The organism is Paracoccus pantotrophus, assembly GCF_008824185.1.
GTDB classification, from domain to species: Bacteria; Pseudomonadota; Alphaproteobacteria; order Rhodobacterales; family Rhodobacteraceae; genus Paracoccus; species Paracoccus pantotrophus.
Window position 1 is genome coordinate 806,546 of the sequence record NZ_CP044423.1, and the last position, 56,037, is coordinate 862,582.

At 67.9% G+C, this 56,037-nt stretch carries 53 protein-coding genes and 1 pseudogene (1 of these 54 running past the window's edge); 34 read left to right on the plus strand and 20 right to left on the minus strand.

The genetic code is table 11. The features are described from left to right. Positions 1-5 precede the first annotated feature (5 nt). Positions 6-236 (minus strand): hypothetical protein, encoded by a 231-nt coding sequence (locus ESD82_RS03875; protein WP_072464391.1) that lies wholly within the window; start codon positions 234-236, stop codon positions 6-8. A 210-nt stretch (positions 237-446) separates the two neighbouring features. Between ESD82_RS03875 and ESD82_RS03880 the strand changes: the two genes are divergently transcribed. The 7 genes from ESD82_RS03880 to ESD82_RS03910 all read left to right on the plus strand — a co-directional run bounded on the left by ESD82_RS03880 (position 447) and on the right by ESD82_RS03910 (position 4,512). Continuing rightward, positions 447-647 (plus strand): hypothetical protein, encoded by a 201-nt coding sequence (locus tag ESD82_RS03880; protein ID WP_072464390.1) that lies wholly within the window; start codon positions 447-449, stop codon positions 645-647. A 164-nt stretch (positions 648-811) separates the two neighbouring features. Beyond that, entirely contained in the window at positions 812-1,303 is a 492-nt protein-coding gene (locus ESD82_RS03885; RefSeq protein ID WP_147428941.1) for a YciE/YciF ferroxidase family protein, read from the plus strand. Positions 1,304-1,483: 180 nt separating this feature from the next. Further along, complete coding sequence (locus tag ESD82_RS03890) at positions 1,484-1,705, plus strand: hypothetical protein (RefSeq protein ID WP_139294086.1); 222 nt, start codon at positions 1,484-1,486, stop codon at positions 1,703-1,705. A gap of 183 nt (positions 1,706-1,888) precedes the next feature. After that, on the plus strand, positions 1,889-2,950 hold the full coding sequence (locus ESD82_RS03895) for a CaiB/BaiF CoA transferase family protein (RefSeq protein ID WP_147428940.1): 1,062 nt from the start codon (positions 1,889-1,891) through the stop codon (positions 2,948-2,950). Between the two features lie 191 nt (positions 2,951-3,141). Further along, entirely contained in the window at positions 3,142-3,564 is a 423-nt protein-coding gene (rplU, locus tag ESD82_RS03900) for a 50S ribosomal protein L21 (RefSeq protein ID WP_147428939.1), read from the plus strand. 19 nt (positions 3,565-3,583) lie between these two features. Continuing rightward, the gene (gene rpmA / locus ESD82_RS03905) at positions 3,584-3,856 is read left to right on the plus strand and encodes a 50S ribosomal protein L27 (protein WP_024844466.1); all 273 of its coding nucleotides are present in this window, start codon (positions 3,584-3,586) and stop codon (positions 3,854-3,856) included. Positions 3,857-3,966: 110 nt separating this feature from the next. Further along, entirely contained in the window at positions 3,967-4,512 is a 546-nt protein-coding gene (locus tag ESD82_RS03910) for a GNAT family N-acetyltransferase (protein WP_024844467.1), read from the plus strand. A 296-nt stretch (positions 4,513-4,808) separates the two neighbouring features. Here the strand turns inward: ESD82_RS03910 and ESD82_RS03915 are convergent, their stop codons facing one another. Further along, on the minus strand, positions 4,809-5,318 hold the full coding sequence (locus ESD82_RS03915; protein ID WP_147428938.1) for a hypothetical protein: 510 nt from the start codon (positions 5,316-5,318) through the stop codon (positions 4,809-4,811). 129 nt (positions 5,319-5,447) lie between these two features. On the opposite strand from ESD82_RS03915, the gene ESD82_RS03920 reads away from it, so the two are divergent. Continuing rightward, positions 5,448-5,855, plus strand: coding sequence for a SufE family protein (locus ESD82_RS03920; protein ID WP_024844469.1), 408 nt, complete (start codon positions 5,448-5,450; stop codon positions 5,853-5,855). A 2-nt stretch (positions 5,856-5,857) separates the two neighbouring features. Here ESD82_RS03920 and mnmA read toward each other — a convergent pair whose 3' ends face one another. After that, the gene (gene mnmA / locus ESD82_RS03925) at positions 5,858-7,027 is read right to left on the minus strand and encodes a tRNA 2-thiouridine(34) synthase MnmA (RefSeq protein ID WP_024844470.1); all 1,170 of its coding nucleotides are present in this window, start codon (positions 7,025-7,027) and stop codon (positions 5,858-5,860) included. A 163-nt stretch (positions 7,028-7,190) separates the two neighbouring features. On the opposite strand from mnmA, the gene sciP reads away from it, so the two are divergent. The 4 genes from sciP to recG all read left to right on the plus strand — a co-directional run bounded on the left by sciP (position 7,191) and on the right by recG (position 12,784). Next, positions 7,191-7,466: a CtrA inhibitor SciP gene (sciP, locus tag ESD82_RS03930; RefSeq protein WP_147428937.1), complete on the plus strand. Its 276-nt coding sequence runs from the start codon at positions 7,191-7,193 to the stop codon at positions 7,464-7,466. 92 nt (positions 7,467-7,558) lie between these two features. Continuing rightward, a complete protein-coding gene (gene ctrA / locus ESD82_RS03935) occupies positions 7,559-8,275 on the plus strand; it encodes a response regulator transcription factor CtrA (protein WP_024844472.1) in 717 nt (238 codons plus the stop codon). 121 nt (positions 8,276-8,396) lie between these two features. Next, complete coding sequence (gene ligA / locus ESD82_RS03940) at positions 8,397-10,694, plus strand: NAD-dependent DNA ligase LigA (protein WP_147428936.1); 2,298 nt, start codon at positions 8,397-8,399, stop codon at positions 10,692-10,694. Further along, positions 10,670-12,784 (plus strand): ATP-dependent DNA helicase RecG, encoded by a 2,115-nt coding sequence (gene recG / locus ESD82_RS03945; RefSeq protein ID WP_147428935.1) that lies wholly within the window; start codon positions 10,670-10,672, stop codon positions 12,782-12,784. Before ligA ends, recG begins: the two co-directional genes overlap by 25 nt. 352 nt (positions 12,785-13,136) lie before the next feature. Here recG and ESD82_RS03950 read toward each other — a convergent pair whose 3' ends face one another. Further along, on the minus strand, positions 13,137-13,574 hold the full coding sequence (locus ESD82_RS03950) for an iron-sulfur cluster assembly scaffold protein (RefSeq protein WP_024844475.1): 438 nt from the start codon (positions 13,572-13,574) through the stop codon (positions 13,137-13,139). A 60-nt stretch (positions 13,575-13,634) separates the two neighbouring features. Between ESD82_RS03950 and hisI the strand changes: the two genes are divergently transcribed. Beyond that, positions 13,635-14,000 (plus strand): phosphoribosyl-AMP cyclohydrolase, encoded by a 366-nt coding sequence (gene hisI, locus ESD82_RS03955; protein WP_024844476.1) that lies wholly within the window; start codon positions 13,635-13,637, stop codon positions 13,998-14,000. Here hisI and gluQRS read toward each other — a convergent pair. The 3 genes from gluQRS to ESD82_RS03970 form a co-directional block, all read right to left on the minus strand. Beyond that, positions 13,982-14,845 (minus strand): tRNA glutamyl-Q(34) synthetase GluQRS, encoded by an 864-nt coding sequence (gene gluQRS / locus ESD82_RS03960; protein ID WP_147428934.1) that lies wholly within the window; start codon positions 14,843-14,845, stop codon positions 13,982-13,984. The two genes, hisI and gluQRS, sit on opposite strands and share 19 nt — an antisense overlap. Further along, entirely contained in the window at positions 14,824-16,164 is a 1,341-nt protein-coding gene (gene trmFO, locus ESD82_RS03965) for a methylenetetrahydrofolate--tRNA-(uracil(54)-C(5))-methyltransferase (FADH(2)-oxidizing) TrmFO (RefSeq protein ID WP_147428933.1), read from the minus strand. Before trmFO ends, gluQRS begins: the two co-directional genes overlap by 22 nt. 113 nt (positions 16,165-16,277) lie before the next feature. Further along, on the minus strand, positions 16,278-16,907 hold the full coding sequence (locus tag ESD82_RS03970; RefSeq protein ID WP_024844479.1) for a 50S ribosomal protein L25/general stress protein Ctc: 630 nt from the start codon (positions 16,905-16,907) through the stop codon (positions 16,278-16,280). A gap of 183 nt (positions 16,908-17,090) precedes the next feature. Between ESD82_RS03970 and ESD82_RS03975 the strand changes: the two genes are divergently transcribed. After that, positions 17,091-18,092 carry an acyltransferase family protein gene (locus ESD82_RS03975; protein WP_024844480.1) on the plus strand — a complete coding sequence of 334 codons (1,002 nt, stop codon included), beginning with the start codon at positions 17,091-17,093 and terminating at the stop codon, positions 18,090-18,092. A 9-nt stretch (positions 18,093-18,101) separates the two neighbouring features. Here the strand turns inward: ESD82_RS03975 and ESD82_RS03980 are convergent, their stop codons facing one another. Continuing rightward, positions 18,102-19,265, minus strand: coding sequence for an alpha-hydroxy acid oxidase (locus tag ESD82_RS03980; RefSeq protein ID WP_147428932.1), 1,164 nt, complete (start codon positions 19,263-19,265; stop codon positions 18,102-18,104). Positions 19,266-19,275: 10 nt separating this feature from the next. Beyond that, positions 19,276-19,647 (minus strand): hypothetical protein, encoded by a 372-nt coding sequence (locus ESD82_RS03985; protein ID WP_231486734.1) that lies wholly within the window; start codon positions 19,645-19,647, stop codon positions 19,276-19,278. 81 nt (positions 19,648-19,728) lie between these two features. Here ESD82_RS03985 and ESD82_RS03990 point away from each other — a divergent pair, with 81 nt between their 5' ends. From ESD82_RS03990 to rpoD, 3 genes are all read left to right on the plus strand, one after another. Then, positions 19,729-20,313, plus strand: a complete 585-nt coding sequence (locus tag ESD82_RS03990; RefSeq protein WP_024844483.1) for a TetR/AcrR family transcriptional regulator — start codon at positions 19,729-19,731, stop codon at positions 20,311-20,313. A gap of 39 nt (positions 20,314-20,352) precedes the next feature. Next, positions 20,353-22,296, plus strand: coding sequence for a DNA primase (dnaG, locus tag ESD82_RS03995; protein ID WP_147428931.1), 1,944 nt, complete (start codon positions 20,353-20,355; stop codon positions 22,294-22,296). A gap of 141 nt (positions 22,297-22,437) precedes the next feature. Then, entirely contained in the window at positions 22,438-24,420 is a 1,983-nt protein-coding gene (rpoD, locus tag ESD82_RS04000; protein WP_024844485.1) for an RNA polymerase sigma factor RpoD, read from the plus strand. Positions 24,421-24,483: 63 nt separating this feature from the next. Here the strand turns inward: rpoD and ESD82_RS04005 are convergent, their stop codons facing one another. Then, entirely contained in the window at positions 24,484-25,032 is a 549-nt protein-coding gene (locus ESD82_RS04005) for an NADPH-dependent FMN reductase (RefSeq protein WP_147428930.1), read from the minus strand. Between the two features lie 164 nt (positions 25,033-25,196). Here ESD82_RS04005 and rmuC point away from each other — a divergent pair, with 164 nt between their 5' ends. From rmuC to ESD82_RS04035, 6 genes are all read left to right on the plus strand, one after another. Next, a complete protein-coding gene (rmuC, locus tag ESD82_RS04010) occupies positions 25,197-26,636 on the plus strand; it encodes a DNA recombination protein RmuC (RefSeq protein ID WP_244314448.1) in 1,440 nt (479 codons plus the stop codon). A 75-nt stretch (positions 26,637-26,711) separates the two neighbouring features. After that, positions 26,712-27,134: a secondary thiamine-phosphate synthase enzyme YjbQ gene (locus ESD82_RS04015; RefSeq protein WP_147428928.1), complete on the plus strand. Its 423-nt coding sequence runs from the start codon at positions 26,712-26,714 to the stop codon at positions 27,132-27,134. 89 nt (positions 27,135-27,223) lie between these two features. Next, positions 27,224-28,093 carry an ABC transporter permease gene (locus tag ESD82_RS04020; RefSeq protein WP_024844489.1) on the plus strand — a complete coding sequence of 290 codons (870 nt, stop codon included), beginning with the start codon at positions 27,224-27,226 and terminating at the stop codon, positions 28,091-28,093. After that, positions 28,090-28,896, plus strand: a complete 807-nt coding sequence (locus tag ESD82_RS04025) for an ABC transporter permease (RefSeq protein ID WP_024844490.1) — start codon at positions 28,090-28,092, stop codon at positions 28,894-28,896. The genes ESD82_RS04020 and ESD82_RS04025 overlap by 4 nt, the downstream gene beginning before the upstream one ends. A gap of 65 nt (positions 28,897-28,961) precedes the next feature. Beyond that, a complete protein-coding gene (locus ESD82_RS04030) occupies positions 28,962-30,059 on the plus strand; it encodes an ABC transporter ATP-binding protein (protein ID WP_177209321.1) in 1,098 nt (365 codons plus the stop codon). Between the two features lie 227 nt (positions 30,060-30,286). After that, complete coding sequence (locus ESD82_RS04035; RefSeq protein WP_244314449.1) at positions 30,287-30,601, plus strand: pore-forming ESAT-6 family protein; 315 nt, start codon at positions 30,287-30,289, stop codon at positions 30,599-30,601. A gap of 81 nt (positions 30,602-30,682) precedes the next feature. On the opposite strand, the gene ESD82_RS04040 is transcribed toward ESD82_RS04035, so the two are convergent. Next, complete coding sequence (locus tag ESD82_RS04040) at positions 30,683-31,024, minus strand: MmcQ/YjbR family DNA-binding protein (RefSeq protein ID WP_024844493.1); 342 nt, start codon at positions 31,022-31,024, stop codon at positions 30,683-30,685. A gap of 156 nt (positions 31,025-31,180) precedes the next feature. Here ESD82_RS04040 and cysS point away from each other — a divergent pair, with 156 nt between their 5' ends. From cysS to ESD82_RS04055, 3 genes are read left to right on the plus strand one after another with little or no spacing between them, the layout of a single operon-like run. Then, positions 31,181-32,569: a cysteine--tRNA ligase gene (cysS, locus tag ESD82_RS04045; RefSeq protein WP_147428927.1), complete on the plus strand. Its 1,389-nt coding sequence runs from the start codon at positions 31,181-31,183 to the stop codon at positions 32,567-32,569. A 33-nt stretch (positions 32,570-32,602) separates the two neighbouring features. After that, entirely contained in the window at positions 32,603-34,225 is a 1,623-nt protein-coding gene (gene cimA, locus ESD82_RS04050) for a citramalate synthase (RefSeq protein WP_147428926.1), read from the plus strand. Continuing rightward, the gene (locus tag ESD82_RS04055; RefSeq protein ID WP_024844496.1) at positions 34,222-35,040 is read left to right on the plus strand and encodes a squalene/phytoene synthase family protein; all 819 of its coding nucleotides are present in this window, start codon (positions 34,222-34,224) and stop codon (positions 35,038-35,040) included. Before cimA ends, ESD82_RS04055 begins: the two co-directional genes overlap by 4 nt. 48 nt (positions 35,041-35,088) lie before the next feature. Here ESD82_RS04055 and eno read toward each other — a convergent pair whose 3' ends face one another. The 4 genes from eno to ESD82_RS04075 all read right to left on the minus strand — a co-directional run bounded on the left by eno (position 35,089) and on the right by ESD82_RS04075 (position 39,050). Beyond that, positions 35,089-36,366 (minus strand): phosphopyruvate hydratase, encoded by a 1,278-nt coding sequence (gene eno / locus ESD82_RS04060; RefSeq protein WP_028711087.1) that lies wholly within the window; start codon positions 36,364-36,366, stop codon positions 35,089-35,091. A 66-nt stretch (positions 36,367-36,432) separates the two neighbouring features. Next, complete coding sequence (locus ESD82_RS04065) at positions 36,433-37,215, minus strand: endonuclease/exonuclease/phosphatase family protein (RefSeq protein WP_024845298.1); 783 nt, start codon at positions 37,213-37,215, stop codon at positions 36,433-36,435. An 18-nt stretch (positions 37,216-37,233) separates the two neighbouring features. Beyond that, a complete protein-coding gene (locus ESD82_RS04070) occupies positions 37,234-38,649 on the minus strand; it encodes a protein adenylyltransferase SelO (RefSeq protein WP_147428925.1) in 1,416 nt (471 codons plus the stop codon). A 62-nt stretch (positions 38,650-38,711) separates the two neighbouring features. Continuing rightward, positions 38,712-39,050: a DMT family transporter gene (locus ESD82_RS04075; protein WP_024845296.1), complete on the minus strand. Its 339-nt coding sequence runs from the start codon at positions 39,048-39,050 to the stop codon at positions 38,712-38,714. A 123-nt stretch (positions 39,051-39,173) separates the two neighbouring features. Between ESD82_RS04075 and obgE the strand changes: the two genes are divergently transcribed. Both obgE and proB read left to right on the plus strand, forming a co-directional pair. Further along, a complete protein-coding gene (gene obgE, locus ESD82_RS04080) occupies positions 39,174-40,205 on the plus strand; it encodes a GTPase ObgE (protein WP_114669097.1) in 1,032 nt (343 codons plus the stop codon). Beyond that, positions 40,193-41,305 (plus strand): glutamate 5-kinase, encoded by a 1,113-nt coding sequence (gene proB, locus ESD82_RS04085; RefSeq protein ID WP_147428924.1) that lies wholly within the window; start codon positions 40,193-40,195, stop codon positions 41,303-41,305. The genes obgE and proB overlap by 13 nt, the downstream gene beginning before the upstream one ends. A 153-nt stretch (positions 41,306-41,458) precedes the next feature. Here the strand turns inward: proB and ESD82_RS04090 are convergent, their stop codons facing one another. Both ESD82_RS04090 and pepN read right to left on the minus strand, forming a co-directional pair. Continuing rightward, a complete protein-coding gene (locus ESD82_RS04090; protein WP_024845293.1) occupies positions 41,459-42,364 on the minus strand; it encodes a 1-acyl-sn-glycerol-3-phosphate acyltransferase in 906 nt (301 codons plus the stop codon). A gap of 53 nt (positions 42,365-42,417) precedes the next feature. Then, positions 42,418-44,961, minus strand: a complete 2,544-nt coding sequence (gene pepN, locus ESD82_RS04095) for an aminopeptidase N (RefSeq protein ID WP_147428923.1) — start codon at positions 44,959-44,961, stop codon at positions 42,418-42,420. 150 nt (positions 44,962-45,111) lie between these two features. Here pepN and ESD82_RS04100 point away from each other — a divergent pair, with 150 nt between their 5' ends. The 6 genes from ESD82_RS04100 to ESD82_RS04125 all read left to right on the plus strand — a co-directional run bounded on the left by ESD82_RS04100 (position 45,112) and on the right by ESD82_RS04125 (position 52,341). Next, positions 45,112-45,747, plus strand: a complete 636-nt coding sequence (locus tag ESD82_RS04100) for a hypothetical protein (RefSeq protein ID WP_024845291.1) — start codon at positions 45,112-45,114, stop codon at positions 45,745-45,747. A gap of 170 nt (positions 45,748-45,917) precedes the next feature. Further along, positions 45,918-48,065: a malate synthase G gene (locus ESD82_RS04105; protein ID WP_147428922.1), complete on the plus strand. Its 2,148-nt coding sequence runs from the start codon at positions 45,918-45,920 to the stop codon at positions 48,063-48,065. Beyond that, the gene (locus ESD82_RS04110) at positions 48,062-48,508 is read left to right on the plus strand and encodes a methyltransferase family protein (RefSeq protein WP_231486867.1); all 447 of its coding nucleotides are present in this window, start codon (positions 48,062-48,064) and stop codon (positions 48,506-48,508) included. The genes ESD82_RS04105 and ESD82_RS04110 overlap by 4 nt, the downstream gene beginning before the upstream one ends. Before the next feature lie 10 nt (positions 48,509-48,518). Continuing rightward, on the plus strand, positions 48,519-49,184 hold the full coding sequence (locus ESD82_RS04115; protein WP_147428921.1) for a D-lyxose/D-mannose family sugar isomerase: 666 nt from the start codon (positions 48,519-48,521) through the stop codon (positions 49,182-49,184). Between the two features lie 126 nt (positions 49,185-49,310). Next, on the plus strand, positions 49,311-50,885 hold the full coding sequence (locus ESD82_RS04120; RefSeq protein ID WP_147429187.1) for a Re/Si-specific NAD(P)(+) transhydrogenase subunit alpha: 1,575 nt from the start codon (positions 49,311-49,313) through the stop codon (positions 50,883-50,885). A gap of 13 nt (positions 50,886-50,898) precedes the next feature. After that, a complete protein-coding gene (locus tag ESD82_RS04125; protein WP_024845286.1) occupies positions 50,899-52,341 on the plus strand; it encodes an NAD(P)(+) transhydrogenase (Re/Si-specific) subunit beta in 1,443 nt (480 codons plus the stop codon). A gap of 309 nt (positions 52,342-52,650) precedes the next feature. Here the strand turns inward: ESD82_RS04125 and purF are convergent, their stop codons facing one another. From purF to radA, 3 genes and pseudogenes are all read right to left on the minus strand, one after another. Then, positions 52,651-54,147 carry an amidophosphoribosyltransferase gene (gene purF / locus ESD82_RS04130; protein ID WP_024845285.1) on the minus strand — a complete coding sequence of 499 codons (1,497 nt, stop codon included), beginning with the start codon at positions 54,145-54,147 and terminating at the stop codon, positions 52,651-52,653. A gap of 136 nt (positions 54,148-54,283) precedes the next feature. Continuing rightward, on the minus strand, positions 54,284-54,895 hold the full coding sequence (locus tag ESD82_RS04135) for a CvpA family protein (protein ID WP_024845284.1): 612 nt from the start codon (positions 54,893-54,895) through the stop codon (positions 54,284-54,286). 43 nt (positions 54,896-54,938) lie between these two features. Beyond that, positions 54,939-56,037 (minus strand): annotated as a pseudogene (gene radA, locus ESD82_RS04140) (DNA repair protein RadA) (it continues 265 nt past the right edge of the window).

Sequence of the window (56,037 nt, forward strand, 5' to 3'; positions counted from 1 at the left end):
AGCCGTTACGGATGGCCTAGTTTTCCGCTTGAGGTGAACCGAACCCCCAGGCTCGCGAGCTCGTTGATGATGGCTTTGTAGGTTTCGATCACATTCACGATGCTGCCATCTGACAGCCTGACTTCGGTGCCGGCGTCATCCGCAACCTCCCGCACCGAGCTAATATGCGCGACGGCGAGGGCAACCTTGCTTGCTTGCCGACCCGGTTCATTCAGGTGAAGAATGATGAAGGTCATGGCGATTCTCCGCTCCCTGAAGTCCCCACGTTAGAAGGCCAAACGGCCGCCGTCCAGCTTACTGCGTCGGATGCCGGACCTGAGGGTCGCTCACCGACGAGCCGTTGTGATCCTCTCTTCTTCCACAAGAGTGGGTGTATATCCGCAAGATGATCCCCATATATAGGATATCCGCGCGGAGACACTGCGCGGTGCCATGGAGGACTTCATATGGTCCATGACCCGAAAATGCTGACCGAGCAAGAGATGCTCCAAACTGCGGTTGATGGTTTGGATAGCGATACCCCACACCGGATTGACGCAAAGTTCAAGCAAGCCATTGACGAAATGAATGAAGAAGAGGCGCAGGCCGCGAACGACAAGGCCAATTTAGATTGGAATAAGAGCTATGACGAATTGGGTGACGGTTGAAGCGGATGAACCGGGGCCGAAGCAGTATCGGGTAGAGCATAGAGCCTGAACTGGAAGAGGTGTGGGCCGGCTTGACCTTGCGTCGGCCCGGGAACCAGCAGTGCATCCGGACGTTTGCCCGCTGTGCCGCGTGGAAGCGGTGAAATCAGTGGAGGAACTGTTTCATGAAGACGTTGCAGGACGCGTTCGAGCACACCTTGCAGGACATCTACTGGGCTGAGAATGCCCTGTCAAAGTCCCTGCCCAAGGTCTCGAAATCCGTAAACAACGCCGAACTGAAGGCGGCGGTCGATGCTCATCTGAAAGAAACCAAAGGGCATATCAAGACCCTGGAGGCGGTCTTCAAGTCAATCGGGCAGGAAGCCAAAGGCGAAAAATGCGACGCCATGGACGGCCTGCTGAAGGAGACCGATGGCCTGATTGAAGAGGCTTCGGGCCATGCTTTGGATGTGGCGCTGATCGGAGCAGCCCAAGCGGTCGAACACTACGAGATCGCGCGTTACGGCACGTTGCGCGAATGGGCCAAGGTTCTGGGTCATGACGAGGCGCACACGTTGCTTACATCCATCCTGGACGAGGAAAAAGCTGCGAACGCAAAACTGACTGCGCTTGCGGTGACCGCCGTGAATGAGGCCAAGCAACCCTCCAAGAAATAACCGTTGCTCATTTTTGCGACTTAGGTTGTTGAAGCCTGCAAGCTAACGGATACGGCACAACAGTTCACCGTCTCGCCTCGGCTCGAACGAGGCGGGACGGATCCCTGCCGCAGCGTGATCACCGGGCATGTGGACTCCATCGTTCACTTTCTGTTCTCATGGCGGCGGAAAGGAATCGCCATGACAGAACTGCTATTCGAGCCCGGCATCACACACGTCGTCGTCACATGCTGGCGGTGCAAGCGCGATCAGACGTTCTATCCCCAGGACTTGCCCGATGGCATCGATTACTGGGCGTTCTGCGGTCGAGCGGTGTGCAAGGGCTGCGCGGCCCACCATCCGCATGTGACACGGTATCCCAAACCGCTGGACCCGTGGCAGCGGTCTCGGCCGAGCGACTGAGCGGTCCCAAGCTGTGTTCCCAAACCCCCGGTTTGTTCCGGTCGAAATCGATCTTTTCTGCTGATAGGCTGGGAACATGAAGCGGAACAATTTCAACTTGATCGGGTCGGTTGCGTCTCGTTTACACCGAGAATGTCGGGGGTTCGAGTCCCTCACCGCCCACCATTTCCCCAAAGGCCAGCCATGAGCGGCGCGCTCTGCGGCCTGCGCATCGTCGAGATCGCCGGCATCGGCCCGACGCCCTTCGCCGCGATGTGGCTGGCCGACCACGGCGCGCAGGTGGTCCGCATCGCCCGGCCCGGCGCGCCGCAGATCTTCCCGATGAAGCGCGACGTGCTGGACCGCGGCCGCGACTGGCTGGAGCTTGACCTGAAATCGCCCGAGGGCCGCGACATCGCGCGCGACCTGATCCTGCGCGGCGATGCGGTGATCGAGGGCATGCGCCCCGGCGTGATGGAGCGGCTGGGCCTGGGCCCCGGGGATTTCCCGGAAAACCCGCGGCTGGTCTATGGCCGCATGACCGGCTGGGGCCAGACCGGCCCGCTGGCACATTCGGCCGGCCACGACCTGACCTATCTGGCGATCACCGGCGCGCTTTCCGCCATCGGCCCCGCGAATCATCCGGTGCCGCCGCTGAACCTGGTCGGCGATTTCGCCGCCGGCTCGATGTATCTGGTCGCCGGCATGCTGGCGGCGATCCTGCGGGCGCGCGAGACCGGCCGGGGCCAAGTGGTCGATGCCGCCATCACCGACGGGGTGGCGCATCTGATGGCGATGATCTCGGGGCTGCGCGCGAACGGGCTGTGGCGCGATGAGCGCCAGGCGAACCTGCTGGACGGCGGCGCGCCCTATTACAGCTGCTATCCCTGCGCCTGCGGCGGTTTCCTGGCCGTCGCCGCCATCGAGCCGCAGTTCTGGGCCGAACTGGTCCGGCGGCTGGGGCTTTCCGAATCCGATCTGCCCGACCGTGCCGATCCGGCGAACTGGACCGCGCTGCGCGCGATCCTGGCGGCGCGGATCGCCACACGCAGCCGCGACGACTGGGCGGCCGAGCTGGAGGGGACGGATGCCTGCGCCGCTCCGGTGCTGTCCATTGCCGAGGCGCCGCGCCATCCCCACAACCGCGCCCGCGGCGCCTATCTGGGCACGGATCCGCGCCCGGCGCCGCTTTTGTCGGGCAGCCTGACCGAGCTTCGCGAAGGCCGGCGAATCACGGTCGAGGCGGCGCGCGATCTGTGGCGCTGAGCCGCCATTTCGGTTGACTTGCCCGGCCGAATCCGCGATATACCCGCGACCGGCCGGGCGCATGTCCGTTGCCGGCATCCTATTTTGAACCTCACCCGAGACAATGGGTGCGCTGTCCGAAGGCGGGGCCTGGCCCCGGCAACACCTGCAAGCCAGGGGCCGAAGGACGCGGCAGAGCAAGGAAAGACGGAATGTTCGCAGTTCTCAAGACGGGCGGCAAGCAATACCGGGTTCAGGCCGGTGACGTGCTGCGCGTCGAAAAACTGAACGCCGAGGCCGGCGACCAGGTCCAGTTCAACGAGGTGCTGATGATCGGTGCCACCGTCGGCGCGCCGCTGGTTGCCGGCGCCGCCGTGCAGGCTGAGGTGATCGACACCATCAAGGCCGACAAGGTCATCACCTATGTCAAGCGCCGCCGCAAGCATTCGTCGCAGCGCACCCGCGGCCACCGCCAGCAGCTGACGCTGGTTCGCATCACCGAGCTGCTTGAAAAGGGCGGCGACAAGACCGATGTGAAAGCCGCCGTCGGCGCGCGCACCAAACTCGCACCGGCCGCCAAGCCGGCGAAAGCCAAGAAGTCGGAAGCCGAAGCCTCGGCCGAAGACGCCAACTGAGGCAGAAGGAGACTGAGCCATGGCACATAAGAAAGCAGGCGGTTCGTCCCGCAACGGCCGCGATTCGGCCGGTCGTCGTCTCGGCGTGAAACTCTTCGGCGGCCAGCAGGCCGTTGCCGGCAACATCATCGTGCGTCAGCGCGGCACCACCTGGTGGCCGGGCCAGAACGTCGGCATGGGCCGCGACCATACCCTGTTCGCGCTGGCCGACGGCCATGTAACCTTCAAGAAGGGTCTGAAGGGCCGCACCTATATTTCCGTGCTTCCCGCCAATCTCGAGGCCGCCGAGTAAGCCGATTTCAACGCCCGGACGTCAAATTGGGGGATCGGCAAGGCCGGTCCCCTTCGCGTTTTCCGGGGCCGTACCCATATGATTGCGAGTAATTGGGGGAGAAGAGTGACATGAACGAATTGATTTCCTCGGACGCACGGCAGATCGAGATCGTGACCGAGCGCTTCGTCCTGCGCCCGCTTCGGGCATCGGATGCCGGGCTCATCGCGCATTACACCGCCGACCGACGCGTGGCCGAGGGAACCCGTTCGATCCCGCACCCCTTGCCGCCCGGCGCGTCCGAGGCCTATGTCCGCCGCGCCATGGCGGCCGACCGGGACGAGGATGTCTGGGCCATCGACGGCTCGGCCAACAAGCTGGCCGAGGTTCTGGGCGTGGTCTCGCTGACCCGGATCGACAAGGAGCAGTCCGAACTGGGCTTCTGGATCGGCGCAGGGTTCTGGAACACCGGTTTCGCGACCGAGGCGGTCTCGGCCCTGGTCGAGGCCAATCCGCACGGCTCGCGCACCCTGTTTGCCGAGGCGTTCCAGGACAATCCCGGCTCGGCGCGGGTGCTGACCAATTGCGGCTTCGAATATCTCGGCGATGCGGAGAGCTGGTCCGTGGCGCGCGATGCCCGCGTGCCGACCTGGACCTATCTGCGCAAGATGGCCTGACCGGCCCGCGGCCACCGGCATTTCGAGAGCGGCCCGCATGGTCTCATGCGGGCTTTTCCTGCCGCGGCGGCCACCCTGCCTGCGTTCAGCCCAAGACTGTGCATTCCCGGCACGTCGGCGCGGTGATCGGATGGCGGATGGGGCGATGCGGCAAGGTCGCCATGGGTATTTGAGGAACGAAGAAGACAGGGGCGACGCCATGATCTTCACCGTTTCCCAAATACCCAAGGTGCCACCGCGCCGGCCGCGGTTTGCCTGCAGCCCTGCGCGCGGCCGAACCGGGCTTGTGCCCGGCGTCAGCGGCGCAGCGTGATCGCGTTGCCGGCGCCGGTGATCACCACCTCGCGCAGGTCCGCCAGGGCGGCGTTGGGAAGCGTCAGCGCCACCGTCACCGTGTCGCTGGCGGGCTGCGGCGGATTGGCGGCGGCGAAGCTGTCGGGCAGGGGCGGCTGGCCGACCAGCCGCAGGCGCAGCACGCCGTCCTGATCGGGGCGGATGCGTCCCCTCGGCATGGGCACCTCGGTGATCAGCGCCACCTTCCACCAGCCCTTGCTGGCGGCAAGCCCAGTCACGACCAGCATCCGCCCTTCGTAGAGCGGTTCCCATTTCGCGCTGGTGACCTGGGCCAGCGGCAGGCGCCCGTCCTGCACCGTGGTCGGATAGCCGCCCTCGGGTTCCAGCGACTGCTGGGGCGCCGCGCCGCCGCCGAACCAGCGGAACGGGTTGAGGCTGCTGTCCCCCATGCGGCCGCAACCGCCCAGCACCAGCATCGCACAGGCAAGAATGCCCAAGGTTCCCGATCGCATGAAGGCTGCCCCCGTTTGTCCCAAGTCTTTGCCGCAGTGATAGGCCAAGTCGGGCGGGCGCGAAAGCCTCTTTGACCTTGCGGGCCCATCGCGCTATGCCAGTGCCGCCCGATGCAAGAGGATGCCCCGATGGCCACGCCCGCCTTTGAAGAAATCGCCGAGACCTTCGATTTCCTGGAGGATTGGGAAGAGCGTTATCGCCATGTCATCGAACTGGGCAAGGCGATGGCGCCGATGGACCCCTCGTTGCAGGTGCCCGCCACCAAGGTCGAGGGCTGCGCCAGCCAGGTCTGGATCATGCCCCGGATCGAGGACGGGCGCTTCGACTTCCAGGGCGACAGCGATGCGCTGATCGTGCGCGGGCTGATCGCCATCCTGCATGCGCTTTATTCCGGCGTGCCGGTGCAAGAGGTGGCGGCGATCAATGCCAGCGCCGAACTTGGCCGGCTGGGGCTGGAGGAGCATCTTTCGGCGCAGCGATCCAATGGGTTGCGCGCCATGGTCGAGCGCATCCGCCTGCTGGCTGCGGCGGCCTGAACTCAGCCGCCGCGGCGGTGTGCAATCCAGCCGCCGCCCAGCACGCGGCTGCCCTCGGTGGCATAGAAGACGCAGGCCTGGCCGGGGCTGACGCCTTCCTCCGGGGCCAGCAGTTCCACCTCGGCACGCCCATCGCCGGTCGCGCGCAGGATGGCCGGGCGCGGCGGCCGGGTCGAGCGGATGCGGGCGGTGATCGGGATTTCGCCGGCAAGCGGTTCGTCGCCCAGCCAGTTCACCTCGGTCACGGGCACGATCCGGGTCGCCAGCGCCTGTTTGGGGCCGACGACGACGCGCCGCGTTTCGGGCTCCAGCCGCACCACGTAAAGCGGATCGCCCAGGCCGCCGATGCCCAGGCCGCGGCGCTGGCCGATGGTATAGTGGATCACGCCGCGATGCGTGCCCAGCACCTGGCCGTCCATATCCACGATTTCGCCGGGATCGGCGGCGCCGGGACGCAGCTTCTCGATCACGCTGGCGTAATCGCCATTCGGCACGAAGCAGATGTCCTGGCTGTCGGGCTTGTCGGCAACCGCAAGCCCGTATTGCGCCGCCAGCGCCCGCGTTTCGGCCTTGCTGGCCAGCCCCCCCAGCGGGAAGCGCAGGAAATCCAGCTGCTCCTGCGTGGTCGAGAACAGGAAATAGCTCTGGTCGCGGTTCGGATCGGCCGCCATGTGCAGCTCGGCGCCCTTCGCGCCGTCGAAGCGGCGGATGTAATGTCCCGTCGCCATGCAATCGGCGTCAAGCTCGCGCGCGGTCTCCAGCAGGTCGCGGAACTTCACCCGCTCGTTGCAGCGGATGCAGGGCACCGGGGTGGCGCCGGCCAGATAGGCGTCGGCGAATTCCTCGATCACCGATTCGCGAAACCTGTTCTCGTAATCCAGCACGTAATGCGGGAAACCGATGCGCTCGGCCACGCGGCGGGCGTCGTGGATGTCCTGCCCGGCGCAGCAGGCGCCCTTTTTCGCCAGCGCCGCGCCGTGGTCGTAAAGCTGCAGGGTCACGCCGATCACGTCGTAGCCCTGCGCGGCCAGCATGGCGGCCACCACCGAGCTGTCGACCCCCCCCGACATGGCCACGACCACGCGCGTCTGCGCCGGCGGCTTGGCAAAGCCCAGCGAATTCATGGTCGAATCTGGCGCGGCATGGCGCAGAGAGGGGCTTGGCGCTGTCATGGATCGTCCTTTGCGCGGGCGCGCTGCTCTGGCCCGCAGTTCATGACATTTATAGGCAAAAACCGGCAATTCTCAAGGGCCGGGGCCGGAAAAACCCTGAGCCGCTTCACCGGGGCTTAAGAAGTTTGCGCGACAAGGAGGCAGAGAGAACAGGGACTTGCCGATGTTTTTGAAGAAAACGCCCGGTCTGCGCACCGCGATCCTGCCCGATGGCAGCATCCTGACCCAGGCCGATCTGCCCCAGCCGCAGACCCGCTGGGTGGCCAGCCGCAAGGCGGCGGTGGTCGATGCGGTGCATTACGGTCTTCTGACGCGGGACGAGGCGATTCGCCGCTATGGCCTGACCGAGGAAGAGTTCGACGCCTGGGCCCGCGCCTTTCGCCAGCACGGTCGCAATGCGTTGAAAATCACGCATATGCAAAAATTTCGGCAACCATAAGTTGAGACAAATTTGATAAATAAACCGGTAACGTGATATTAACCTTTTGCTGGGAGGTTTTGCCAGTAGCCTGGTTAGCAAGGGGAAATGACATGCGAATCCTTCTGGTCGAGGATGATCCGACCACGGCGCGCAGCATCGAGCTGATGCTGATGAACGCGAGTTATAACGTTTATCGCACCGACATGGGCGAGGAGGGCATCGACCTTGCCAAGCTCTATGATTACGACCTGATCCTGCTGGACCTGGACCTGCCGGACATGCACGGGATGGAGGTGCTGCGCCAGATCCGCATGTCGCGCATCGACACGCCGATCCTGATTCTGACCGGCTCGGACGACACCGAAAGCAAGCTGCGCGGCTTCGGCTTCGGCGCCGACGACTACATGACCAAGCCCTTCAACCGCGACGAGTTGGTCGCCCGCATCCAGGCCATCATCCGCCGCTCCAAGGGCCACAGCCAGTCGGTGATCCGCACCGGCGAGATGGTGGTGAACCTGGACGCGCGCTCGGTCGAGGTGGGCGGGCGCGCGGTCAACCTGACCGGCAAGGAATATCAGATCCTGGAACTGCTGAGCCTGCGCAAGGGCACGACGCTGACCAAGGAGATGTTCCTGAACCACCTTTACGGCGGCATGGACGAGCCCGAGTTGAAGATCATCGACGTCTTCGTCTGCAAGCTGCGCAAGAAGCTGGCGGCGGCGATGAACGGCGAAAGCCATATCGAGACGGTCTGGGGTCGCGGCTATGTCCTGCGCGATCCCGCCTCCGAGATGCAGAATCCCGAGCGCATGGCCCTGCGCGCCTGAGCGTCGCGGGCGTCGGGGTCGCGCAACGCCGTGGGGCCGGCGCTGGACAATCCCGCCTTCGCCCCGGTATCACCTGCTGCGCAGATCACGGCCCACGGGGCCGGCAGAAGGCGGAGGGCAGATGGCCGGAGATGACGAGGATCGGACGGCTCCCGCGGGGGAGCCGGCAGTGCCGGCGGCGGCCTTGCCGCCCGTTTCGAGCCTGGACGCCGAGGCCGCCGCGGCCGAGCATGCCCGGCTGAGCGACGAGGTGGCGCGGGCGAACCTGGCCTATTACCAGGAAGACGCGCCCTTCATCAGCGATGCCGAATACGACGACCGCAAGCGTCGGCTCGAGGAGATCGAGGCGCGTTTCCCCCAGCTTGCCCATCCCGGCAGCCCGACCGAGCAGGTCGGCGCCGCGCCCGATACGCGCTTTGCCAAGATCCCGCATCGCCTGCCGATGCTGTCGCTGGAAAATGGCTTCACCCAGGGCGATGTCGAATCCTTCGTGCAGCGGGTGCGCTCTTTCCTCAACCTGGCTTCGGGCGCGCCGCTGGAGATCACCGCCGAGCCCAAGATCGACGGGCTGTCGCTGTCGCTGCGCTACGAAGGCGGGCGGCTGGTCCAGGCCGCGACCCGCGGCGACGGTGCGGTGGGCGAGAACGTGACCGCCAATGCCCGCACCATTGCAGACATCCCCGGCCAGCTTGCCGGCGACGGCTGGCCCGAAATTCTGGAGATCCGCGGCGAGGTCTACATGTCGCATGCGGATTTCGAGAAGCTGAACCAGTCCGACAGCGGCCGGGTCTTTGCCAACCCGCGCAATGCGGCGGCGGGCTCGCTGCGCCAGCTCGATCCCAATGTGACGGCGGCCCGGCCGCTGCGCTTCTTTGCCTATGCCTGGGGCGAGGTCAGCGCGCCTTTTGCCGACACGCAGATGGAAGCGGTGCGGCGGATGCGGGATTTCGGCTTCCAGACCAATCCGCTGACCCGGATCTGCGGCTCGGTGCAGGACATGCTGGCCGCCTGGACCGAGATCGAACAGATGCGCGCGACCTTGGGCTATGACATCGACGGCGTGGTGTATAAGGTCAACGATCTGGGCTATCAGGCACGGCTCGGCATGCGCTCGACCACGCCGCGATGGGCCCTGGCGCACAAGTTCCCGGCCGAGCGCGCCTGGACCCGGCTGGAAGCCATCGACATCCAGGTCGGCCGCACCGGCGCGCTGAGCCCGGTGGCGCGGCTGCATCCGGTGACGGTGGGCGGCGTCGTCGTCTCGAACGCCACCCTGCATAACGAGGATTACATCGCCGGCCGCGGCGCCGACGGCAGCGAGATCCGCGGCGGCAAGGACATCCGCATCGGCGACTGGGTTGAGGTCTATCGCGCCGGCGACGTGATCCCCAAGGTCGCGGACGTGGACCTGGCCAAGCGCCCGCCCGAGTCCGTGCCCTACGCCTTCCCCGAGACCTGCCCGGAATGCGGCTCGCCCGCCATAAGGGAAGAGGGCGATTCGGTCCGGCGCTGCACCGGCGGGCTGATCTGCCCGGCCCAGGCGGTCGAGAAGCTGCGCCATTTCGTCTCGCGCGCCGCCTTTGACATCGAGGGGCTGGGCGCCAAGCTGGTCGAGGAGCTGTTCCGCGATGGCTGGATCGCCGAACCGGCCGACATCTTCACCTTGCAGGACCGCTACGGCCCCGGCCAGCCCAAGCAGTTGAAAAACCGCGAGGGCTGGGGCGAGAAAAGCGCCGCCAGCCTGTTCCAGGCCATCGAGAAACGCCGCGAGATCCCGTTCGCGCGGCTGCTTTTCGCTCTTGGCATCCGTCATGTCGGTGAGGTCGCGGCGCAGGATCTCGCCCGCCATTACGGCAGCTGGGAGGCGCTGGAGGCGGCGCTCGACACCGCGCGCCCGGCGGCTGTGGCGCATCGCCTGGCCGAGGATGCGGCTCAGGCCGAGCGCGCGGCCGCGCAGGCCGAGGGCCGCCGCGCCCGGCCGTCCGAGGCGCGCGCCGCCGCGCTGGCGCAGGTCGATCTGCCGCCCGAGGCCAGTGCGGCCTGGGCCGGGCTGATCGCCGCCGACGGCATCGGCCCGGTGCTGGCCATGTCGCTGTCGGACGCCTTCGCCAATGCGCGCGAGCGGGCGGCGATCGACCGGCTGCTCGGCTTTCTGACCGTGCTGCCGCCCGAGAAGCGTGCCGCCGACAGCGCCATCACCGGCAAGACCCTGGTCTTTACCGGCACGCTGGAAAAGATGACGCGGGCCGAGGCCAAGGCGCGGGCCGAGGCGCTTGGCGCCCATGTCGCGGGCTCGGTCTCGGCCAAGACCGACCTGCTGATCGCCGGCCCCGGCGCCGGGTCGAAGGCGAAGAAGGCCGCCGAACTGGGCATCAAGGTCATCGACGAGGACGAATGGCTGGCGATCGCCCAGGGGTGACGCCGGGCCGCCCGCCGGCGCTGTTTCCGCTGTTCGCGGGTGTCGAGACCCTGCCGGGCGTCGGCCCGCGCGCGGCCGAGGCCTTTGCCCAGATGGGCGTGACGCGGCTGCGCGACCTGATCCTGACCCTGCCGCATTCCGGCATCCGCCGCCGCCCGATCGCCTGCCTGACCGAGGCCCGCCCGCCCGAGATCGTCACCGTGGCGATCACCGTGCAGCGCCACAGCCCGCCCACGGCCAAGGGCCGGCCCTGGCGGGTGCATTGCTCGGACGGCAGCGCCGATCTGCAGCTGGTCTTTTTCCATCCGCGCAAGGACTGGATCGAAAGCCAGCTGCCTTTGGGCGCGCGGCGGCTGGTTTCCGGCAAGATCGAGCTGTTCGACGGCATGGCGCAGATGGTGCATCCCGACCATATCGGCGCCGAAGGCACGGATCCGCCGCCGGATTTCGAGCCGGTCTATCCGCTCTCGGGCCGGCTGACGCAGGGCGTGGTGCAAAAGGCGGTGCAGGTGGCGATGGGGCGGCTGCCGCCGGCGGGGGAATGGATCGACGCCTCGGTCCTGGCGCGCGAGGGCTGGCCGGCCTGGGCCGCGGCGCTGGCCCGCGCCCATGCGCCGGAAGGGCCGGCCGGCCTGTCGCCGACCGATCCGGCCCGGGCGCGGCTGGCCTATGACGAGCTGCTTGCGCATCAGATGACGCTGGCGCTCTTGCGCCGCGACCGGCGGCGGCAGGCCGGGTTGGCCACGCAGGGGGACGGGCATCTGCGCGCTAGGGTGCTGGCCGGGCTGCCCTGGCCGCCGACCGGGGCGCAGCGCCGCGCGGTCGAGGAGATCGCCGCCGACATGGCCGTGCCGCGACGGATGAACCGGCTGCTCCAGGGCGATGTCGGCGCCGGCAAGACGCTGGTCGCCTTCCTCGCGCTGCTGGTCGCGGTCGAGGCGGGGGGGCAGGGTGTGCTGATGGCCCCGACCGAGATCCTCGCCCGCCAGCATTTCCGCGCGCTGGAGCGGCTGGCGCGGCTGGCCGGCATCCGGCTGGAGGCGCTGACCGGCCGCGACAAGGGCGATGCCCGTGCCAATATCCTGACCGACCTCGCCGAAGGGCGGATCGACATCCTGGTCGGCACCCATGCGGTGATCCAGAAATCGGTCGCGTTCCACGACCTGCGGCTGGCCATCGTCGACGAGCAGCACCGCTTCGGCGTCAACCAGCGCATGGAACTGGGCGCCAAGGGCGGGCATCTGCCGCCCGATATGCTGGTGATGACGGCAACGCCGATCCCGCGATCCTTGGCGCTGGCGCAATTCGGCGACATGGACCTGTCGGTGCTGGACGAAAAGCCCGCCGGGCGGCAGCCGATCCGCACCACGGTGATCTCGGATGCGCGCATGGCCGAGGTGGTGGCGCATCTGGCCCGGGCGCTCGAGGGCGGGGCGCGGGCCTATTGGGTCTGCCCGCTGGTCGAGGAAAGCGAGGCCATCGACCTGACCGCGGCCGAGGCGCGCTTCCAGGAGTTGCGGGCGCGGTTCGGCGATCAGGTGCGGCTGGTCCATGGCCAGATGCCGGCCGAGGAGCGCGATGCGGCCATGGCCGATTTCGCCGCCGGCCGGGCGCGCATCCTGGTCGCGACCACGGTGATCGAGGTCGGCGTCGACGTGCCCGAGGCGACGATCATGGTGATCGAGCGCGCCGAAAGCTTCGGCCTGGCGCAGCTGCACCAGCTGCGCGGCAGGGTCGGGCGCGGCTCGGGCGCGTCAAGCTGCCTGCTGATGTATCACGAGCCGCTGTCCGAGACCGGCCGACGGCGGCTGACCATCCTGCGCGAGACCGAGGATGGTTTCCGCATCGCCGAGGAAGACCTGGCGATGCGCGGCGCCGGCGACGTGATCGGCACCGCGCAATCCGGCCTGCCGCGGTTCCGCATCGCCGACCTGGAACGCCAGGCCGGGCTGATGGCGCTGGCGCGCAAGGATGCGCAGAACTTCCTGGAGCGCGACCCGGCCATGGAAAGCGAGCGCGGCCAGGCCGTGCGGCTGCTTCTGTGGCTGATGGAGCAGGACCGCGCCATCCGGCTGATCAGCGCCGGCTAGATGTTCGCATGATGTTCTTAAAAAGTTCTTTACTTTGTTCGCCGCTCATGAGAACAAAGCATAAACGAACCTTGGAGAGACCCATGACCCGCCAATCCCTCTCTGACCTGCTTGGCACCGTCGCGATTTCGGTGACCGCGATCATCCTGTTTTCGCTGCCCTCGATCCTGGCGGCCTGATCCCTTACTGCCCCGCGCAATCGACGGCCCTTCGCCTGGGGCCGTAACCTTCCCCCGGACGATCATGCGCGCAACTGCCGGTCCCCTGCGGGCCGGCTTTTCTTTGTCCGGGCGCATGTGCCGGTTGCGCCGGCAGGTGCCTCCGGCGGGGGGTATTTGGGAAACGGTGAAAATCAGGCCGGCGAGGCGTCGATGGCGCCGAGCAGCGCCTCCCAGGCCAGCAGGATCGAGGCATGGCGGTTGGGGAATTCGCGGGCGGGCAGCAGGGCCTCCAGTTCGTCGAAGGGGGCGGCGGGGGCGGGACCGTCAGCTTTTAGCATGGCCTGCAGTTCGTCGCGGGCGCGCGCGATTTCGTCGCGCGAGCGGCCAAGCGCGGTGCGGCCCAGCACCCCGGCCGAGGCCTGGCCCAGGGCGCAGGCCCGCACCTCCTGCGCGAAATCGGCGATGCGGCCGTCCTGCATCGCCACATGCGCCGTCACCGAGGAGCCGCATTGCGGCGAACGGCGATGCGCGCTGCCCGTCGCATGGTCGAGCTTGCCCAGATGCGGGATATCCGAGGCCAGCGCCAAGATGCGCCGGGAATAGAGCTGCATCAGGTCGCTGTCGGACATGGTCTTTTCCCTTGCTGCCGCCCGGTCTAGATAGGGACGGCAAGCCCGAAAGGAAAGCCGATGTTCGACCCTGCCAGCCTGAAATATGACGCGAAGGGCCTGATTCCCGCCATTGCGCAGGATCATCAGAGCGGCGAGGTGCTGATGATGGCCTGGATGAATGCCGAGGCCGTGCAACGGACGCTGGAGACGGGCCGTGTCACCTATTGGTCGCGCTCGCGCCAGGGCTTCTGGGTCAAGGGCGAGAGTTCGGGCCATGTGCAGAAGCTGGTCGAGCTGCGGGTGGATTGCGACCGCGACTGCCTGCTTTTGTTGGTGGACCAGGCCGGGCCGGCCTGCCACACCAACCGGCGCAGCTGCTTTTATACCGCCATCCGCGGGGGAGAGGAGGTTGTCATCATGGCGCCTCAGATCCCCAGGGATTGACGGATCTGTTCGGCGCTGACGCCCTCGTCGCGGAAAAGCTTCAGCGCCCGCGCGTCGTCGCGCTTGGCCAGCCGCTTGCCCTGCTCGTCGCGGATCAGCCGGTGGTGATGATAGCGTGGTGTCGGCAGTTCCAGCAGTTTCTGAAGGACGACATGGATCCACGTTGAATCCAGAAGATCTTTTCCGCGCGTGACCAGGGTGATGTCTTGCGCGGCATCATCCACCACCACCGCAAGATGATAGCTGGTCCCCATGCCGCGCCGCGCCAGCACCACATCGCCGATGCCGGCGATGAAATCCTGCGCCGACAACTGGTGCGGCCGGCCGGGGGCGACGTTCTCGTCGAGAAAGGCGATCTCGTCGAGGCCTAGCTGGTCCAGCGCCCGCGCCGCATCCAGGCGGATGGCGTCATCAGTTCCGGCATCGGCCATGCGGCGCTGGCGGCAGGTGCCAGGATAGACCGGGCCGTCGGGACCGATCCGCGGCGCCGCGCCCTCTTGCGGGGCCGAGAGCGCGGCGCGGATATCGGCGCGGCGGCAGCGGCAGGGATAGGTCAGGCCCAGCGCCGAAAGCCGTTCGAGCGCAGCTTGATAAGCGGGCAGGCGCTGGGACTGGTGCATGACCGGCCGCGGCCAGTCCAGGCCCAGCCAGCGCAGATCCTCGGCGATCAGCGCCTCGTATTCCGGGCGGCAGCGGCCTTGGTCGATATCCTCGATGCGCAGCAGGAACTGGCCGGGATCGGCCAGCCGCGCGGCGGTCAGGGCCGCGAAGGCATGGCCCAGATGCAAGGGACCGGTCGGCGAGGGGGCGAAGCGCGTCCGGTTCAAGATTGTCCTGCAAGCCATTGCTGGAAATCGGCTTTTGCGCGGTCGGTATAGGCTGGGTAGCGGTCCTTGCGCCCCTTGCGGCCGCCGCGCATCGCGTCCAGCGGCGGGTAGAGGCCGAAGTTCACGTTCATCGGCTGGAAGGTCTTGGCATCCGCGCCGCCGGTGATGTGGTTGACCAGCGCGCCCATCGAGGTGGTGGCGGGCGGCGGCGGCAGGTCGCGCCCCAGTGCCTCGGCCGCGGCCATGCGCCCGGCCAAGAGGCCCATGGCGGCGGATTCCACATAGCCCTCGACCCCCGTCACCTGGCCGGCGAAGCGCAGGTTCGGGCGCGCGCGCAGCCGCAGCCGGTCGTCGATCAGCCGCGGTGAGTTCAGGAAGCTGTTGCGGTGGATGCCGCCCAGACGGGCGAATCTGGCGTCCTGCAATCCGGGAATGCGCCGGAAAACATCTATTTGCGCGCCATATTTCATCTTTGTCTGGAAGCCGACGATATTGTAGAGCGTCCCCAGCGCATTGTCGCGGCGCAGCTGCACCACGGCATAGGGCTTTTCGGCCGGGTTATGGGCATTGGTCAGGCCCACGGGCTTCATGGGGCCGTGGCGCAGGGTTTCGCGGCCGCGCTCGGCCATGACCTCGATCGGCAGGCAGCCGTCGAAATAGCCGGCCGTTTCCCCCTCGTGGAACTCGGTCTTGTCGGCGGCGAGCAGGGCGTCGATGAAGCCCTCGTAATCCTCGCGCGTCATCGGGCAGTTGATATAGGCGGTGCGCTCTGCCTCGGTCTCGCCCTTGTCGTAACGGCTTTGCCGCCAGCAGATCGACATGTCGATGCTCTCGGCATGGACGATGGGGGCGATGGCGTCGAAGAAGGCCAGCGAGCCTTCCCCGGTCAGGCCGCGGATCGACTGGCCGAGCGCCTCGGAGGTCAGCGGGCCGGTGGCGACGATCCAGCGGCCCTCCGTCGGCAATTCGCGGATCTCGCCGGGCTGGAAGCTGACCAGCGGCTCGGCCTGCAGCGCCTGGGTCACCGCCTGCGAGAAGGCGTCGCGGTCCACGGCCAATGCGCCACCGGCGGGCAGGCGGTGGCGGGCGGCCATGGCCATGATCAGCCCGCCCGCCGCCCGCATCTCCCAATGCAACTGGCCCACGGCGTTCATGCGGTCGTCATCCGAGCGGAAGCTGTTCGAGCAGACCATCTCGGCGCAATCGCCGGTGCGGTGAGCAAAGGTGGCGACCTGGGGCCGCATCTCGTGCAACACCACCGGCAGGCCGGCGCGGGCGATCTGCCAGGCGGCCTCGGAGCCGGCAAGACCGGCGCCGATGATATGGATCGGTTCCATGCGTTTCCCCTTCGCGTCAGGCGCGATCTCCTAGCAATCGCGGGCCATGACGGCAAGAGAAAGGGCGGCGCCCGCAGGGGTGCCGCCCGATTCTGTCCGGCCTCGGCCCGCAATCAGGCCTCGGCGGCCTCGCCTTCGGCAGCCGCAGCTTCCTCGTTATCGGCCGAGCGCAGGCCCGAGGGCGCGGCGATATTGGCGATGACGAAGTTGCGGTCGATGGTCGGCTTCACGCCGGCCGGCAGCACCACGTCGTTGATGTGGATGGTGTCGCCGATCTGGCGGCCGGTCAGGTCCACGGTGATCTGCTCGGGGATGTCCGAGGCGGTCACGACCAGCTCGACCTCGGGGCGCACCACGACCAGCGTGCCGCCGCGCTTGAGGCCGGGGGCGGCGTCGTGGTTCTCGAAGTTCACGTGGATGAACAGGTTCACGCGGGTGTTGCGGTGCAGGCGCATGAAGTCGATATGCGTCGGCAGGTCTTTCACCACGTCGCGCTGGACGCCGCGGCAGACGACGCGCACGTCGTCCTGGCCGTCGATCTTCAGGTTCCACAGCGTGGACATGAAGCGGCCGGCGCGCAGCTTGGTCAGCAGCGAGTTGAACTCGATTTGGATGGGCTGCGGCTCCTTGCCGTCGCCATAAACGATGCCGGGCACCTTGCCTTCGCGGCGAGCTTGGCGGGCGGCCCCCTTGCCTGTCCCCGCGCGTGCCTCGGCCACCAGATCCGGGATCTCTTTGGCCATGATGGTATTCCTTTGGTTACGGTTCGCGGCCATCCTCCAAGGGTGCATGGCCGAAGCCGCGCCTATAGCGCGACGTCATTCGGATGTGAAGCGAAAAAACAGTTGCATGCCGCGGGGAAAATGCTTGTCAGATCGTCCTCGCTGGTTGCAAAGCTTGCTCCAGTGCGGGTCGGGGTTTTCGCGTTGCATCGGATTCATTCGCTGGACTATCTGAAGCTGGGACTGGCGGTCCTGGTGGCCTTTGCCCATACCTACTGGCTGCAGTCGCATATGACGCCGCAGCTGTTCATGATCGGCAACGGGCTGATGCGGGTGATGGTGCCGACCTTCTGCATCGTGGCGGGCTATTTCCTCTATTCGGCGGTGGCGCGCGGCAAGGGCAACAAGTGGCTGGCCCGCGTGGCGGCGCTCTACCTGTTCTGGATGGCGGTCTATCTGCCTTTCTGGATGGATCAGGTGCATGGGCTCGTCTCGCTGCTCAAGACCCTGGCCTGGGGCTATTTCCACCTGTGGTTCATGGCCGGCATCCTGGTTGCCGGGGCGGTGGTTCTGCTGTTGCGCGGCTTTGCCCGCAGGGTCGCGCCGGCCTATGAATACCGCATCCTGCTGGCGGCGGCGGCGGTCTGCGCCGCGATCGGGCTGGTTCTGCAATATGTCGCCCTGTCCGGGATCATGCAGATCGGGGTGAAGAAATTCTCGAACGGCCTGTTCATGTGCTTTCCCTTCGTGGCCATCGGCTATCTCTGCGGCCGCCGCGTGGCCCGGCTGGGGCTGCAGGGGCTGCCGCCGCGCCGGCTGGCGCTGGCTGCCACCGCCGCCGGGGCCGGGCTGCTGATGGCCGAGGCCTGGCTGGTGCAGGCCTGGCGCAGCGACCAGGTGATGCTGGACATCCCGATCAGCTCTTACGTCGCGGCGCCGGCCTTGTTCGTGGCGGTGCTGGGCACGGCCATGCCGCAGCCGCCGATCCGGCTCGATCCGATCTCGGCCATGATCTATTTCATGCATGTCATGGCGCTGCATCTGGCCCGCCTGCTGGGCTTCGAGCACCTGGGCGAGCTGATGCTGTTCGCCGTCGGCCTGCCGACCCTGGCCGCGATGCTTCTGGGCCGGTTGCGGATCCCCGGATTCGGCAAGGAAAGGACGCGGGGGCAAGGCGAACAGACCCGGCCCGATCCGGCGCCCTGATCCGGCCGCCTAGCCCCAGGCTTGCAGGAAATCCTGCGGCACCAGCAGGTTGTGGCGGCCCAGGTTCTTCACGTCCCGCTCGCCGCAGAGCGCCATGGTGATGTCCAGTTCCTTCTGGATCACCTCCAGCGCGCGGGTCACGCCGGTCTCGCCCATGGCACCCAGCCCATAGATGAAGGCGCGGCCGATATGGGTGGCATGCGCCCCCATGGCCAGCGCCTTCAACACGTCCTGGCCCGAGCGGATGCCGCTGTCGAGATGGATTTCGACCTGGTCGCCCACCGCCTTGACGATCTCGGGCAGCATGCGGATGGAACTGACCGCGCCGTCGAGCTGCCGGCCGCCATGGTTGCTGACGATGATCGCATCGGCGCCGAAATCCGCGGCCATGCGGGCGTCCTCGGGGTCGTTGATGCCCTTGAGGATCAGCTTGCCGCCCCAGAGGTCGCGGATGCGGGCGATCTTGCCCCAGTCGAGCTGCGGGTCGAACTGCTCGGCCGTCCAGGCGACCAGAGACGAGGGGTCGCCCACCCCCTTGGCATGGCCGACGATATTGCCGAAAAAGCGGCGCTTCGTTTGCAGCATCTCGATGCCCCAGCGCCATTTCGTCGCCAGGTCCAGCAGCACCGGCAGGGTCAGCCGCGGCGGGGCGGATAGCCCGTTCTTCAGATCCTTGTGGCGCTGGCCCAGGATCTGCAGGTCCAGCGTCAGCACCAGCGCCGAGCAATGGGCGCGCCGGGCCCGCTCGATGATCGCCTCCAGGAATTCCTGGTCGCGCATGACGTAAAGCTGGAACCAGAACGGCGCCTGCACCGCCTCGGCCACGTCCTCGATCGAGCAGATCGACATGGTCGAAAGCGTGAAGGGCACGCCAAAGGCTTTCGCGGCCCGCGCCGCCTTGATCTCGCCATCGGCGCATTGCATGCCGGTCATGCCGACCGGGGCCAGGGCCACCGGCATGGCGACCCTTTGCCCGACCATGGTGCTTTCCGTCGTCCGTCCGGTCATGTCCACCGCGACGCGCTGGCGCAGCTTGATGCGCTGGAAGTCCGAGCAGTTCTCGCGGAAGGTGCTTTCGGTATAGCTGCCGCTTTCGGCATAGTCGTAGAACATGCGCGGCACGCGCCGGCGGTAGATCGCCTTCAGATCCTCGATGCAGGTGATGACCGGCATGGCATTCTCCTCAGTTCGGCGCGCAGTCGGTGCTGCCCTCGGGGCAGTCCTCGGCCGGGGATTGCTGCGACAGGGCCCTGGCGCGGGCGTGCAGGGCCTCGGCGCGGCGCTGCAAGGCGGCGTCGCCCGCCGCCGGCGCGGTGCCGGCGCGGGCGGCAAGGGAGCGGCCGCGCGCATCCAGCGCGCCGCCCGCCGCCGCGGGGTCGCGGGCGGCATCGGCGGCATGGCCGGGCAGGGCCGGTTCGGCCAGCAGCCGGTCGGTCGGCATCAGTTCGGGATAGTCGCCCACCATGTCGCCGCATGCGGCCAGGCTTGCCAGCGCCAGCGCGCCCCAGATCCGCCCGCCCCAGATCCGCCCCATGCCGTTCCCCCATGTCTTCATGCGCCGGACCATAGGCCCGGCGGGGCGGCGGGGGCAAGATGCGCTCTTTACCTTGCCGCGGCTCGCCGCCTAGAAGACGACATGGCAAGAACCCAGGGCTCAAGGGCAGAGATCACCGGACCGCTGGTCCGCGACGCCGCGCGCAGGCTGTTTGCGCGCCACGGCTATGCCGCCGTCTCGATGCGCCAGATCGCGGCCGAGGTCGGCGTGCAGGTCGGCACGCTTTACAGCTATACCGCCGACAAGCAGGCGCTCCTGGCCGACCTGCTGCGGGTGCATATGGAGGAGTTGCTGGCCGCCTGGCGCGACGATCCGGCCCGGCCGGCGCTCGACCGGCTGGAGGCGTTCCTGCGCTTTCACATCCAGACCAGCCTGGAGCGCCCCGAGGCGGTGTTCCTGTCCTATATGGAGCTGCGCAACCTGACGCCGGAAAACCGTGCCGAAATCGCGGCCCTGCGCCGTCGCTACGAGGATGCGCTGGAGGCGATCCTGATCGCCGGCGAGGCCGAGGGCACCATGGCCGTGCCCGATACCCGGCTGGCCACCATGGCGCTGATCGCCATGCTGACCGGCGTCACCAACTGGTACCGCGAGGGCGGGCGGCTGGACCAGGAGCGGGTGGTCGCGGTCTATCGCGAACTGGTGCGCGGCGCGGTCGGTGCATGACCCTTTGCAACCGGCCGGCGTGATCCGATATAAGGCGGCATGAGCCTTCCGCCGCAATTCCTTGACGAGATCCGCGCCCGCGTGCCTTTGTCACGCGTCATCGGGCGCAAGGTGGTCTGGGATCTGCGCCGCTCGAATCAGGCCAAGGGCGACTGGTGGGCGCCCTGTCCCTTTCACGGCGAAAAGACCGCCTCCTTCCATGTCGACGACCAGAAAGGCTTCTATTACTGCTTCGGCTGCCACGCCAAGGGCGACGCGCTGACCTTCCTGCGCGAGGCCGAGGGGCTGGGCTTCATCGAGGCGGTCGAGCTGCTGGCCGCCGAGGCCGGCCTGCCGATGCCCGAGCGCGACCCGCGTCAGGTGCAGCGCGCCGACCGCCGCACCGAACTGGTCGAGGTGATGGAGCAGGCGGTGCGCTGGTTCCGCATGCAGCTGGGCATGGGCCCGGCCGAGGCGGCGCGGGCCTATCTGGCCCGGCGCGGGCTGGACGAGGCCGCCTGCGAAGCCTTTGGCATCGGTTTCGCCCCCGACCAGCGGCAGGGCCTGTTCAACGCCTTGCGTGCCAAGGGCATCGCCGAGGCTCTGATCGTCGAGGCCGGGCTGGCGGCCAAGCCCGACGAGGGCGGTGCGCCCTTCGACCGCTTCCGTGGCCGCATCACCTTTCCGATCCGCGACGGGCGCGGGCGCTGCATCGCCTTCGGCGGCCGGGCGATGGACCCGAACGCGCGGGCGAAATACCTCAACAGCCCCGAGACGCCGCTCTTCGACAAGGGCCGCAACCTCTACAATATCGGCCCGGCGCGGGCGGCGGTGGCCAAGGGCAGGCCGCTGGTGGTGGCCGAGGGCTACATGGACGTGATCGCCCTGGTCCGGGCGGGTTTCGAGGGCGCCGTGGCGCCGCTGGGCACCGCGATCACCGAGGACCAGCTGCGGCTGATGTGGCGCATCTCGCCCGAGCCGGTGATCGCGCTCGATGGCGACGAGGCGGGCCTGCGCGCGGCGATGCGGCTGATCGACCTGGCGCTGCCGATGACCGGGCCGGGGCAGGCGCTGCGCTTTGCCTTCCTGCCGCAGGGGCTGGACCCGGACGACCTGATCCGCGCCCGCGGGGCAGGGGCGATGGGCGCCGTGCTGGACGAGGCGCGGCCGCTGGTCGACCTGCTGTGGCGGCGCGAGACCGAGGGGCGGGTCTTCGACAGCCCCGAGCGCCGCGCGGCGCTGGACAAGGCCCTTGCCGAGGCGGTGGCCAAGATCCCCGACAAGGACACCCGCGACCATTACCACGCCGTGCTGCGCAACCTGAAATGGGAGCTGTTCGGCAACCGCCGCCGCGCCGATGCCCCCGCGCCCGCGCGTCCCGCCCGCGAATGGCAGGGCCGCGAGTGGCAAGGGGGGCGCGGCGCCCGCTTCCAGCCGGTCGCGCCGACGGCACCGACACGGGCCTCGCGGCTTTCCTCGCCCGACATGGACGGGCAGCAGGCCGAGGCGCTGGTCGAGGCCATGGTGCTGGCGATCTGCGCCACCCATCCCGGCCTGATCGCCCCGGTCGAATCGCGGCTGGAACGGCTGGAGCCGCAGGATGCGGACCGCGCGGCGCTGGTCCACGATCTCTTGTCGGGGACGCAATCCCAGGCCGGGCAGCGCGCCCTTGAAAGCATCATGGCCGACCCCCATGTGAGGGCGGCCCCGGCGATCCTGCGCCCGCATGACCGCGATGCCGCCGCCGGCATCCTTGCCAATGCCCTGGACCGGATCGAGGCCCGCCGTGCCGCGCGCGAGGAAATCGCCCGTGCCGAGGCCGAGATCGAGGGGCTCGCGGACGAGGGCCTGACCTGGCGCATGGCGCAATCCGCCCGTGCCCGCCAGCAGGCCGACCACCCCTCGCTGGCCGACCTGTCGGACCTGGGCGAGGACAGCGACGCCTATCGGGCCATCCTCGATGCGGCGCTGAAGAACGAGATCTGGCGCAAGCCGCGCCGCTGAAAGGCGCGCGAATCACCTGCGCCGAATCACCCCGGCCGAGGCCGGCTCGCAGGCTTTGAATCGCCTGCGATTCGCGCTAGAACCGGCCGATAGCCGATCCCGATTCGCCGATTCGCGAATCACCGCTTCAAGGGAGCCAGCATGGCAGCCAACGACGAAGACCAGAAGCCCGAGGCCAAGGATGACGATCCTTCGCTGGACATGTCGCAGGCCGCGGTCAAGCGCATGATCGCCGAAGGGCGCGAACGCGGCTTCATCACCTATGACCAGCTCAATGCCGTCCTGCCGCCCGAACAGGTCAGTTCCGACCAGATCGAGGACGTCATGTCCATGCTGTCCGAAATGGACATCCGCGTGGTCGAGAACGACGAGGAGGCCGAGGAGGCCGAAACGGGCGGCGAGCTGACCACCACCGGCTCGGGCTCGCGTGAGCTGACGGTCGCCACCGCCGAGACGGAAAAGCTGGACCGCACCGACGACCCGGTGCGCATGTATCTGCGCGAGATGGGCTCGGTCGAATTGCTGTCGCGCGAGGGCGAGATCGCCATCGCCAAGCGCATCGAGGCCGGCCGCAACACCATGATCGCCGGGCTTTGCGAAAGCCCGCTGACCTTCAAGGCCATCACCATGTGGCGCCAGGAGCTTCTGGACGAGGACATCCTGCTGCGCGACGTGATCGACCTGGAGACCACCTTCGGCCGCTCGATGGACGAGGATGGCGAGGAAGAGGAGGTGCTGCCGACCGAGGCCCGCCCCGCCGCGGCCAACGGTGCCGCGCGCGACGAGGAGGAGTTCGACGCCGACGGCAACCCCATGGGCCGCGAGGAGGACGAGGACGAGGACGACGGCCAGAACCTGTCTCTGGCGGCGATGGAAGCCTCGCTGAAGCCCAAGGTGCTGGAGACGCTGGAGGCCATCGCGCGGGGCTACGAGGAGCTGTCGCACATGCAGGACAACCGCATGTCGGCGACGCTGAACGAGGACGGCACCTTCTCGGCCGCGCAGGAAAGCGCCTATCAGGAACTGCGCTCGCGCATCGTCGCGCTGGTGAACGAGCTGCACCTGCACAACAACCGCATCGAGGCGCTGGTCGACCAGATCTATGGCATCAACCGCCGCATCGTCACCATCGATTCCAACGTGGTGAAGCTGGCCGATGCCGCGCGCATCAACCGGCGCGAGTTCATCGACGCCTATCGCGGCAGCGAGCTGGACCCGACCTGGGTCGAGCGCATGATGCAGCACAAGGGCCGCGGCTGGCAGGCGCTGTTCGAGAAATCCCGCGCCCAGGTGGAAAGCCTGCGCGCCGAGATGGCCATGGTCGGCCAGCATGTCGGCGTCGATATCGAGGAGTTCCGCCGCATCGTCAGCCAGGTCCAGCGCGGCGAGAAGGAATCGCGCCAGGCCAAGAAGGAAATGGTCGAGGCGAACCTGCGGCTGGTGATCTCGATCGCCAAGAAATACACGAACAGGGGCCTGCAATTCCTTGATCTCATTCAGGAAGGCAATATCGGCCTGATGAAGGCGGTGGACAAGTTCGAGTATCGCCGCGGCTACAAGTTCTCGACCTACGCGACCTGGTGGATCCGGCAGGCGATCACGCGCAGCATCGCCGATCAGGCCCGGACCATCCGCATCCCGGTCCACATGATCGAGACGATCAACAAGCTGGTGCGCACCGGCCGCCAGATGCTGCACGAGATCGGCCGCGAGCCGACGCCCGAAGAACTGGCCGAAAAGCTGCAGATGCCGCTGGAAAAGGTCCGCAAGGTGATGAAGATCGCCAAGGAGCCGATTTCTCTCGAAACCCCGATCGGGGACGAGGAGGACAGCCAGCTTGGCGATTTCATCGAGGACAAGAATGCCGTGCTGCCCTTGGACAGCGCCATTCAGGAAAACCTCAAGGAAACCACCACGCGGGTGCTGGCATCGCTGACGCCGCGCGAGGAGCGGGTGCTGCGCATGCGCTTCGGCATCGGCATGAACACCGACCACACGCTGGAAGAGGTCGGCCAGCAGTTCAGCGTCACCCGCGAGCGCATCCGCCAAATCGAGGCCAAGGCGCTGCGCAAGCTCAAGCATCCCAGCCGGTCGCGCAAGCTGCGGTCCTTCCTGGACCAGTAACCGGCCGATCAACGCAAGAAGGCCGCGCTTTCGGGCGCGGCCTTTGTCGTCCTGCGGCCGGGCTCAGCCGTGCTTTTCGATCCAGTCCGCGAAGGAATCGACGAAGCCTTGCAGGAATTTCGCGGTCTTTTCGTCGGTGACGCTGCCATCGGCGCCGTAGGCATCGGCGTTCCACTGGATATAGGCCTCGGGCATGCTCATCATCACCGTGCCGACATGGACCAGGTCGTTTTTCAGCCGCGCCTGCGCCAGCGCCGCGCCGATCACGCCGGGCGAGGTGCCGGTGACGGCCGCGGGCTTGCCCTTCCACGAGTTCTGGCCATAGGGCCGGGTGCCCCAGTCGATGGTGTTCTTGATCACGCCCGGATAGCTGCGGTTGTATTCCGGCGTGATCGCCAGCACCGCGTCGGAATGCTCGATCCGGTCCTTGAGCCGCAGCACCGATTCGGGTGGCTCGGCCCAGAGATCCTCATTGTAATGCGGCAGATCGCCGATATGCAGCAGGTGGAACTGCAACCGGCCCTCGGCCAGTTTCTGCAATGCCTTCATCAGCTTATGGTTGAGAGAATCCTTGCGGAGCGAGCCCACCATGACGGCGACGGTCTTGACCATGCCTGATCTCCTCTTGCGGTTTTCAGGCGAAGGCTAGGGGCGCAACCGGGGCGAAGGAAGGGGGCCGCGCTTGCATTCTTGGGGAAAAACGGGAACAGTCCCGGCAAGCGACGCGAAACCGCGGTTGGGACAAGGCGCAGGGGCCGATGGGCGAGGCGGAAAAAATGCAGGCATGGCTGGCGGATGCGGGCAATCTGCGGCTGCTGTTGATCGCGGCGCTGGCGGTGCTGGCGCTTTGCCTTGTTGCGCTGTGGCGAACGCGGCGTTCGGCCCAGGCGGTTGCCCTGCTGGCCCGGCGGCGCGAGGCCGAGCTGCAGGCGCGGCTCGATGCCGAAACGGCCGGGCTGCGCGACCAGCTTCTGGCCGTAAGCCGGCTGGAGACGCGAGCGGAATCGCTGAGCCAGCGCCTGCAGGAACTGGTCGAGGAACGCGACGGGCTGACCGACGCGCTGCACCGCGAACGCCAGCAGGTCTCGGGGCTGGAGCGCGAGCTGGCGGAAACCCGTCTGGCGGCGCAGAAGGACCGCGAGGCGGCCGCGCGCGACATCGCCACCCTGCGCGAATTGCGCGAGGAGATGACCGGCCAGTTCCGCCTGCTGGCCAACGAGACGCTGAAATCCCAGGGCAGCGAGATGCAAAAGGCGCATGGCGAGCAATTGTCGGCCCTGCTGACGCCCTTTCGCGACCAGGTTCACCGCTTCCAGACCGAGCTTCAGGCCCGCAACAAGGCCACCGACGAGGAACGCGCAAGGCTGCGCGAGCAGATCGAATACCTGCACAAGCGTTCCGAGGACATCTCGCGCGAGGCGGTGGCGCTGACCCGGGCGCTGAAGGGCGACAGCCAGAAGCGCGGCGCCTGGGGCGAGATGATCCTGGAGCGCATCCTTGAGGATTCCGGCCTGATCGCCGGCACGCATTACGACACGCAGGCGAGCCACCGCGACGCCGACGGCAAGCTGTGGCGGCCGGACGTGATCGTGAAGATGCCGCAGAAGAAGCTTCTGGTGATCGACAGCAAGGTCTCGCTGAACGCCTATGAGGAGGCGGTGAATGCCGAGGACATGCCGACCCGCGACGCCGCGCTGCGCCGCCATGTTGCCTCGGTCCGCGCCCATGTCGCCGGGCTGGCGGCCAAGGGCTATCAGGCGATCGACGAGGGCTCGGTCGATTACGTGCTGATGTTCATCCCGGTCGAGGGCGCCTTTTCCGAGGCGCTGCGCGTCGATCCAGACCTGGCGCGGCACGCGATGGAGAACCGCGTCGGGCTGGCCACGCCGACCACCTTGATGCTGACGCTGCGCACGGTCGATCACATCTGGACGGTCGAGCGGCGCGAATCCAATGCCATGGCCATCGCCGCCCGCGCCGGCCAGCTTTACGACAAGCTGCACGGTTTCGTCTCGGCGGTCGAGGATGTGGGCAGCGCGCTGGAGCGGGCGCAGAAAAGCCACGCCACCGCCATGGACCGGCTGACCCGCGGGCCGGGCAACGTCATCCGCCAGGCCGAGATGCTGCGCGACCTGGGCGCGCGCACGCAAAAGCGGCTGGCGCTGGACCATGACGGTGCCGAGTCGCTGGAAGCACCGGGCGAGGCGGCGGAATAGCTCATTGGGTATTTGGGGAACGGAGAAGCCCATGGTTGAAAAAGGGCGGGAATCGTCCTGGCGGGAAGGCCGCTCTTGAGGACCAGCTTCACCATCCCGACCCGCGGGCCGGCCTGCCATGATTTCACGGCCGAGGTGGCGGCCTGGCTGCGCGGCATCGGCGCGAGGGACGGTGTGGTGACGCTGTTCGTGCGCCATACCTCCTGCTCGCTTCTGGTGCAGGAGAACGCCGATCCGGACGTGCAGCGCGACCTGCTGGCCTGGCTCGACCGCATCGCGCCGCCGGCCGACCATCCGTCTATGCGCTACCTGACGCATCGCGCCGAGGGGCCGGACGACATGCCCGCGCATCTGAAGGCCGCGATCCTGCCCGTCAGCCTGCAGATCCCGGTCGTGCGCGGCCGGATGGAGTTGGGCACCTGGCAGGGGATCTACCTGGTCGAGCATCGCGCCCAGCCGCATCGGCGCGAGGTGGCGGCGCAGTTCCAGGCGGCGTAACGGTCGCCGCAGCGCAGGAAAACCCTTTTCCTCGCGGCGCGGATATGGAAACCTGCCACCCCAAGCGACAGGGATTCACAGGGCAGGGCATGGCGTCAGGAAACCGATCTCAGACGGCTCAGGGCCTGACCCTGATCGCGCCGCCGCTGGGCTATGCCGTGCTGGTGCTGGCAGCACCCCTGCTGACCATCCTGGCCTATTCCTTCTTCAAGGACGGCTACCTGACGGTGATCCGCGAGTTCACGCTGGAGAATTACCGCACCGTCTGGGCCGACCCGATCTTTCACCGCATCATGCTGCGCTCGCTGGGGGTGGCGGCGCTGGTGACGCTGGCCACCGTGGTTCTGGCCTTTCCGGTGGCCTATTTCCTGTCCTTTGCCGTCGCGCCGCAGAAAAAGGCCATGTGGCTGTTCCTCATCACCATCCCGTTCTGGACCAGCTACCTGATCCGGGTGTTCCTGTGGAAGGTGATCCTGGGCTATAACGGCGTCATCAACTCGGGGCTCAAGACGCTGGGGCTGATCGAGCAGCCGCTGACCTTCATCCTCTACAATGTCAACGCCATGGTGATCACGCTGGCCCATGCCTATGCGCCCTTCGCCATCCTGCCGATCTTCATCGCGCTGGAAAAGATCGACCGCTCGCTTCTGGAAGCCGGGCGCGACCTGGGCGAAAGCCGGGCCATGACCTTCTGGCGCGTCACCCTGCCCTTGGCCATGCCCGGCGTGGTGGCGGCGGCGCTGATCGTCTTCATCCCGACCATCGGCGACTATGTCACCCCGGCGCTGATCGGCGGCGGCAAGATCCCGATGATCGCCAACATGATCCAGGCGCAGATGCTGGATCTGGACAACCGGCCGATGGGCTCGGCGCTGGCGGTGACGGCCATGCTGATCGTGGCGGTGATCAGCCTGGCCTTCATCGGTCTGAACCGCCGCTTCCTGAAGGTGCGGCAATGAAGGGCGGGGGCCTGCGGGCCTATGCGCTGATCTACCTGCTGTTCCTTTACGCGCCGATCCTGCTCTTGCCGATCTTCGCCTTCAACTCGGGCACGATCATCGCCTTTCCGCTGCGGGGCTTCACCACGGAATGGTTCGCGCAGATGTGGGGCAATGCCTCGCTGCGCCGGGCGCTGACCAATTCGCTGACCATCGCCGTCAGCGCCTCGATCCTGGCGACCTGCCTGGGCGTATTCGCCGCCCGCGCCTCGACCCGCTTCACCTTTCCGGGCAAGGGGCCGATCATGGGGCTGATCATGCTGCCCCTGGTGCTGCCCGAGATCATCGTCTCGATCTCGCTTCTGGTGGTGCTTTTGTCGCTGGGCGTGCAGCTCAGCATCCTGACGGTGATCCTGGGCCATACGCTGATCTGCATGCCCTATGCCACGGTGATCCTGTCCACCGCCTTCAACTCGCTCGACCGCTCGCTGGAGGAGGCGGCCTATGACCTGGGCGAGACGCGGATCAGCGCCTTTCGGCTGGTGATCCTGCCGCTGGTCATGCCGGGGATCATCTCGTCCCTGCTGATGAGCTTCACCATCAGCCTCGACGAGTTCATCATCGCCTTCTTCCTGGCCGGGAACGAGCCGACGCTGCCCACCTATATCTTCAGCCAGCTGCGTTTCCCCAAGCAGATCCCGATGATCATGGCGCTGGGGACGGTGCTGGTGCTCATGTCGATCCTGCTTCTGACCATTGCCGAATATTTCCGCCGCCGCGGCATCGCGAAGACCGGCGCCAAGGATACCGGAGGCTTCCTGTGACCACCCAAAACCCGGGCCCCAAGACCACCGCCGCCCATCGCGCCGCCATGGCCGGGGCGAAGCCGATGATCGAGATCCGGCAGGTGCAGAAGCATTACGGCGATTATCACGCGCTGCGCGGCATCGACCTGACCATCCGCTCGGGCGAGTTCTTTTCGCTGCTGGGCCCCTCGGGCTGCGGCAAGACCACGCTTCTGCGCACCATCGCCGGGTTCGAGGACATCTCCTCGGGCGTCGTGCTGATCGACGGGCAGGACATGCAGGAGGTGCCGGCGAACCGGCGGCCCACGAACATGGTGTTCCAGTCCTATGCCATCTTCCCGCATCTGACCGTGGCCGAGAACGTGGGCTTCGGGCTGCGCCGCGACCCGCGAAGCAGGGCCGAGAAGGCGGCGGCGGTCGAGCAGGCGCTGGAGATGGTCGGGCTGAAAGGCTATGGCAACCGCGCCAGCCATGCGCTGTCGGGGGGGCAGCGGCAGCGGGTGGCCTTGGCGCGGGCGCTGATCCTCAAGCCCAAGGTGCTGCTGCTCGATGAGCCGCTTTCGGCGCTGGACCGCAAGATGCGCGAGCAGATGCAGGTCGAGCTGATCAAGCTGCAGCGCCAGGTCGGCATCACCTTCGTTCTTGTCACCCATGACCAGGAGGAGGCGCTGGTCATGTCCGACCGCATCGCGGTGATGTTCGAGGGCCAGATCGCCCAGATGGACGGGCCCGAGGCGCTTTATGCCCGCCCGACCAGCCGCCGGGTGGCGAATTTCATCGGGGTGATGAACTTCCTGCCTGCCCGCGTGCTGGGCGAGACCGGCGAGGCCGTGCAGATCGAGGCGCCGGGGCTGGGCCGCGTCGATATTCCCCTGGCCAATGTCAGCCGTGCCGATCCCGGCGACGACGGCCCCTCGGTCGGCTTCCGGCCCGAGGCGGTGTCGCTGCTGGCGCCCGGCGCGCAGGGCACGAACCGGGTGGCCGAGGGGGTGATCGACGAGGTCGTCTATTACGGCGACATGACCTATTACGACGTGCGGCTGGACGGCTCGGCGGGCTTCGACGGCCAGGTGCGGCCGGTGCGGATCGCCATGCGCAACGTCTTCGGCCGCGAGGTGCAGGATGTCGGCACCCGCGCGAATGTGAGTTGGTCCCCCGGCTCGCTGGTGCTTTTCCGCTGATCGGCGTGAAACCGGCCGCGGCATTCCGCCGAGCCGGTTTGCGGCCCTGACTGGGGCGTGCCACAGTCCCGGCACACGCAACAGACGGAGATCGAGATGATCGCACGTTTCGCAATCCTGCCCGCCCTGGCCCTTGGCCTGACCGCAGGCGTGACCCTGGCGCAAGACGCGGCCCCGGCCGCGCCCGCCGCCCCGAGGCCCCGGCTACGGCCGAGGCGCCCGCTGCCGTGCCGGCCCAGGACAGCGCCGCCGCCTATGAAAGCGCGCGCAACCAGCTGGGCGTCCTGGCCTATTGCCAGGAACAGGGCCATATCGACGGCAAGGCGGTCGAGATCCAGACCAAGCTGCTGGCGATGATCCCGGCGGGCGACAGCGCCCAGGGCGATGCGGCCGAGGCCAAGGGCAAGGAAGGCACCGTCTCGGCCATGGGCGTCGAGCGGACGCTGGAAGACGCCGCCAAGGAGCAGAACACCACCGAAGCGGCGCTTTGCCAGCAGATGGAAGGCCTGCTGCAACAGCTGGCCGCGCAGGTTCCTGCCTGATCACCGGGCGATTCCGGCGCGGGGCCAGTCGCTCGGCCCTGCGTCTCTGGCCGGTCCCCTGCGCGGGGCCGGCCATTTTCGTCACAGGGGCGGCAGGGCGGCCTGCACCTTCTTGGGCAGGGCGCCGCGCACCAGCCGATAGGAATGGCGGATGCGATGCGCCAGCTCGTCGGGGGCCGAATCGAGCGGCAGCGCCACCCAGCTGCGATGCAGATAGGCCGCGCGTTCGGCCACGCCGGTCTCGATCAGGAACTCGGCCATCTCGGTGCTGTCGGTCTTGACCGAGACATGGGTGCCGACTGCACCGGTCACGGCAAAGGTCTTGCCACCGATCTTCCAGCAATCATGGCCGCCGCCCCAGGGATCCGACCACTCGGCCCCAGGCTGTGCGGCACAGATCTCGTTGACCAGTTCGCGGCTCATGGACCAAGTTTTGCAGCCTCTCTTGGCATAGGCAAGACAATGCGTTAAGGCGGGGCGCATGAAGGCAGGAACCGCCACCACCCGCTGCATCATTACCGGCTGAAAATTCAGGCGGGCGGTTCATCGTGACCTGACGACGCCCGCAAAGGGGAAGTCATGGTCGAGATCAGGCTGACGAATACCAGGACGCGCCGGAAAGAGGTTTTCCGGCCCATCGACCCGCAGAATGTGCGGCTCTATCTTTGCGGGCCGACGGTCTATGACCGGGCGCATCTGGGCAATGCCCGGCCGGTGGTGGTGATCGACGTGCTGGTGCGGCTCTTGCGCCATGTCCATGGCGCGGACCATGTCACCTATGTGCGCAACTTCACCGACGTGGACGACAAGATCAACGCCGCCGCCCTGGCCCGCAAGGAGGCCGGCGCCCCCGGCACGCTGGAGGCGCTGATCCGCGAGCGCACGCGGGAAACCATCGGCTGGTATCACGCCGACATGGACGCGCTGGGGGCCGAGCGTCCCGATCACGAGCCGCGCGCCACCGATTACATTGCCCAGATGATCGCCATGATCGAGACCTTGGTCGCCGGCGGCCATGCCTATGCGCGCGACGGCCATGTGCTGTTCCGGGTGCGGAGTTACGCCGATTACGGCAAGCTTTCGGGGCGCTCGGTAGACGACATGATCGCCGGCGCCCGCGTCGAGGTCGCGCCCTTCAAGGAAGACCCGATGGATTTCGTGCTGTGGAAGCCTTCGGACGACGAATTGCCGGGCTGGGACAGCCCCTGGGGACGCGGCCGTCCGGGCTGGCATATCGAATGTTCGGCCATGTCCTACGAGCTTTTGGGCGAGAGCTTCGACATCCATGCCGGCGGCATCGACCTGCAATTCCCCCATCACGAGAACGAGATCGCGCAAAGCTGCTGCGCCCATCCGCATGGCGATTTCGCCCGCGTCTGGCTGCATAACGAGATGCTGCAGGTCGAGGGCCGGAAGATGTCCAAATCCCTGGGCAATTTCTTCACCGTCCGCGATCTCTTGGACCAGGGCATTCCGGGCGAGGTGATCCGCTTCGTCCTGCTGTCGACGCATTACCGCAAGCCGATGGACTGGACGGCCGAGAAGGCGCGCGAAGCCGAGGCGGTGCTGCGCAAGTGGCGCGGCCTTGTCGCGGGCATCGAGCCCGCGCCAAGCCCGGCCCTCGCCGTCCTGGCCGCGCTTGCCGACGACCTCAATACCGCGGGGGCGATCGCGGCCTTGCACGAGATGGCAGGGCAGGGCGATGCGCCCGGGCTGCTTGCCGGCGCCCGGATGCTGGGCCTGCTGACCGAGGAGCTGGGCGGCTGGATCGCCGCGGGCCCCGACCTGTCGCCCTGGGCCGAGCGCATGAATGCGTTGCGGGCAGAAGCCAAGGCCAGCAAGGATTTCTCGGCCGTGGATGGTCTCAAGCAGCGTCTTCTGGACGCGGGGGTCGAGGTCCGCATGGGCCCTGCCGGGGTCGAGCTTCTGCCCGGCCCGGATTTCGACGCCGCCAGACTGCCCGAATAACCGCATGCCAGCCAGCCGAAAGGGGCCGCCCCGATGACGCGTCAGCGCCTATATCTTTACGACACCACGCTGCGCGACGGGCAGCAGACCCAGGGCGTGCAGTTTTCCGCCGCCGAAAAGGCCGAGATCGCCGGGATGCTGGATCGGCTGGGCGTGGATTACATCGAGGGCGGCTGGCCGGGCGCCAACCCGACCGACAGCGATTTCTTCGCCCAGGCGCCGGCGACCCGCGCCACCATGACCGCCTTTGGCATGACCAAGCGCGCCGGTCGCTCGGCCGATAACGACGACGTGCTGGCGGCGGTGATGAACGCGGGCACCCGCGCGGTCTGCCTGGTCGGCAAGACGCATCCCTTCCATGTCCGCGAGGCGCTGGGGATCTCGCTGGAGGACAACCTCGAGAATATCCGTGCCTCGGTCGCGCATCTGGTGGCCGAGGGCCGCGAGGCGCTGTTCGATGCCGAGCACTTCTTTGACGGCTACGACGAGGACGCGGATTATGCGCTGGCCTGCCTGCGCGCGGCGCTGGAGGCGGGCGCGCGCTGGATCGTGCTTTGCGACACCAATGGCGGCACCTTGCCCGACCGGGTGGGGCAGATCACGCGCGCCGTGATCGCGGCCGGCATCCCCGGCGAGCGGCTGGGCATCCATTGCCATGACGATACCGGCAATGCCGTGGCCTGCACGCTGGCTGCCGTCGCTGCCGGGGCGCGGCAGGTGCAGGGCACGCTCAATGGCCTGGGCGAGCGTTGCGGCAACGCCAGCCTGACCAGCCTGATCCCGACCCTGCTGCTGAAGGAGCCCTATCGCTCGGCGCTGGAAACCGGCGTCACCGCCGAGGGGCTGGCGGGGCTCACGCGCATCTCGCGCCGGCTGGACGAGATCCTGAACCGCCCGCCCGCCCGGCCCGCACCCTATGTCGGCGCCTCGGCATTCGCCCACAAGGCCGGGCTGCATGCCAGCGCCATCCTGAAGAATCCCGCGACCTACGAGCATGTGGACCCCGCCACCGTGGGCAACGAGCGCATCATCCCGATGTCGAACCAGGCCGGGCAGTCGAACCTGCGCGCGCGTCTGGCCGAGGCGGGGATCGAGGTCGGTCGCGACGATCCGGCGCTGGCGCGCATCCTCGACCTGGTCAAGGCGCGCGAGGATGCCGGCTATGCCTATGACGGCGCCCAGGCCAGCTTCGAGCTGCTGGCCCTGGCCGAGCTGGGCCGGATGCAGCACTATTTCTCGGTCGAGCGCTACCGCGTCACCGTCGAGCGGCGCCGGAACGCGCTGGGGAAACGCATCTCGGTTTCCGAGGCGGTGGTGGTGGTGCAGATCGGCGGCGAGCGGATGCTCTCGGTCAGCGAAAGCATGGATGCCGAGGGGCATGACCGCGGCCCGGTCAACGCGCTGTGGCGGGCGCTGGCCAAGGATCTGGGCCCCTATCAGGCCGCCATCGACGACATGCATCTGGTGGATTTCCGCGTCCGCATCACCGGCGAAGGGGTCGAGGCGGCGACGCGGGTCATCATCGACAGCGCCGACGGCCAGGGCCATCGCTGGTCCACCGTCGGCGTGTCGCCCAATATCGTCGATGCCAGTTTCGAGGCGCTGGTCGATGCGATCCGCTGGAAGCTGATCCGCGACAGGGTGGTGCCGGCATGAGCCTGGACGATTGCGCCGAGGCGCTGCGCGAGCACGATCCCGACCGCTTCGGCATCTGTCTGCTGGCCCCCGCTGAGGCGCGGCCGCGGCTGCTGACGCTTTATGCGCTGAACCTGGAGCTGGCGCGTGCGCCGCTCGCCTCGACCGAGCCGCTGATCGCCGAGATGCGGCTGCAATGGTGGATCGAGCGGCTGGAGGACATCGGCGCCGGCAAGGTGCAGTCGCATGAGCTGCTGACGCCGCTGGCCGAGGCCTGGGGACCGCGCGCCGCCGGTTTCCCGGTACTGGCCGAGGCGCGGCGCCGCGATGCGGCGCGCGAGCCGCTGGACGGGCCCGAAGCCGTCGCGGCCTATGTGCGGGATACGGCGGTGCCGCTGGCGCGCTTCGCCGCCGAGGCCATGGGCTGGGAGGCTGCCGGGGGCTTCGCGCCCCCGGACCCCCGCGGGGTATTTGGAAAACGGAGAAAGCCGGATGTTGCCGAGGTCGTCGACGCCCAGGCCGAGGGGGTGGGGTTGGCGCATTGGCTGGCCGCGCTGCCGGCCTTGCAGGGGTTGGGGCTCGGGCTTTGGGACGCCTCGCCCGAGGTGCTGGCCGGGATTGCAGGCAAGGCCCGTGCGAAACTTGCCGAGGCCCGGGCGCAGCGCCGGTTCGTGCCGCGCCGGCTGGCGCCGGTGCTGTTTGCCGGGGCGGGCGTGCGGGCCGCGTTGCGGGCCGCGCCGCGGGGGATCGAGGCGCTGGCCGGTGCCGCCCCTTCGGAATTCCGCCGCCGCCTGGCGCTTGGCGCCTTTGCCCTGACGCATCGCTGGTGGATATGAAAAGGGCGGCCGCCTGGGCCGCCCTGCTTCGTTGCGATGCCCCGCGGATCAGCCGCGCAGGATGGACTTGCCGGCATATTCGGCCGCGGCGCCCAGCATTTCCTCGATGCGGATCAGCTGGTTGTATTTCGCCAGCCGGTCCGAGCGCGCGAGGCTGCCGGTCTTGATCTGGCCGCAATTCGTCGCCACCGCCAGGTCGGCGATGGTGGCGTCCTCGGTCTCGCCCGAGCGGTGCGACATCACCGAGGTATAGCGCGCGCGGTCGGCCATGCGCACCGCGTCCAGCGTCTCGGTCAGGGTGCCGATCTGGTTCACCTTGACCAGCAGCGAGTTGCCGCAGCCCTTCGCGATGCCCTCGGCCAGCCGCGCCGGGTTGGTCACGAAGAGGTCGTCGCCGACCAGCTGCACCCGGCTGCCCAGCGTGTCGGTCAGCAGTTTCCAGCCGTCCCAGTCGTCCTCGGCGCAGCCGTCCTCGATCGACAGGATCGGGTAGTCGTTGCAGAGCGCTTCCAGGTAGGCGACGTTCTCGGCCGGGCTCAGCGACTTGCCCTCGCCGGCCATCTCGTATTTGCCGCCCTTGAAATATTCGGTCGAGGCGCAGTCCAGCGCCAGCATGATGTCGTCGCCGGGCTGGTAGCCGGCCTTCTCGATGGCCTTGAGGATGAAGTCCAGCGCATCGCGGGTCGAGCTGAGGTTCGGCGCGAAGCCGCCCTCGTCGCCGACGCCGGTGGCGAGGCCGGCCGAGGACAGTTCCTTCTTCAGCGTGTGGAAGACTTCCGAGCCCATGCGCACGGCTTCGCGGATGTTCTCCGCCGCCACCGGCATGATCATGAATTCCTGGATGTCGATCGGGTTGTCGGCATGTTCGCCGCCGTTGATGATGTTCATCATCGGCACCGGCAGCACGCGGGCACCGGCGCCGCCGACATAGCGATAGAGCGGCTGGGTGCAGGCCTCGGCCGCGGCCTTGGCCACCGCCAGCGACACGCCCAGGATGGCATTGGCGCCCAGCCGGCCCTTGTTCGGGGTGCCGTCCAGTTCGATCATCATGCGGTCGATGGCGACCTGCTCGGTCGCATCCTCGCCGATCAGGTTCTCGGCGATCTCGCCGTTGACGGCGGCGACGGCCTCGAGCACGCCCTTGCCCAGGTAGCGCGCCTTGTCGCCGTCGCGCTTTTCCACCGCCTCATGCGCGCCGGTCGAGGCGCCCGAGGGCACCGCCGCCCGGCCCATGGTGCCGTCTTCCAGCGTCACATCGACCTCGACCGTCGGGTTGCCCCGGCTGTCCAGTATCTCGCGCGCGAATATGTCGATGATGGCGGTCATGTCTGCGTCCCCCTTGGCTGACGAGCTTTGGCGCTGTTTAACCGCCTTCGCAGTTGCAGAAAAGCGTCAATCCGCCCCGGCCGCCCCATCCTCGCCGGGAATGCGCGAGGTGACGCGGGCCGGCTGATAGCCGCGCGGCACCTCCTCATGCGCATCGACCGCCAGATCGGCCCAGACCGGCAGGTGGTCCGAGGCCGCCCGCGCCATCTCGTTGTCCAGCACGCCGCAATCCAGCACCTCGATGCTGCGCGAGACGGCAAAGCGGTCATAGCGCAGGCGCGGGAAGGGCGCGGGCCAGCTGGGGCCCGGGGTGATGACGCGCAGCGCCTCCAGCGCCTCGAGCCCGCGCGAATCGTGCCATTCGTTGAAATCCCCGGTCAGCGCCATGCGGTCATGGCCGATGCGCCGCGACTGGGCGATGATGCGCGACAGCTGCGCGCGGCGCGACGAGCGCATCAGCCCCAGATGCACCGCTACCACCGTCAGCCCCGGCAGGCGCAGCACCAGCGCGCCCCTGGGCTCGATCCCCGGCAGGGGCAGGCGGCGGATCTCGGCCTTGTCGCGCAGTTCGGGGCGCAGCAGGATGGTCTGGCCGTGCCAGCCCAGCGAATTTTCGCCGGTGCCCAGAAAGGGGGCGGGGACCATGCCCGTGGTCTTTTCGATCAGCTTGCGCGGCAACGCCTCGGGCCGGGCGCCGAAGCGGAAATCGACCTCTTGCAGGGCGATCACGTCGGCATCCAGTTCGGCGATGACGCGCAGGTTGCGCTCGGGCGCGTGCGGGCCGGTCATGCCGCGGCACTTGTGCAGGTTGTAGCTGGCCAGTCTCAGGCGGTCGGGGCTTTTCGGCATAGGGCCTTTCGCTGCTGCTCAGGTGCCGCAGAAGGTGCGGCGGACGATCTCATCTGGCTGCGGAGCCAGCGCATAGCCGTCCCATTCCGGCCGGTCCTGGAAGGGGGCGCGCAAGGCGGCGTCGAGCGCGTGGAAGGGGCCGTAATCGCCTTCGCGCCCGGCCGCGATCACTGCCTCGATGCGGTGGTTGCGCGGGATGCGGCGCGGATTGGCGCGCGCCATGACCTGCGCGGCGTCCGGCAGGTCGCGGATGCGCGCCTGCCAGCCCTCGGCCCAGGCGTCGAACCGCTCGGGCGCCCTGAACTCGTCGCGGGCGCGGCCATCCACCAGCCCGGCGAAGGTGCGGGTGAAATCCGCCTCCTCGGCCGCCATCAGCGTCAAGAGCCGCTCGATCAGCGCGCGATCCTGGGGCTGCGGCGCGGCGATGCCCAGCTTGGCGGCAAAGCGGTTCAGCCATTCGGCCTGATAGAGGCCGGGGAAGCTGTGGACGATGCGCGTGGCCTCGGCCACCGCCGCGTCGTCATTGCCCATCAGGGGCACCAGGCAGCTGGCGAATTGCGCCAGGTTCCAGACCGCGATGTTGGGCTGTTCGTTCCAGGCATAGCGGCCCTGGGCGTCGATCGAGCTGAACACCTTGTCGGGCCGGTAGCCGTCCATGAAGGCGCAGGGGCCGTAGTCGATGGTCTCGCCCGAGACCGACATGTTGTCGGTGTTCATCACCCCGTGGATGAAGCCGAGCGCCATCCAGCCGGCGATGGTCGCCGCCTGCCGCTCGACCACGCGCTGCAGCAGGTCGGCCGCGCCCGAGGCATCGGGATAGTGCCGGGCGATGACGTGATCGGCCAGAAGCTGCAGCCGTTGCCGGTCGCCGCGCGCGGCGTAGAATTCGAAGGTGCCGACGCGGATATGGCTGGCGGCCACGCGGGTCAGCACCGCGCCGGGCAGGACCGTCTCGCGGATCACCGTCTCGCCGGTGGTGACGGCCGCCAGGGCGCGCGTGGTCGGAATGCCGAATGCCGCCATGAACTCGCTGACCAGGTATTCGCGCAGCACCGGACCCAGCCAGGCCCGCCCGTCGCCCCGGCGCGAGAAGGGCGTGGGCCCCGCGCCCTTCAGCTGGATGTCGAAGCGCGCCCCGTCGGGGGCCACCACCTCGCCCAGCAGGACCGCGCGCCCGTCGCCGAGCTGCGGCACGAAGCCGCCGAACTGGTGGCCGGCATAGGCCTGCGCGATGGGCTCGGCCCCCTCGGGCAGGGCGTTGCCGGCCAGCACGGCCACGCCCTCGGGGCTGGCAAGCCAGTCGGCGTCGAAGCCCAGCCGCTCGGCCAGCGGCCGGTTCAGCGCCACAAGCTGCGGGTCGCGCACCGGCGTCGGTCGGGTGCGGGTGAAGAAACCTTCCGGCAGTCGGGCATAGCTGTTGTCGAAGTGGATCATCGCGGCCCTCCCTTCGGACATTATCTAGACCCGATTGCCGGAATGTTAAGGGTGGAGGCGATTCAATGCGTCACGCTGCCCGAGAACAGGTTCACGATGACCACCCCCGCGACGATCATGGAAAGCCCGAGCACCGCCGCGAAATCCAGCCGCTGGCCAAAGACGACCAGCCCGATCAGCGAGACCAGCACGATGCCGAGCCCGCTCCAGATCGCATAGGCGATGCCCAGCGGCATGGCGCGCAAGGCCAGCGACAGGAAGTAGAACGAACCGGCATAGCACAGCCCCATCAGCAGCGTGGGGACAAGCCGAGTGAACTGCTCGCTGCGCTGCAGGAAGGTGGTGCCGACCACCTCCAGCGTGATGGCGGTGAAAAGCGTGGCATAGGTCAGGACCGGCATGGCGTCTCCCCTCGTTCGTCGCCGGCCCATCTAATTCACCGGCCGGGTGAAAGTCACGCCACTTGCACGGAAACGGCCAAGCGCGTATCCCACGGCTTTGCCACAGCCGACAGGATTGCGCCCGTGAAATTCCTCGATCTCGCCAAGGTCTATGTCCGCTCGGGCGGCGGGGGCGCGGGCTGCGTGTCCTTCCGCCGCGAGAAGTTCATCGAGTACGGCGGGCCGGACGGCGGCGACGGCGGCAAGGGCGGCGATGTCTGGGCCGAGGCGGTCGAGGGGCTGAACACCCTGATCGACTTTCGCTTCCAGCAGCATTTCTTTGCCAAGTCGGGCGGGCACGGCATGGGGGCGCAGCGCACCGGCGCCTCGGGAGACGACATCCTGCTGCGGGTGCCGGTCGGCACCGAGATCCTGGAAGAGGACCAGGAAACCGTGGTCGCCGACCTGACCGAGCCCGGACAGCGCGTGCTGCTAGCCAGGGGCGGCAATGGCGGCTTTGGCAACCTGCATTTCAAAAGCTCGACCAACCGCGCGCCGCGCCATGCCAATCCCGGCCAGCCGGGGGTGGAGCGCACGCTGTGGCTGCGGCTGAAGCTGATCGCCGATGCCGGGCTGGTGGGGCTGCCCAATGCCGGGAAATCGACCTTTCTTGCCGCCGTCTCGAACGCGCGGCCCAAGATCGCCGACTACCCCTTCACCACGCTGCACCCGAACCTGGGCGTGGTCGGCGTGGACGGGCATGAATTCGTCATGGCCGACATTCCCGGCCTGATCGAGGGGGCAAGCGAGGGCAGGGGGCTCGGCGACCAGTTCCTGGGCCATGTCGAGCGTTCGCGCGTGCTTTTGCACCTGGTCGACGGCACCGCCGAGGACGTGGCGCAGGACGCCCGTACCATCCTGACCGAACTCGAAGCCTATTCCCCGGCGCTGGCGGAAAAGCCGCGGGTGACGGCGCTGAACAAGATCGACGCGCTCGACCCCGAGACTCTGGCCGAGCGCAAGGCGGCGCTCGAGGCCGAGATCGGCGGCCCGGTCCTGCTGATGTCCGGCGTCTCGCGCGAGGGCGTGACCGAGGTCCTGCGCGCGCTCTGGTCGCGGATCGCGCCCTCGCGCAGGCCCGCCGAGGATCGGGAAGACAAGCCGTGGCAGCCGTGACGCCGGAACTGGGCCGCGCGCAGCGGCTGGTGGTCAAGATCGGCTCGGCGCTGCTGGTGAACGGCGCGGGGCTGCGCGCCGAATGGCTGCGCGGGCTTTGCGACGACGTGGCCCAGGCACGGGCGCGGGGCACGGATGTGGTGCTGGTCTCCTCGGGCGCTATCGCGCTGGGGCGGCAGGTGCTGGGCCTGCCCGCCGGCCCGCTGCGGGTCGAGCAGTCGCAGGCCGCCGCCGCCGTCGGCCAGATCAAGCTGGCCCGCGCCTATGAGGAGGCGCTGGCTCCGCATGGCGTCAAGACCGCGCAGCTGCTGGTGACGCTGGACGACACCACCGACCGGCGCCGCTATCTCAATAGCCGCGCGACCATGCAGACGCTGCTGGGCCTCGGCGTGGTGCCCATCGTGAACGAGAACGACACCGTGGCCACCGACGAGATCCGCTTCGGCGACAACGACCGGCTGGCGGCGCAGATCGCCGTGACCTGCGGCGCCGACCAGCTCTTGCTGCTGTCGGACGTGGACGGGCTCTATACCGCCAATCCCAAGACCGACCCCTCTGCGCGGCATCTGCCGGTGGTCGAACAGATCACGCCGGAGATCGAGGCCATGGGCGGCGACCCGATCTCGGGCGTCAGCAAGGGCGGCATGAAGACCAAGCTCATGGCCGCGCGCACGGCGGTGGCGGGCGGTTGCGCCATGGCCATCGCCGAGGGCTCGGTGCTGAACCCGCTCTCTGCCGTGGCGGGTGGCGCGCGGGTGACCTGGTTCCTACCCGATACCGACCCGCAGGCGGCGCGCAAGCGCTGGATCGCGGCGATGAAGCCCAAGGGCGAGATCGCCGTCGATGCCGGTGCGGCTCGGGCGCTGGGGCAGGGCAAGTCGCTGCTGCCGGCGGGCGTCACCGTCGTATCGGGCCGCTTCGGCCGCGGCGACCCGGTGGTGGTACTGGATGGCAAGGGTGCGCGGCTGGCCGCGGGCCTCGTGCGCTATTCCTCGACCGAGGCGCGCGCCATCGCCGGCCATCGCAGCGACGAGATCGAGGGCATCCTCGGCTATCCCGGCCGCGCCGCGCTGATCCATCGCGACGACATGGTGGTGTGACGGCCGGCGGCGGCGGGCCCGGCGTCGCGGCCGCAGGGGTATTTGTGGAACGAAGAGGCCGGGTGCCGTTCCCTGATTCTGGGCGCAGCACCTGCCTTCTTCGTTCTTCAAATACCCATCTGCAACGCCGATTGCGGAGGCAAAGCCCGCCCCTCACTCGATCGGGCGCGGCTTGGCAAGCGCGTGGCGGCGCTGGAACAGCCCGCGGATCTGCGGCATGCGCACGGCATTCTGGCCCGGCGCCGGCAGGGCCAGAACCGCGTCGCGCAGGAGCGCGATGCCGTCCTCGCTGCGGCCGGGCAGCGACGCGGCCGAGATCGGGGGACCGATGGTCACGCGGAAGGGCTGGCCCGCCTTGTTCAGCACCTCGTTGAACAGCGTCACGTCGCGCAGCGTCGGGTGGATCGCGTCGAGCAGGTAGAACAGCGCCGAGTTCCGGGCGCGGATGCGCAGCGGGATGATCGGCGCGTCGAACTTCTTCGCGATCATTGCCGCGCTGGCCATCCAGGGGCGTTCGTGCAGGCTCAGGCCGCGGCGCTTGGCCAGCCGGCCCGAGGGGAAGATCAGGCCGATCCGCCCGCGTCCCAGCGCCTCGCGCGTGTAATCCATAGTGGCGCGGGTCTTGGCGTGGCTGCGCTTTTCGACGCGCCATTCCACCGGGGCGATCAGGCTGTCGAATTGCGGCAGGATGCGCAGGATGTCGTGATTGGCATAGACGAACAGATCGTCCCGGACCGCCGAGATCACCGCGTTCAGCACGATGCCGTCGGCAATCCCGGTCGGGTGGTTCGATACGATCAGTGCCGGGCCGGTGGCGGGGATATGCTCGAGCCCCTCGACGCAGAGATCGCGCAGGATCAGCGCGGCGATGCGGCGCATGACCTCGTCCGTGGGCAGGTCGCGGTATTCCGCCGCCAGGTCCAGGGTGCGCGGATAGCGCAAGAGGCGCATCAGCAGTTGCCGCGCCAGCGCGTGGTGCCGTCGGCCCGAAAAAAGCCAGGGCGCCCGCTCGGCAATCAGCGGATCGAGACGGCGTTTCATGTCCTCGCGGGCATCCATGCGGCCAGTATTGCCGCGCCCGCGGGACGCCCGCAAGAGCGGTTCGGCCATGGTCAGGCGCCACCGGCAAGGATGCGCGTAACCATCTCGGATGTGTTGCGCGACAGGTCGGGCATTGCCGCCAGACGGTTCAGCGCCGCGCGGGCATGGGCCTGCCTGCCGGCGTCGTAGCGCGTCCAGGTCTCGAAGGCCGAGCACATGCGCGCCGTGGTCTGCGGGTTCACCGGGTCGAGCCGCATCAGCCAGTCCACGGTGAAACCGTAGCCCGAGCCGTCGGCGGCGTGAAAGGCGGCGTGGTTCGCGGTCAGCCCGCCGATCAGGGCGCGGAAGCGGTTGGGGTTCTTCCAGTCGAAATCCGGCCGCGCGGCCAGATCGCGGGCGCGGGCCACGGCGCGGTCCGGCGCGGCGCGCAGCGGCTGGACCATGAACCATTTGTCCATGACCAGCCGGTTGCCGGCAAATTGCTGTGCGAAGCTCGCCAATGCCTTTTCGTCCTTGCCCGCGGCGATCAGGCATTCCAGCGCGCCCTGCCGCTCGGTCATGTTCGAGGCGGCGGCGAACAGCGCCTCGGCCCGCGCGGCCCCATCGATGCGCGACAGCAGGCCCAGGCAAGCCAGGCGCAGGCTGCGCCGCGCCGCGCCCTCGGCATCGGGCCGGTAGGGGCCGGGGGTCTGCATCGCTTCGTAGAGCCGCGCCAGCGCCGGCTCATGCGCCCGGGCGATGTCGCGGGCCAGCGCCTCGCGCCCGGCATGGATGGCGTCGGGGTCGGGGATCTGGCCGCGGGCGGCGATGGTCGTCGCGATCTCCTCCTCGCCGGGCAGCGACAGGCAGAGGGCGGCGAAGGCCGGGTCGGCCTCGGCATCGTCGAGCAGCCCGCCGATGGCGCGGCTGAACTCGGCGCCGCCTTCGCCCGCTGTGGCCCGCGCGATCAGCGCGTCCAGCGCCAGGTCGTGGCCGGCCTGCCAGCGGGCGTAAGGGTCGGTGTCATGCGCCAGCAGCAGCGCCTGTTCGTCCGCCGCGATCTCGCGCGCGACCGTGACCGGTGCCGAGAAGCCGCGCAGGAGCGAGACCACCGGCCGCGCGCCCAGGCCGTCGAAATGGAAGCTCTGCTCGGCCTCGGTCATCTCGAGCACCGTGGTCGGCAGCACCTCGTCGCCATTGGGGCCGATCAGGCCGAGCGCGATGGGAACGACCCGCGGCGGCTTTTCCGGCTGGCCGGGGGTGGGCGCGGTCTCCTGCCGGAAATTCAGGGTCAGCCGGCCGTTCTGCCAGTCCTCGGAAAGCGTCAGCCGGGGCGTGCCGGCATCGGTATACCAGCGTTTGAACTGGGTCAGGTCGCGGCCGGTGGCGTCCTCGAAGACCTTGATCCAGTCCTCGATGGTGCAGGCCTGGCCGTCATGGCGGTCGAAATAGAGGTCGAGCGCCCGGCGATAGCCCTGATCGCCCACCAGCCGCTTGAGCATGCCGATGACCTCGGCGCCCTTTTCATAGACGGTGGCGGTGTAGAAATTGTTGATCTCCTGGTAATGGTCCGGGCGCGGCGGATGGGCCAAGGGGCCTGCATCCTCGCGGAATTGCCGGGCGCGCAGGGTCTGCACGTCATGGATGCGCTTGACCGCCGCCGAGCGCATGTCGCTGGTGAACTGCTGGTCGCGGAACACCGTCAGCCCTTCCTTCAGGCAAAGCTGGAACCAGTCGCGGCAGGTGATGCGGTTGCCGGTCCAGTTGTGGAAATATTCATGGCCGATCACGCCCTCGATGCGCTCGTAATCGCCGTCGGTCGCGGTCTCGGCGCTGGCCAGCACCAGCTTGGAGTTGAAGATGTTCAGCCCCTTGTTCTCCATCGCGCCCATGTTGAAATCATCCACGGCGACGATGTTGAACACGTCGAGATCGTATTCGCGCCCGTAAGCCTCTTCGTCCCATTTCATCGAGCGGATCAGCGATTCCATCGCATAGCCGGCGCGGTCCTGGTCGCCGGGGCGCACCCAGACGTTCAGCGCCACCTCGCGGCCCGACAGGGTGGTAAAGCTGTCCGGGACCGCCACCAGCGCGCCCGCGACCAGCGCGAAGAGATAGGCGGGCTTCGGCCAGGGATCGTGCCAGACCGCCTGGCCCGGCGCCTGCGACACCGGGTTGCCGTTCGACAAGAGCACCGGCTGGTCCGAGCGGATGGTGACGCGAAAGGGCGCCATCACGTCCGGGCGGTCGGGATACCAGGTGATGTGGCGGAAACCCTCGGCCTCGCATTGCGTGCAGAACATGCCGCCGGACAGGTAAAGCCCCTCCAGCGCGGTATTGGCTTCGGGGTCGATCTCGACCTCGGCCGAGAAGGTGAAGGCGTCGGGCAGGTCGGCGGCGGGGATCACCAGCCGCTCGCCCGCGACTTGCGCGGGGTCGAGCGGGCGGCCGTCGATGGCCAGCGACAGCGTCTTCAGCCCGGCCCCGTCCAGCACCAGGTCGCCCGCGCCCTTGCGGCGGAAGTCGATCTGCGAGCGCACCCGCGTCGCGCGGGGGGCGAGGTCGAAGTCCAGACGGGTCTCGGTGATCTCGAAAGGATAGGGGCGCCAGTCGGCGAGATATTGCGTGACGGTCATGCGGCACCTTCCGGGCAGGTGAAAAAAAAACGGCGGCACGGGGGAACTTGTGCGAAACCCAAGTGTTAGACGCAGGACAGCCGCGTCGCAAGCCGGGGTCCGTCCCGGCCGACCAGCCGCATGCGCCAACCAGAAGAGCGAGGAACAAGAATGGCCCATTACGATCCGAACGATCCGAAGCGGACGGAAGGCACCGACCCACAGCGCCCGGCCGCGGCGCCCGAAACCTATGTCGAGCCGGTCGAGCGGCGTGCCTCTCCGCTGCCGCTGATCATCGGCATCCTGCTGGCCCTGGCCATCGCCTATTTCGTGCTGCAGTATTTCATGGGCAGCGACGAAGGCGCGACCACCGGCGAAGACGCGGCCGTGACCACCACCGAGCCCGCCGATACCACCGCCGACATGCCGGCCGGAACCACGACTGAGACCCCGGCCGAGGCTGCCTCGGATGCGGCTGACGATGCGGCCGCCGCTGCGCAAGACGCCGCCGATGCCGCCGGAGAGGCCGCGAGCGATGCCGCCACCGCCGTCGAAAGCGGCGCCGAAGCCGCGGGCGAGGCGATGGGCGAGGCGGCCGAGGACGCCGCCGCCGCTGCCGGCGAAGCCGCGCAGGACGCTGCGGAAGCCGCGGGCGAGGCTGCAACCGCTGCGCAGGAAGCCGCCGACAATGCCGCCGAGGCCATGGGCGAGGCGATGCAGGACGCCGGCGAGGCGCTGGACGATGCCGTGACCGTGGAAGAGCCGCCGGCCGACGATACCACCGCCGCGCCGCCGGCGAGCAACTGATCGTCCCAAGCGGGTGCGTGCCGCCGTCCGGTCTCTCGGGCGGCGGTTTTCAATTTTTACGCAAGATAGAATTGCGGAATAGTTGAAGGTCGGGCCGGTTGAAACCCGTTGCCGTTTGGCATACCACGGCACACCAAGCCAGCCGGACAATTGAAGCAAGGGGAAGTGCGATGGGTCGCGTGGAAAAGGCAGGATTGCGGGTGGATGAGACGCTTGCCGCCTTCATCAACGAGCGTGCGCTGCCCGGCAGCGGTGTCGAGCCGCGCCGGTTCTGGGAAGGGCTTTCGACGCTGCTGCACGAGTTCGGCCCGCGCAACCGGGCGCTGCTGGAGCGGCGCGAGGAGCTGCAATCGGCCATCGACGCCTGGCATATCGCCCATCGCGCCGAGCCGAAGGATGCCGGAGCCTATCGCGATTTCCTGGCCGAGATCGGCTATCTGGTCCCCGAGGGCGAGGATTTCCAGATCGAGACGCCCGAGACCGACCCGGAATTTTCCAGCGTGGCCGGGCCGCAGCTGGTGGTGCCGATCACCAACGCGCGCTATGCGCTGAACGCCGCCAATGCGCGCTGGGGCAGCCTTTACGACGCGCTTTACGGCACCGACGCCTTGGGCGACCTGCCGCAGGGCAAGGGCTATGACACCGCGCGCGGCGCCCGCGTGATCGCCTGGGGCCGCGACTTCCTCGACACGGCCGCGCCGCTCGCCGAGGGCTCCTGGGCCGCGGTCGAGGCTTTGTCGGTCAAGGACGGCGCGCTGGTCCCGGCGCTGCGTGAAGGGGCCAAGTTCGCCGGCCATCGCGGCGACGGCGCCAATCCGACCGACATCTTCCTGAAGAACCACGGCCTGCTGATCCGCATCGTCATCGATTCCTCGAAGCCGGTGGGCGCGCAGGACAAGGCGGGCATCTCGGACATTGTGATCGAATCGGCGCTGTCGGCGATCATGGATTGCGAGGATTCCGTCGCCTGCGTCGATGGCGAGGACAAGGCGCTGGCCTATGCCAACTGGCTGGGCCTGATGGACGGCACCCTGGCCGAGGAGGTCGAAAAGGGCGGCAAGACCTTTACCCGCCGCCTGAACCCGGACGTGAGTTTCACCGCGCCCGACGGCTCGGAAGTCACTGCCAAGGGCCGCGCGCTGATGCTGGTCAGGAATGTCGGCCACCTGATGACCACCCCCGCCGTGCTGGACCGCGAGGGCAACGAGGTCTACGAGGGGCTGCTCGACGCCATGGTCACGGCGCTTTGCGCCAAGCGCGACCTGGACCGCGAGGGGCCGAAGAACTCGGTCACGCAGTCGATCTATGTGGTAAAGCCCAAGATGCACGGCCCCGAGGAGGTCGCCTTCGCCTGCGAGATCTTCGATTTCGTCGAAGAGGTGCTGGGCCTGCCGCGCCATACCGTCAAGCTGGGCATCATGGACGAGGAACGCCGCACCTCGGCCAATCTCAAGGAATGCATCCGCGCCGCGAAGCACCGGGTGGCCTTCATCAATACCGGCTTCCTGGACCGCACCGGGGACGAGATCCATACCTCGATGGAGGCGGGCGCCATGCTGGCCAAGGGCGAGATGAAGACCCAGCCCTGGATCTCGGCCTACGAGGATCGCAACGTCGACATCGGCCTGGCCTGCGGCCTTTCGGGCAAGGCGCAGATCGGCAAGGGCATGTGGGCGATCCCTGACAAGATGGCCGAGATGCTGGAGCAGAAGATCGCCCATCCCATGGCCGGCGCCAACACCGCCTGGGTGCCCAGCCCGACCGCCGCGACGCTGCATGCGACGCATTACCACAAGGTCGATGTCTTTGCCCGCCAGGCCCAGATCGCCGCGCTGCGCCGGCCCCTGCGGCTCGACGACCTGCTGACCATCCCGCTGGCCGGTGGCCGCAACTACAGCGAGGCCGAGATCGCCCGCGAGCTGGAAAACAACTGCCAGGGCATCCTGGGCTATGTCGTGCGCTGGATCGACCAGGGCGTCGGCTGCTCGAAGGTGCCGGACATCAACGATGTCGGGCTGATGGAGGACCGGGCCACGCTGCGCATCTCGGCCCAGTCTCTGGCGAACTGGCTGCATCACGGCATCGTCACCGACCGGCAGGTCATGGATACTTTCCGCAAGATGGCCGCGGTGGTGGACCGCCAGAACGCGGGCGACCCGGCCTATCTGCCGATGGCGCCGGGCTATGACGGGGTGGCCTTCCAGGCGGCCTGCGACCTGGTCTTCCTGGGCCGCATGCAGCCTTCGGGCTATACCGAGCCGGTGCTGCATGCCCGCCGCCTGCAGGCCAAGGCCGAGCAGGCGCAGAAGGCCGCGTGATCGCGCGGCTGGCCGGCCTGCCGCCGGTCTGGCTGGCGCTGTTCGCATCGGCCGGGGCGGTGCTGGGTCGGCTGGTGCCCTTGGACCTGCCGGCCGCGCTGCGCGGGCTGGGCCTGTTGCTGGTCGCGGCGGGGCTGGCGCTGATGCTCTGGGCGGCGCTGACCATGTGGCGGGCGCGCACCACCGTCATGCCCGGCCGCCGGCCCGAGGCGCTGGTGACGGCCGGCCCCTTCCGCTTTTCGCGCAATCCGATCTATCTGGCCGACGTTATTTTGCTGGCCGGGCTGATGCTGGCGCTGGCCGCGCCGGCCGGGCTGGTCACGGTGCCGGCCTTTGCCCTGTTGCTGCAGCGCCGCTTCATCCTGCGCGAGGAGGCCGTGATCGCCGCCGCTTTCGGTTCCGCCTATGACCGCTATAGGATGCAGGTCAGGCGCTGGATTTAGGGAGGGCATCGTGGAACGCTCGCGCATCAACCGCATCATGGCCGAGGCCGCCGAACTGATCGGCAAGGCAGGCTTTCACCTGCCACCCTTTGCGCATTGGAGCCCCGAGGAATTTCGCGCCCGCGCCACGCCGGCGATTCGCGAAGGCCGGCTGGGCTGGGACATCACCGATTACGGCCAGGGCGATTTCGACCGGCTGGGCCTGTTCCTGTTCACGCTGCGCAACGGCCGGCTGGCCGAGCTGCAGGCGGGCAGGGGCATGGTCTATGCCGAAAAACTGCTGATCTCGCAGGAAAACCAGATCAGCCCGATGCATACCCATGTCATCAAGACCGAGGACATCATCAACCGCTGGGGCGCGACGCTGGCGATCCGGCTTTGCGGTTCGGACACCCAGGGCCGCATGGACCGCAATGCGCCCTGCCGGGTCGATTGCGACGGCATCGCGCGCGAGGTGGCGCCGGGCGGCGTGCTGCGGCTGGCACCGGGCGAATCCGTGACGCTGCGTCCGGGCGACTGGCACGAATTCTGGGCCGAGGGCGGACCGGTGCTGATCGGAGAGGTCTCGACCGTGAACGACGACCTGACCGACAATATCTTTGCCGCGCCCATCGGCCGTTTTGCCAATGTCCGCGAGGACGAGCCACCGCAGCACCTGCTGGTAAGCGACTACTGAGTTCGGCAACGGCGTTTTTGACGCTGGGTCACATTCCTGGAATGTGCGGCGCCTCACTCCCTTGTGAAAGATTGTTGCGCTCTGCTATGGGGGACGCTGAAAGTCGCTAACATGGGAGATCGCCTCGTGAAGATCGGCGCATTGAAGGAGAGTTACGAGGGGGAGGCGCGGGTATCTGTGACGCCGTCCTCTGCGGCCCATCTGCAGAAGCTGGGCCATGAGATCCATGTGGAGACAGGCGCGGGGGTTCGGGCGGGGTTTTCCGACGCCGCCTATGAGGCCGCGGGGGTCACCGTCGCGCCCAGTGCCGCGGCGCTGATCGGTGCGGTGGACGTGGTGGTCAAGGTCCGCCCGCCCACCGAGGGCGAACTCAGGCAGATGCGGCGCGGCCAGACGCTGATCTCGCATTTCTGGCCGGCGCAGAACCCGGACCTGCTGGAGCTGGCGCGCGAACAGGGCGTCACCGCCATCGCCATGGACATGGTGCCGCGCATCTCGCGCGCGCAGAAGATGGATGCGCTGAGCTCGATGGCCAATATCGCCGGCTATCGGGCGGTGATCGAGGCGGCGAACAATTTCGGCCGCTTCTTCACCGGCCAGGTGACGGCGGCGGGCAAGGTGCCGCCGGCCAAGGTGCTGGTGGTGGGTGCCGGCGTCGCCGGGCTTGCGGCCATCGGCGCCGCGGTCAGCCTGGGCGCGCAGGTCTACGCCTTCGACGTGCGCCCCGAGGTGGCCGAGCAGATCGAATCCATGGGCGCGGAATTCGTCTATCTGGACTTCCAGGACCAGGTGCAGGACGGCGCCGCCACCGGCGGCTATGCCGCCCCTTCCAGCCCCGAGTTCCGCGAAAAGCAGCTCGAGAAATTCCGTGAGCTTGCGCCCGAAATGGACATCGTCATCACCACGGCGCTGATCCCCGGCCGCGACGCGCCGAAGCTGTGGACCGCCGACATGGTCGAGGCGATGAAGACCGGCAGCGTCATCGTCGACCTGGCGGCCGAGCGCGGCGGCAATTGCGACCTGACCGTCCCGGACGAGCGCATCGTCACCGAAAACGGCGTGGTGGTGATCGGCTATACCGATTTCCCGTCGAGGATGGGCGCGCAAGCATCTGAACTCTATGGAAACAACATCCGCCACATGCTCTCGGACCTGACGCCGGGCAAGGACGGCGTCATCGTGCAGAACATGGAGGACGACGTGATCCGCGGCGCCACCGTCGCCTTCGACGGCGACGTGACCTGGCCGCCGCCGCCGCCCAAGGTCGCGGCCATCGCCGCCGCGAAGCCCAAGGAAAAGCCGAAGGAGCTGACCCCCGAGGAACGGCGCGAGAAGGAAATCGCCGAGTTCCGCGCCCAGACCCGCAGCCAGGTGACGCTGCTTGGTGCGGGCGCGGTGCTGATGCTGCTGGTGGGCCTGTTTGCCCCCGCGAGCTTCCTGTCGCATTTCATCGTCTTCGTGCTGGCGGTCTTCGTCGGCTTCCAGGTGATCTGGAACGTCAGCCATTCGCTGCACACGCCCCTGATGGCGATCACCAACGCCATCTCCTCGATCATCATCGTCGGCGCGCTTCTGCAGATCGGCTCGGGCGGCTGGCTGGTGGTGCTGCTCGCGGCGCTGTCGGTGCTGATGGCGGGCGTCAACATCTTCGGCGGCTTCCTGGTCACGCGCCGGATGCTCGCCATGTTCCAGAAGTCGTAAGGGGAGAGGGCGCATGGAATACGGATTCACCACCGCCGCCTATGTGGTCGCGGCCGTGCTGTTCATCCTGTCCCTGGGCGGGCTTTCGGGCCAGGAAAGCGCCAAGCGCGCGGTCTGGTACGGCATCGCGGCCATGGCGCTGGCCATCGTGGCGACGCTGATCGGGCCGGGTTACGGCAATTGGGGGCTGACGCTCATCATGCTGGCCATCGGCGGCGCCGTGGGCTGGGTCGTGGCCAAGCGGGTGCAGATGACCGAGATGCCGCAGCTGGTCGCGGCCATGCACAGCCTGGTCGGCCTTGCCGCGGTGCTGATCGGCTTCAACGCCCAGTTCGAGCTGGCGCGGGTGATCCGCGTCCGCGCCGCCGATGCCGCCGCGCATTTCGAGGGCTTCGCCGCGGTGCTGGCGCACAAGACCCCGGCCGAGATCGCCATGCTGAAGGTCGAGGTCTTCCTGGGCATCTTCATCGGCGCGGTGACCTTCACCGGCTCGGTGGTGGCCTTCGGCAAGCTTGCGGGCAAGATCGACGGCAAGCCCCGCAAGCTGCCGGGCGGGCATATGCTGAACGCGGGTGCTTTGGCGCTGTCGGTGCTGCTGGGCATCCTCTATTGCGCCGGGATCGGGCCGGCGGTGCTGTGGCTGCTGCTGATCACGCTGCTGGCCTTCTTCATCGGCTATCACCTGATCATGGGCATCGGCGGCGCCGACATGCCGGTGGTGGTGTCGATGCTGAACAGCTATTCCGGCTGGGCGGCGGCGGCGATCGGCTTCACGCTGGGCAACGACCTGTTGATCGTGGTGGGGGCGCTGGTCGGCTCCTCGGGTGCGATCCTGAGCTACATCATGTGCAAGGCAATGAACCGCAACTTCGTCAGCGTGATCCTGGGCGGCTTCGGCGGCGAGGCGGGCCCGGCGATGGAGATCGAGGGCGAGCAGGTGGCCATCGACGCCGACGGTGTGGCCGCGGCGCTGAACGATGCCGACGAGATCATCATCGTGCCGGGCTATGGCATGGCGGTGGCGCAGGCGCAGCAATCGGTGTCGGAGCTGACCCGCAAGCTGCGCGCCAAGGGCAAGAACGTGCGCTTCGCCATCCATCCGGTGGCGGGCCGTCTGCCGGGGCATATGAACGTGCTCTTGGCCGAGGCCAAGGTGCCCTACGACATCGTGCTGGAGATGGACGAGATCAACGAGGATTTCCCCTCGACCGACGTCGCGATCGTGATCGGCTCGAACGACATCGTGAACCCGGCGGCGCAGGAGGATCCGAACTCGCCCATCGCCGGCATGCCGGTTCTGGAGGTCTGGAAGGCCAAGCAGGTGTTCGTGTCGAAACGCGGCCAGGGCACCGGCTATTCCGGCATCGAGAACCCGCTGTTCTACAAGGAAAACACGCGCATGTTCTATGGCGACGCAAAGAAGAGCATCGACCAGCTCCTGCCGATGGTCGAATAGGCGGCCGCGAAAGGCGGGCCCGCCGGCCCGCCCCTTGCGACAGAACGGGAAAGAGCCGCAAGATGCGGCTCTTTTCTTTTTCGGCATGGGTATAAGGCCCGAGGTGGCGGCGATGCGCCATCCATGCTGCTGCCAAGGCCGTGTGGCCGAATGCCGGCGCCCCTGTCCCAAGGGCCAAGCTGGGCAGCCGGCACCCGCGAAAGCGCGGCTGTCCGCCCGTCCCGATCCGGAAATCAATCGTTCAGAAAGAGGGAGAGCCCGTATTGATACCGGCTCTCATCCGGGCATGGCACAGCACCGCCGGAGCGGTCATTCTGCCGCGTGGCCGGTGACGGGGTTCGGGACGCCGGCGGATTTCATGCGAAAGCCGCGCTCAAGCTGGTCGAAGGGCGCCACCGGATATTCGCCCGAGAAGCAGGCGTCGCAATATTGCGGGCAGGCATTGTTGCGGCCCTTGGCCTCGCCCACGGCGCGATAGAGACCGTCCAGCGACACGAAGGCCAGGCTGTCGACGCCGATCCATTCGCGCATCTCCTCCTCGGACATCTGCGCCGCCAACAGCTTTTCGCGGTCGGGCGTGTCCACGCCGTAGAAGCAGGGCCAGGCGGTGGGCGGGCTTGCGATCCGGAAATGCACCTCGGCCGCGCCTGCATCCAGGATCATGTCCTTGATCTTGCGGCTGGTCGTGCCGCGCACCACGGAATCGTCCACCAGCACCACGCGCTTGCCCTTGACCAGCGCCCGGTTGACGTTGAGCTTCAGCCGCACGCCCATGTTGCGGATCTGCTCGGTCGGCTCGATGAAGGTCCGGCCCATGTACTGGTTGCGGATGATGCCCATGCCGAAGGGGATGCCGCTTTCATGGGCATAGCCGATGGCGGCGGGAGTGCCGCTGTCGGGCACCGGGCAGACCAGGTCGGCCTCGACCGGGGCTTCGCGCGCCAGTTCCACGCCGATCTGGCGCCGGGTCTCGTAGACCGAGCGGCCGCCGATGATCGAATCGGGGCGCGAGAAATAGACATGCTCGAAGATGCAGAACCGGCCCTTGGACGGGCCGAAGGGCCGCGAGCTTTCGACCTCGCCCTTGGAGATCACCACCATCTCGCCCGGCTCGATCTCGCGCAGGAACTCGGCGCCGATGATGTCGAGCGCGCAGGTTTCCGAGGCCAGCACGAAGCCGTCCTCGCCGATGCGGCCCAGCACCAGCGGCCGCACGCCCAAGGGGTCGCGCACGCCGATCAGCTTGGTGCGGGTCATGGCGATCACCGCGAAGGCGCCCTCGACCCGGCGCAGCGCATCCTTCATCCGCTCGGGGATATTGCGCTGTATCGAACGCGCCATCAGGTGGATGATGCATTCGGTATCCGAGGAGGACTGGAAGATCGAGCCGCGCTCGATCAGCTCGCGCCGCAGGGCCATGGCATTGGTGATATTGCCGTTATGCGCCACGGCGCAGCCGCCCATGGCGAATTCGCCGAAGAAGGGCTGCACGTCGCGGATCGCCGTCGCCGCCTTGGTGCCGGCGGTGGAATAGCGCACATGGCCGATGGCGAGCGAGCCGGGCAGGGTCTCCATCAGGCTTTGCTTGGTGAAATTGTCGCGCACATAGCCGAAGCGGTGGGCGCTGTTGAAGCCCTGCTCGGCATCGTGGCTGACGATGCCGCCGGCCTCCTGACCGCGATGCTGCAAGGCATGCAGCCCCAATGCGACGAAATTGGCGGCATCCGTCACTCCGATCACGCCGAACACGCCGCATTCTTCATGCAGGCGGTCGGAATCGAAGGGATGGGCAAGGAATGGCTGCATCATCACCGACTCTTGGGGCTATTCCGGGGCAGGGGTATATGGGACGCTTGACGCCAATCTAGGGTGTCAGGCGGGCGAAGTCACGCCCCACGGCCATCGCGGGGCGCATTTTATGTCACAAATTGGCCATATCGGCTCAATTCGCCGGCGCGGCGGGAGCCGGAGTGGGCGTCTGGGCATCGACCGGCTGGCCCGTGGGCGCGCAGCTGCGCACCAGCTGCTCATAGCGGCTGACCACCCAGCCCGGCGCGTCCTGCGGGATCTGCTGGTCCATCTGGCCACGCATGCGCTCGAACACCTGGGCCGAGCGGGAATTGTCCACCACCGCCACGGGCTGGCTGGCCATCACCCGGTCATAGACGATGAAGGCGATGGCGACGAGCAGGATGCCGCGCGCCACCCCGAACAGGAAGCCCATGCCCTGGTCCACGCCGCCGAGCGCCGAGCGCTGCACCACCGAGGAGAACAGCGGCGTGATGATGGAAAACAGCACCAGCGCCAGCGCAAAGACCGCGGCGAAGCCGGCGATGGTGGCCAGTTCGCAGCTGTCGGCCAGGAACTTGTTCAGCCCCGGCACCTGCGCCACCATCGGCCGCACCGTCGGCGCGAAGATGAAGGCCAGCACGGCCGCGCCGATCCAGCCCAGGATCGCCAGCGATTCGCGCACGAATCCCCGCGCATAGGCCAGGATCGCCGAGAGGATGATCACGGCTGCGACGATGCCGTCGATGATGGTGAATCCGTCCATTTTCACGCCCTTTCGCGGGATTGTCCGCGTCTTTGGGACGAGTTCATCCGGCGCCGAATGTCTCGCCCACGAAACTTGTCAGATCCGGGGTGCGGTCGATCCGCATCCCGGCCACGCCCTCGACCTTGGTGGCCGAAGGCAGGATCGCTCGTGAAAAACCAAGTTTCTGCGCCTCTTTCAACCTGTTTTCCGCCTGCGCGACCGGGCGCAGCGCGCCCGACAGGCTGATTTCCCCGAAAAGCACCGCCTCGGCCGGCAGCGCCACGTCCTCGCGCGCGCTGAGCAACGCCGCAGCGATGGCAAGATCCGCGGCAGGCTCGGCGACGCGCATCCCCCGGCAACGTTGAGAAAAACGTCGAGCCCGGCAAAGGGGACGGCGCAGCGCGCCTCCAGCACGGCGAGAATGGTCGAGACCCGGCCGCTATCCAGTCCGACCACGGTTCGGCGGGGACTTGCCAATGTCGAGGGCGCGACCAGCGCCTGCACCTCGGTCAGCACCGGGCGCGTGCCCTCGATCCCGGCGAAGACCGCCGAGCCGGCGCTGGCCTCGCCGCGTTCGGACAGAAACAGCGCCGAGGGGTTGGCGACCTCGGAAAGCCCGCCGCCGGTCATCTCGAAGACGCCGATCTCGTCCGCCGGGCCGAAGCGGTTCTTGTGGGCGCGCAGGATGCGGAACTGGTGGCCGCGCTCGCCCTCGAAATAAAGCACGGTGTCGACCATGTGCTCGACCACGCGGGGACCGGCGATCTGGCCCTCCTTGGTGACATGGCCGACGAGGATGACCGAGGTGCCGCGCCGCTTGGCGAAGGTGACGAGCTCATGCGCGCTGGCGCGGACCTGGCCGACCGAGCCCGGCGCCGCCTCGATCCGGTCGGACCAGAGCGTCTGGATCGAATCGATCACCGCGACATCGGGCCGCTCGGCATCGAGCGTGGTCAGGATGTCGCGCAAGGCGGTCTCGGCGCCCAGGCGGACGGGCGCGTCGCCGAGACCCAGGCGCTGCGCGCGCAGCCGGACCTGGGCGCTGGCTTCCTCGCCCGAGATGTAGACGGCCTGCTGGCCGGCGCGGGCGAAGGCGGCGGCGGCCTGCAAGAGCAGCGTGGACTTGCCGATGCCCGGATCGCCGCCGACCAGGATCGCCG

Bases quoted from the DNA above. Each gene is read 5' to 3' on its own strand.
- ESD82_RS04075 (WP_024845296.1), bottom strand. From the start codon at position 39,050: ATGCCGGTCCTGACCTATGCCACGCTTTTCACCGCCATCACGCTGGAG.
- ESD82_RS04030 (WP_177209321.1), top strand. From the start codon at position 28,962: ATGATCGAGATCCGGCAGGTGCAGAAGCATTACGGCGATTATCACGCG.
- ESD82_RS03890 (WP_139294086.1), top strand. From the start codon at position 1,484: ATGACAGAACTGCTATTCGAGCCCGGCATCACACACGTCGTCGTCACA.
- ctrA (WP_024844472.1), top strand. From the start codon at position 7,559: ATGCGAATCCTTCTGGTCGAGGATGATCCGACCACGGCGCGCAGCATC.
- ESD82_RS03980 (WP_147428932.1), bottom strand. From the start codon at position 19,265: ATGCCGGTCATCACCTGCATCGAGGATCTGAAGGCGATCTACCGCCGG.
- ESD82_RS04055 (WP_024844496.1), top strand. From the start codon at position 34,222: ATGAGCCTGGACGATTGCGCCGAGGCGCTGCGCGAGCACGATCCCGAC.
- trmFO (WP_147428933.1), bottom strand. From the start codon at position 16,164: ATGGAACCGATCCATATCATCGGCGCCGGTCTTGCCGGCTCCGAGGCC.
- ligA (WP_147428936.1), top strand. From the start codon at position 8,397: ATGGCCGGAGATGACGAGGATCGGACGGCTCCCGCGGGGGAGCCGGCA.
- ESD82_RS03950 (WP_024844475.1), bottom strand. From the start codon at position 13,574: ATGTCCGACAGCGACCTGATGCAGCTCTATTCCCGGCGCATCTTGGCG.
- ESD82_RS04040 (WP_024844493.1), bottom strand. From the start codon at position 31,024: ATGAGCCGCGAACTGGTCAACGAGATCTGTGCCGCACAGCCTGGGGCC.
- ESD82_RS03970 (WP_024844479.1), bottom strand. From the start codon at position 16,907: ATGGCCAAAGAGATCCCGGATCTGGTGGCCGAGGCACGCGCGGGGACA.
- ESD82_RS04105 (WP_147428922.1), top strand. From the start codon at position 45,918: ATGGGTCGCGTGGAAAAGGCAGGATTGCGGGTGGATGAGACGCTTGCC.
- ESD82_RS03990 (WP_024844483.1), top strand. From the start codon at position 19,729: ATGGCAAGAACCCAGGGCTCAAGGGCAGAGATCACCGGACCGCTGGTC.
- cimA (WP_147428926.1), top strand. From the start codon at position 32,603: ATGACGCGTCAGCGCCTATATCTTTACGACACCACGCTGCGCGACGGG.
- ESD82_RS04025 (WP_024844490.1), top strand. From the start codon at position 28,090: ATGAAGGGCGGGGGCCTGCGGGCCTATGCGCTGATCTACCTGCTGTTC.
- ESD82_RS04005 (WP_147428930.1), bottom strand. From the start codon at position 25,032: ATGGTCAAGACCGTCGCCGTCATGGTGGGCTCGCTCCGCAAGGATTCT.
- ESD82_RS04090 (WP_024845293.1), bottom strand. From the start codon at position 42,364: ATGGATGCCCGCGAGGACATGAAACGCCGTCTCGATCCGCTGATTGCC.
- eno (WP_028711087.1), bottom strand. From the start codon at position 36,366: ATGACCGCCATCATCGACATATTCGCGCGCGAGATACTGGACAGCCGG.
- rplU (WP_147428939.1), top strand. From the start codon at position 3,142: ATGTTCGCAGTTCTCAAGACGGGCGGCAAGCAATACCGGGTTCAGGCC.
- ESD82_RS03895 (WP_147428940.1), top strand. From the start codon at position 1,889: ATGAGCGGCGCGCTCTGCGGCCTGCGCATCGTCGAGATCGCCGGCATC.
- ESD82_RS04070 (WP_147428925.1), bottom strand. From the start codon at position 38,649: ATGATCCACTTCGACAACAGCTATGCCCGACTGCCGGAAGGTTTCTTC.
- dnaG (WP_147428931.1), top strand. From the start codon at position 20,353: ATGAGCCTTCCGCCGCAATTCCTTGACGAGATCCGCGCCCGCGTGCCT.
- ESD82_RS04065 (WP_024845298.1), bottom strand. From the start codon at position 37,215: ATGCCGAAAAGCCCCGACCGCCTGAGACTGGCCAGCTACAACCTGCAC.
- ESD82_RS04135 (WP_024845284.1), bottom strand. From the start codon at position 54,895: ATGGACGGATTCACCATCATCGACGGCATCGTCGCAGCCGTGATCATC.
- ESD82_RS03910 (WP_024844467.1), top strand. From the start codon at position 3,967: ATGAACGAATTGATTTCCTCGGACGCACGGCAGATCGAGATCGTGACC.
- ESD82_RS03920 (WP_024844469.1), top strand. From the start codon at position 5,448: ATGGCCACGCCCGCCTTTGAAGAAATCGCCGAGACCTTCGATTTCCTG.
- ESD82_RS03885 (WP_147428941.1), top strand. From the start codon at position 812: ATGAAGACGTTGCAGGACGCGTTCGAGCACACCTTGCAGGACATCTAC.
- ESD82_RS04020 (WP_024844489.1), top strand. From the start codon at position 27,224: ATGGCGTCAGGAAACCGATCTCAGACGGCTCAGGGCCTGACCCTGATC.
- ESD82_RS03985 (WP_231486734.1), bottom strand. From the start codon at position 19,647: ATGAAGACATGGGGGAACGGCATGGGGCGGATCTGGGGCGGGCGGATC.
- gluQRS (WP_147428934.1), bottom strand. From the start codon at position 14,845: ATGGCTTGCAGGACAATCTTGAACCGGACGCGCTTCGCCCCCTCGCCG.
- rpoD (WP_024844485.1), top strand. From the start codon at position 22,438: ATGGCAGCCAACGACGAAGACCAGAAGCCCGAGGCCAAGGATGACGAT.
- cysS (WP_147428927.1), top strand. From the start codon at position 31,181: ATGGTCGAGATCAGGCTGACGAATACCAGGACGCGCCGGAAAGAGGTT.
- rmuC (WP_244314448.1), top strand. From the start codon at position 25,197: ATGCAGGCATGGCTGGCGGATGCGGGCAATCTGCGGCTGCTGTTGATC.
- sciP (WP_147428937.1), top strand. From the start codon at position 7,191: ATGTTTTTGAAGAAAACGCCCGGTCTGCGCACCGCGATCCTGCCCGAT.
- purF (WP_024845285.1), bottom strand. From the start codon at position 54,147: ATGCAGCCATTCCTTGCCCATCCCTTCGATTCCGACCGCCTGCATGAA.
- pepN (WP_147428923.1), bottom strand. From the start codon at position 44,961: ATGACCGTCACGCAATATCTCGCCGACTGGCGCCCCTATCCTTTCGAG.
- hisI (WP_024844476.1), top strand. From the start codon at position 13,635: ATGTTCGACCCTGCCAGCCTGAAATATGACGCGAAGGGCCTGATTCCC.
- ESD82_RS03875 (WP_072464391.1), bottom strand. From the start codon at position 236: ATGACCTTCATCATTCTTCACCTGAATGAACCGGGTCGGCAAGCAAGC.
- mnmA (WP_024844470.1), bottom strand. From the start codon at position 7,027: ATGACAGCGCCAAGCCCCTCTCTGCGCCATGCCGCGCCAGATTCGACC.
- ESD82_RS03915 (WP_147428938.1), bottom strand. From the start codon at position 5,318: ATGCGATCGGGAACCTTGGGCATTCTTGCCTGTGCGATGCTGGTGCTG.
- recG (WP_147428935.1), top strand. From the start codon at position 10,670: ATGGCTGGCGATCGCCCAGGGGTGACGCCGGGCCGCCCGCCGGCGCTG.
- ESD82_RS03880 (WP_072464390.1), top strand. From the start codon at position 447: ATGGTCCATGACCCGAAAATGCTGACCGAGCAAGAGATGCTCCAAACT.
- rpmA (WP_024844466.1), top strand. From the start codon at position 3,584: ATGGCACATAAGAAAGCAGGCGGTTCGTCCCGCAACGGCCGCGATTCG.
- ESD82_RS04100 (WP_024845291.1), top strand. From the start codon at position 45,112: ATGGCCCATTACGATCCGAACGATCCGAAGCGGACGGAAGGCACCGAC.
- ESD82_RS04125 (WP_024845286.1), top strand. From the start codon at position 50,899: ATGGAATACGGATTCACCACCGCCGCCTATGTGGTCGCGGCCGTGCTG.